The following is a 53,324-nucleotide window of genomic DNA, read 5'->3' on the forward strand; positions in this document are numbered from 1 at the left end:
GCGCCTCAACGCCGACCGGTGCGACGTAGCTGTGAATCTCGCCGAAGGTGTTGTGCACCTCGTAGACGGTCGCTCGCAGATTGCCGTCCCGGCCGTAGCAGAAATAGGTGCTGACCGGATTGAAGGCGTAGCCGAGGATGCGCGGCATGGTCAGCAGCCGGACTGCGCCGTCATCCCAGGCGATGCCGGTCGCCGCCAGCGCTTCCGCAACCTGCTCCTTCAACGGCCTGCCGCTAAGATCGCCATAGTCGGCATCCCGGAAGGCGTAGAGATTGAAGCGGTTGCGGGAGAACAGGCGCGACTGCTTCGCCAGGGCGTCGATCTCGTCGAGATCGAGCAGCATCCAGAAGACGCGATAGGCCAGCGCATGCGGCCTAGGCCGAAACCGGCTGTGACGTACACGGCCAACATAGAGTGCGGAATGCCGGTTCATGCCGCCAGCTCGCGCGGGACCGGGAGCGGAATGCGGCCGGATTCGTCGGTAACGTTCCAGGGGCGCCGCACATCGCCGAGCGCCTCGGCGACGGCGAGCCCCGATTGCAGCCCGTCCTCGTGAAAGCCAGAGCCGAAATAGGCGCCGCAAAACCAGCTGCGCCTTGCACCCTGCAAAGCCCAAAGGTTCTCCTGGGCCGCGAGCGCGGCCTGGTCGAAGATCGGATGCTCGTAGAATTCTTCCCGCAGGATGGTCTCGGCGCGCAGTATATCGGGCGGGTTCAGCGTGACGAAGAAGGGCCGCTGCCCGGGCAGGTTCTGCAAGAGGTTCATCCAGTAGGTGACCGCGCAGGCGGCATCCGGCCGGGCACGCTCACCGATATGGTTCCAGCTTGCCCAGGCACGGCGACGCTTCGGCATGAGCGCCTCGTCGCCATGCAGCACGGCGCGGTTCCGGCTGTAGCGAAAGGCGCCCAGCGCACTCGCTTCGAGCGGATCGGGATCGGCGAGCATAGCCAGCGTCTGGTCGGCATGGGTCGCGAAGACGACTTGGTCGAAGCGCTCGCTCCAGCCATCGCCCGTGACCAAGGCCTCGTTCGGCGAGCGCCTCACCTGGCGGGCCGGCGTGCCTAGCCGGATGCTGCCACCGAAGCGCTTGCGTAGCCGCCCGACATAGACCGCGCTGCCGCCGGTGACGGTGTGCCAGAGCGGGCGATCGGTCAGCTGCAGCAGGCCGTGATTGTGATGGAAGCGCAGGAAGGCCTGGACGGGGTAGGACAGGATCTCCGAGCAGGGAGCCGACCAGATCGCCGCGGCCATCGGCAGGAGGTGGTCATCCCGGAATGCGCTGCCATAGCCGCCGGCAGCGAGATACTCGCCGAGTGTCATCGCGTCAGCGCTCCCCGCGCGGGCATCACGAGTGGCATCCCGGTAGAAGCGGACGAGGCCCTGGAGCATGGCCCAGAAGCGCGGGCTGACGAGATTGCGCCGCTGCGCGAACAGGCCGGCAAGGCCGGTGCCACTGTATTCGAGGCGGCCGCCATCGAACGAGACGGCAAAGGACATCTCGGTCGGCTGCGTCGCGACGCCCAGATGATCGAGCAGCGCGACGAAGTTCGGATAGGTCTTCTCGTTGTAGACGATGAAACCGGTATCGACCGGCGTCTCGCTGCCATTGCTCCCGGGCACCAGGACAGTGTTCGCATGACCGCCGAGCCGTGGCTCGGCCTCGATCAGCACGACGTCATGCGCCTGTCCCAGCAGCCACGCCGCCGACAGGCCGGAGATGCCGGCGCCGATGACGGCGATCCTCTGTGGGTGTCCGTGAGCCTGCGGCATGGCCATTCCTTGCTCTTCGGAAAGGCTATACGCGGGGGGCTGCGCTTTGGATTTGTCGCCCGGTCCCGGAAATCACTGCCGGATGTGGGCCGATCGCTCCTGCCGCGCGTAAGCAGACCGAGACAACCGGAGGTCTGGCCATGTCCGCCGAGGGATTGAAGCGTCTGTTCGCGGCACTGGGCGCCCATGTCGCCCATCCAGGGCCACGGGAAGCGATCGCCAACACGGTCGCCCTGGTGATCGTCTCGAACCAGCCCTTCTATCCACTCTACCTCTACTGGGCTGTGTCGCCCGTGATCTCGCCGTCCTTCCTGACCTTCCTCTCGACGCCTCTGTTCGCGCTGGTGCCGAGCGCGATGCGACGCAATTCCAGGCTTGGGCGCAGCCTTCTGCTCTGCGCCGGGATCGGCAACACGCTGCTCTGCCGCTTTGCTTTCGGCAGCGCGTCAGGCGTCGAAGCCTTCCTGTTTCCTTGCCTTATGCTGTCCGCGCTGCTCTTTCGCCCCGACGAGCGCATCTATGCCGCCAGCTTCATCGCGCTAAGCTTCGCGGCCTATCTGCTGCCCGTCGATGCCATCGCACCGCCGCTGCATCTCTACCAGCCGCAGGAATATGTCGCCCTGCAGCGCCTGAACTTCCTCAGCGCAGCTTCTCTGACCGCGCTGATAGGCTGGCTTTTTGCAGGGCAACGTCAGGGCATCTCGGCCGACGATGAAACCGGAACGGACAGGCGAGCGTAGAAGAGACATACCTTGCGGAAAGGACATCGCATGAGACGTCTTCTGCTCGCCCTGATCATCGCCTTCCCATCCGCTGCGAGCGCAGCTTCGACCGTGCTCGACGGCACTTGGCTGCGCGACGACGGCAACGCTCGCGTTCGTATCGGCCCCTGCGGCGACAAGGTCTGCGCCACCAACCTCTGGATCGGCGACACCAGCAAGGGCGAAGCGCCTGGAGACAAGCTCATCATGACGCTATCCCCCCAGACGGATGGCTCCTTCTCCGGGACTGCCTACGATCCCAAGCGGGATTGGACCTATTCGATGACGATCAAGGCCACTCCGGGCGAGCTCAGCACACGCGGATGTATCCTCGGGCGCCTGATCTGCCGCGATGTCGGCTGGAAATCGGCCGAGTAGCGGGTGCGGCCAGCCCTGTGATCCGCCGCCGCGCCGCCGCCGTACATTGCATATGGCTGCCGCATTCGCCCTGACTGTCGAAGACATGCGCGAGGCGTCAGCCGCAGCGCCGGGAGGTCGGTTCTTCGTCTTGTTCGACGCCAATGCCTTGATTGCTGCTATTGCGCGCTCGGGTGATCGGGCCGCTTTCGTCGCGCTCTTCGACCATTTCGCGCCGCGCGTGAAGGGATTGCTGATACGCGGCGGGACGTCGGCGGAATTGGCGGAGGAAATCGCGCAGGAGACGCTGCTCTCGGTCTGGCGCAAGGCCGCATTGTTCGATCCCGCCAAGGCGAGCGCCTCTACCTGGATTGCTACGATCGCGCGCAATCGGCGCATCGACATCGCCCGGCGGGAGAACCGCTCGCGGCTTTCGCAAGTTTATGAGATCTTGGATGAAGACGGACCTGAACAGCCTGACGAGACTATCTCGGGAGCCGAGCGCGACGCCCGGATCAGGGCAGCGATGACCGGACTATCCGCCGACCAGTACCGGGTTGTCGAACTCGCTTTTCTGGAGGAGTTCAGCCACCAGGACGTGGCAAAGCGCCTGGCGATCCCGCTCGGCACGGTAAAGTCGAGGTTGCGGCTCGCATTGTCGCACCTGCGTGGCAAGCTGGAGGATCTGCGATGAGCATGGCCCATCGCCCGTCCGACGAGACCCTCGCTGCCTTCGCAGGTGGCCACCTTGACGAGGGGCTGTCGCTGGCTGTCGCCGCTCATGTCGAGCTGAACAGCGAAAGCCGGCGCCTCGTGCATGAGCTCCAGGCTGTTCGGGGCGCTTTGCTCGACCGCATCGAACCTATTGCGATGTCGACAGGTGCCCCAGACCCGGCCGGACAGAAGCCGCTCACGGACACCCCCGTCATCGCATCTCCACCGACCGAGCCGGGCATGCCTAACGTGTTGCGTCCATACGCGCTCGGGCCGTGGCAGCCAATCGGAATCCGGGTTGCGATGCGGCGCATCAAGGTGCCCGGAGCGCAAGCCCGGGTCTTCATGCTGAGAGCCGGCCCGGGGATCGCGCTACCGCACCACAAGCATACCGGCTTCGAATGGACGACCATCCTCTCCGGCGCCTACGAGCATGAATATGGCCGCTATGCAGCCGGCGATTTTGACGAGGCTGATACCGAGCACGACCACACTCCGCGTGTCGACCCCGTCGAGGGCTGCACCTGCCTGGTCGCCATGACGGGCAACGTCCTGTTCCAGGGTTGGCTCGGCAGGCTGCTGCAACCGCTGGTGCGGCTGTGACCTTGGCCTCCTTTGCGGCGACGCTGCTCTTCGTCGCCGTCGCGATGTCGGCGACCATGCTGCTGGCGACTCGGATCGAGCGCCGCACTGGGAATTCCGGCTGGATCGACGTTATCTGGACCTTTGGTCTCGGCACCACCGGCACGATGGGGGCGCTCCTGCCGTTCGGCGAGGGGCCGCTCGCTCGTCGCCTCTTTGTCGCGGCGCTCGTCGTCGCGTGGGCGCTGCGCCTCGGCCTGCATATCGCCGGGCGGACCAAAGGAATCGCCGACGACCCACGCTACGCGCGGATGAAGCGCGACTGGGGGCAACAGGCCCCTGCAAAAATGGCCCGGCTGCTGCAATTTCAGGCGCTCGCGAGCATCCCCCTCGCCATCGGCATCGTCCTGGCAGCTCATAACCCGACGGGGCTTGGCCAGACGCAGGACGCGCTCGGTCTGGCGATCTTCCTCGTCGGTATCCTCGGAGGCGCGATCGCCGACCGACAGCTGCGCGGCTTCGCGCAATCGGGGCTGGGAGGCGTCTGCGATACGGGTCTGTGGGCCTTTTCACGCCATCCCAATTACTTCTTCGAAGCTGTGCTCTGGTGCGCCTATGCGGTGATCGCCTCCGCCATGGCCTATCCAATTGGCTGGCTCGCCTGGCTCGCGCCCGTTGCGATCACACTGCTGCTTGTCCGCGTCTCCGGCATCCCACCGCTCGAGGAGCACATGCTCGCCAAGCACGGAGCGGCCTATCGCGACTATCAGAGCCGGACCAGCGCCTTCATTCTGCTGCCGCCACGAGGAGCCAGGCCATGACTATCATGCAGAGGCTTTCGAGCTGGGGCGAGGCTTTGCCCGTGCCCGACGCGATCAGCCGCATGGTCATCGCGTCGCTGGTAGGACGGACGGATCGCACGCTCGCGACGAAGCCAGGCAATGCGGCCGGGTTCGCGCTGGAGATGGCGGAACAGCCCATCGCGCTGCATGCAGACGCCGCCAATGCCCAGCATTACGAGGTGCCGGCGGAATTTTTCGAGCTAGCCCTGGGGCCGAGGCGGAAATATTCCTGCTGCTACTACGCCGGCCCGGCCGACAGTCTTCAAACCGCCGAGGAGGCGGCGTTGGCGCTGACCGCCGAGCATGCGAGCCTTGCCGACGGACAGGAGATCCTCGAGCTCGGTTGTGGCTGGGGCTCGCTCTCGCTGTGGATGGCGGAAGCCTACCCGCAGGCACGGATCGTCTCGGTCTCGAACTCGACCTCGCAACGCGCCTTCATCGAAGAGCGAGCGCGAGAACGCGGCTTTGGCAATCTGCGTGTGATCACCGCGGACATGAACGACTTCGCCATCGAGGGGCGCTTCGACCGCGTCGTTTCGGTCGAGATGTTCGAGCATATGGCGAACTGGCGGGCGTTGCTCGAGCGCGTGCATGGTTGGCTGAAACCGGACGGGCACCTGTTCATCCATGTCTTCGCCCACACTCGGGGCTGCTATCGCTTCGATGTCGGCGAGAGTGCCGACTGGATCGCCCAGCACTTCTTCACCGGTGGGATCATGCCGAGCGCGGCGCTGGCGCACCAGTTCTCCGACCTGTTCGCAGTCGAGAAGGAATGGCGCTGGAGCGGCGACCATTATCACCGCACCGCGGAGGATTGGCTGGCGAATTTCGACCGCAACCTGCCTGCGATCGAACCGATCCTGCGCGAGGCCTATGGCGAGGACGCACCTTTATGGCGCCGGCGCTGGCGCCTGTTCTTCCTGGCGACGAGCGGGCTGTTCGGGCACTCGGGCGGTGAAGCCTGGGGCGTCAACCACTATCGGATGAGGCCAGTCTGACGACTCGCGGACTGCAGCTGGCGATCAGAGCCAGCCCCAGCCGATCGCCCGCCGCACGACCTCGTACGCCACCCAGCTGCAGAAGCCGACGACCACCGTGCCGTAGATGATGTCGGCAAGCGTGATCGTCAGTGTCCATGGTCGGAGCGTGGCGTAATTCGTCAGATCGTAGGTGGCGTAGGCAAGCAGGCCGATCAGGGCACCGTTAATGAGGGCAGCACCGGCGTTGCCCTCGCGAAGTGCGGGCATCACCGCAAAGTGCAGCACGCCGAGTGGGAAGCCGAAATAGAAAAGCGCCGCCGGGACGTAACGTACCTGCTCGACGATCAGATCACCGAGCGCCGGACGATAGAGCCTAGCCGTCATTGTGCCGAGCCAGATTGCGTCGCAAATGCCGAAGGCGACGAGAAAGGCGACGTAGCCGGCGACGAAGCGCATGACGACCTCCAGGGCTTGCTACCTGCAGATACGTAGCGCGCGCCCATCCGGATTACCTTCCGGTGCAGCTTGCACACCCCGACGATCCAGCGCGCCTTGTCCGACGTACATGCGCAAAGGTCAGTAACGCAAAGGCGCTCATGACGATCTCGATTTCCAGGCGCGCTGTCGTGGCGTCGCTTTCAGGCACGGCTTTCGCCGGTTGCGCCGCTTTACGGCCAGGGGCGCTAAGCGAAGGCGCGCGCGACGTCGCCTATGGCCGCCATCTGCGTCAGACGATGGACATCTATGTTCCGCCCGGCGGCCGTATGGGAAGACCGGTCGTCTTCTTCATCTATGGCGGCTCATGGGCCAACGGGGCCAAGGAAAGCTACGCGTTCGTCGGCGACGCCTTGGCCGCCCGTGGCTTCGTCACGGTGGTCGCCGACTACCGGCTCGTTCCAGAGGTACGGTTCCCGGTCTTCATCGAGGACGGCGCTACTGCGCTGCGCTTCGTCCGTGAAAACATTGCGCGTTTCGGCGGCGATCCGCGCCGTATCCACCTCATGGGGCACTCGGCCGGTGCGTACAACGCGATGATGCTGACGCTCGACACGGGCTATCTCGCGCGAGCCGGGCTTCCATCGAGCACCATCCGATCGGCCGTTGGCCTCTCGGGTCCTTACGACTTTCTGCCTCTGGATATCGACGTGACCAAAGCTGCCTTCGGTAACGCCAGCAATCCGGAGCGGACGCAGCCGATCCATTTCGTACGCCGGGACGCGCCGCCGATTCTGATTGCGACCGGCGCAGAAGACACGACCGTCCTGCCCCGGAACAGCGAGCGGCTCGCCGCTGCGCTACGCCGCGCCGATGCGCGCTCAGTTGCGCTCAAGATCTATCCTGGCCTCGGTCATGCCGGAACCGCAGCTGCGCTCGCGCGCGCTATGAGTTGGCGAGCGCCCGTTCTCGATGGTGTAGTCGAGTTCTGGGAGGAAGCCCGACCGGCTCTTCGCGAATGATATGTCATGACTCCAATTTGAGACGGCCCAACCTGCAGCGGCCCACTCGGAAATGTCCGCTTCCGGCCAGCGGACCGATGTCTGCTATTGGCGCTATTCGACGCTCGCGACGCGATCAGCTCGATCTATAACATGGTATGGCTCTCCCTATCCCTCGACCCAATCGACCGCAAACACGCTCGAACTTAGCGTCTTCGGTGCCGTGACTAGAACGGTGGTCAGTAGGAGACGAACATGAGCCTGGACATCGCCTCACGCCCTGCACGGTCGGGGCCCGAAGAGCTGGTTCCGTCGCGCTATGCGGTGCAGATCGGTGACATCGAGGTGCTGGTGATCAGCGACGGCGTGCTGCCGCTTCCGACCAAGATGCTGGGGCACAACGCCGAGGCGGCGGAGCGGGCAAGCTGGCTGAACGAGATGTTCCTGCCGCAGGAAGCGTTCGACTGGTCGCTGAACGTGGCCCTGGCCCGCAGCGGTGACCAGACCATACTCATCGACGCGGGGCTGGGGCTGGACCCGGACCTCAACCTGCCGCGGGCCGGGCAATTGGTGAAGCGGCTCGAGGCCGCCGGAGTCGATCTGGGGTCCGTGACCGACATTGTGCTCACCCACATGCACATGGACCACATCGGTGGGCTTCTTGTCGATGGCGTGAAGGACCGGTTGCGCCCGGATCTGCGGATCCACGTCGCCGCCGCCGAGGTCAAGTTCTGGGAGGCGCCCGACTTCACCCACGCCGTCATGCCGCCGGGCTTCCCGGACGCGCTCCGCTCGGCCGCCAAGCGGTTCGTCGAGCAATACGGCAACAATCTGCGTCTGTACGACCAGGAGCAGGAAGTGGCGCCGGGCGTAGTCGCCCAGCGTACTGGCGGCCACACTCCCGGGCACGCCGTGGTCCGTCTGGCATCCAAAGGCGAGCGCCTGACCTTCGCCGGTGACGCCGTCTTCGCGGTCGGCTTCGACCATCCGGATTGGCACAACGGCTTCGAGCACGATCCCGAGGAAGCGGCACGCGTTCGCGTTCGTCTTCTGACGGAACTCGCCAAGAACGGCGAGCAGCTGGTGGCCACACACCTGCCGTTCCCGTCCGTCGGCCGGGTCGCGGTCGATGGCGATACCTTCCGCTGGGTGCCCGTCTTCTGGGACTACTGAACCCATCGCCGGCAAGAACCGGCGGGGGCGCCTTCAAGACCGTGCCCCCTTCGGACCACGAGGCCAGCTTCGACAGCGCGCCGCATGGACGGCTGAGAACGGAGATATCCCATGAAAATCGTCATCATCGGTGGAACCGGCCTGATAGGTTCCAAGACCGCGGAGCGCTTGCGCAAAAAGGGGCATGAGGTCATCGCCGCCGCTCCCAATACCGGCGTCAACACCATCACCGGCGAAGGCCTGGCAGAAGCCCTGATGAATGCCGAGGTGGTGATCGACCTCGCGAACTCGCCTTCGTTCGAGGACAAGGCCGTACTCGAATTCTTCCAGACATCGGGCAAGAACCTGATGGCGGCGGAGAAGGCGGCGGGCGTCAAACACCATGTCGCGCTTTCCATCGTCGGCACCGACCGGCTGCCCGAGAGCGGTTATCTGCGCGCCAAGGTCGCGCAGGAAAAGATCATTCGGGAGGCCGGTACTCCCTACACGCTCCTGCGATCGACGCAGTTCATGGAGTTCCTCGGCGGCATCGCCCAGTCCGGTACGGTCGGCGACACGGCTCGCCTGTCGACCGGCAATCTCCAGCCGATCGCCTCCGACGACGTCGCCGATTTCGTGGCAGAGGCAGCCCTGGCAGCACCGGCCAACGGCATCATCGAGATCGCCGGCCCCGAGCGCGCGCGTCTCTGCGATTTCGTCGCGCGTTACCTGAAGGCTATCGGCGATACCCGCACGGTCGTCCCGGATCCAGATGCCCATTACTTCGGGACCAGGCTGGAGGACGGCTCACTCGTTTCCGATGACAACCCGCGTATCGGCAGCGTCGACTTCGAGCACTGGTTCGCAACCGCGCCGCGAAAATAGCCACAAGCACGGGCCGTCTTCGAGGCGGCCCCGTGCCCGAGCAATCGAAGGGATGCCGGATATGATCAAATCATCTGCCGCTCCGCTCACGGCTGTACCGCCACGGTGCCCGCGAAGACCTCAGCAAGGCTCCGCCAGCGGATCTGCTGGCTGCTCTCGTGGATCATGTCGCCCAGCAGGCCCAGACATCTCCCGCCAGGAACCAGACGGATGCGCCGGGTGCCAGGCCCGATGCATGACCATGCTTCGCCTTGACCAGCCCTCGTCGTGAACACTCCCATGCTCGGTGATAACCACGTCCTGGCGCTTGCCCTGACCAACATCCTGGGGCTTGCCGGGATCGTCGTTTGGCATCTTCAAGGTGGCGGCCGCCCGAAGGGCCGCCTTATCGTCCAGATCCTGTTTTTCACCTGCATGAGTCTCGTACTCTACATCGCAGGCGTCGCGCCGCATCAGCCCGACGATATCTACATCGAGGGCCTTGCTGGGCTGCTCTCCCAATCGGCCCGAATTCTCTGGTGGACGCATCTCGCCTGGACCGTCATCGGTTTCATCCACATCTATGTCAGGCTCAATCGCAAGCCGCGGGAAGCCCATCTCATCCTCGACATGGCTGTTGCCGTCATCTACCTCGGCGTGGCGCTGTCGGTGATGGGTTTCGTGTTTGGGATGCCCATCGCAACCCTGGTGACGACCTCGGGCGTCGTTGCCGTCATTCTGGGCTTGGCGCTGCAGAATACGCTCGGCGATGTCTTTTCGGGCATCGCGCTGACGCTTGGCAAGGCCTATGCGATCGGCGACTGGGTCCAGTTGAGCGACGGCACGGCAGGCCGTGTCATCGAAACCAACTGGCGCTCCACCAATCTGCTGACCGGAGCGAACAACGTCGTCGTGCTGCCGAACAGCCTGCTGGCGAGACAGGGCCTGACCAGCCTCAGCCGCCCCGACGAGACGCATCAGATCACGTTGAGCGTGCGCTTCGCCGCCCTGCAAAAACCGCGCGCGGTGGAAGAGGCCATGCGATCGGTGCTGCAGGCCAGCGCCCGGATCGTCAAGGAGCCACCACCCGCCGTGGCCCTCAAGACCATCGACGCAATCGCGATCGACGTGGAACTCCAGTTCCGTGTCGCCAGCGTCGCCATTGCGACAGCCGCCAAAAACGAGATCATCGACCTCATCCATGACCAATGCCAGATGAGCGGCCTTGCGCTGGCCATGCCGGCCGCCAGCCTCGTTTTCGTGTCGGGAACGACGGGCGGCGACCGTTCCGCGCCGAGCAGCTGAGGCGGGCTGATCGACACTCTTCAGCCGGGACACGGCGATCGCTGGCGCGCCGAACTCGCTGCGCCAGCCCAAGCAGTATTGGCGACATCAGGCAGTGACGGATTGTCCTGAACGGCGCATCGCCCAGGAGGTCAACAATACCCCGAAGAGCGCCGGCATGGTCACTGCCGGGAAGTCGCGTGGAATTACCGACGGCGAACAGATGCCGACAGCGACTTCCCAGAAATGGAAGAGCGCGTGCGCGCAGAGCCAGATCGTCGCGACGGCCCAAAGGCCGATGCGACGCTGGGGCACGAAGAAACCGACCGCGAAGGCGATACCGAGGAAGAGCTGGATCATCCCGATGTCGCGGATGAAGTGCTGGTTAAAGAAGCCGGTGTCGGTCACGCCCGGCACGAGGTCATACCAGGCTTGGGGGTTGATCAGCATGAAGATGCCGTTCAGCGTGAGAAAGGCGCCGTTGAAGATGACCATTGCGATGATCGCCCCAGCCACCCAGCGATTGTCGTTGCCGAGTTCCATGTCGAATTCCTTAGTAGCGAGGCGCGTGGCAATTCCGTTGGGATTTCTGCCGGGAAATGCTGCTGCCGCTCTCTTCGATCAGCTTCAGGCATCGCACGGCCAGGCAAGATTGCTTCGACCAGCGCAATGACGTCGTTTCAGGCTAGGGAACGACAACCACGCCGTCGATTGAGCCGAGGGGTGAGGATGAACCATCCCGTCGACTAGGGTGGCATGGCCGGAAGGCAGGCCGCTCGGCATAGCTTGAGAGCATGGATTCATAGCCGCCGGTCAATTGCCAGTCGGCGGCTACTCGGGTGAAGGCTCGCTCCATGGGCGAGCTTGTGAAGGCCTGGTCGAGCGCGTGCGAAGCGCTGAAACCTAGACCTTCGGATGGTTACGTCCGCCTGTCTTTGGCGCGACAGATGATGGGAGGGCGAAGACAGTTTCGCCGGGAAAAGGCCAGGTTCGTGCCCGAGACATTCTTGATTGCTGTCATCGACGATGATGAGGCCCTTCGAGAGGCTTTGTGCGAGTTGCTGGCCGCGCTCGAGTTCCCATGCCGGCCTTTTGCGAACGGAACGACGTTTCTCGACGCGTCGGATTGCGAAACGTTCGACTGTATTCTGGCCGACCTGCGGATGCCGCGGCTGGGCGGGATGGAGTTGCAGGAAGCCCTGGCCGCTCGCGGCTTGCGCGCTCCCGTCATCATCATGACTTCGCACATCTCGGCCCATGCCAAGGCGCAGGCGTTGGCTGGCGGAGCGCTGGCCGTGCTGATCAAGCCGATCTCGCAGCGCGATCTCATCCCGCTTCTCGAGGCTGCCATGGCTGACGCCGCTCGCTATGCTGCTTGCCGCCCGGCGGAGGACTAATGACGATGTTGATGCAGGGCCCCACGGGCGAACTCGCGGACCATATGTCGGACGGCGTCATCCTGTGCGATGGTGAAGGCAGGATCCGCTACTGGAATCCGGCGGCGCAGGTGCTTTACGGCTGGTCGGCCGAACAGGTGATCGGCCAGAACATTCGGGCCCTGGCCGTCAGCGCCGAGGGCCATGATCGCGACTGGCGCGCCTTGCTCGCGGACGGGCAATGGGCCGGCGAAGTCGGACGCGTCAATGTCGCGGGGCTGCCGATTTTTGCGCCGACCCGCCGTGTCGTGCGGTACCGGCAAGGCGGAGCGATCCAGGATGTGGTTGAGATCAACGAGGCTGGCCGAGGTAGCGAGCAGGAAGCTCTCGCTGCAAGGAACGCGCAGCTCATCCGCCACATGCCGGCAGCACTCTGGCAAGTCGATTCACGCGGTGCCGGGCAGGTCTTCGCCGAATTGCGCGCGCAGGGCGTGACCGACATTGCGCGCCATCTCGATGATCATCCCGAGATGATCGAGCGCGCCAAAGACATTGTCCTCGTCGCCGACGCCAATCTCGCAGCCGTCGAGCTCTTCCAGGGCAACGATACGACGGATCTGATACGCCCGGTCCGCTACCTGTTCGCGGGCACTCCGCAAATGGCCAGGCGGGTTATGATCGCGCATTTCGAAGGTCGGCGCAGTTATGTGGAGGAGGCCAGGATCCTCAGATTCGATGGCGTCGTCCGCGACGTGATCTTCTCGGTCACCTATCCGATCGCCAGCGAATTGCAGGATACGACCTTCATCCTAATCGAGGACATCACCGACCGTCGTCGCACCGAGGATCAGTTGCGCCGACTCCAGGCCGACTACAGCCATGCGGCCCGCATCTCGACACTCGGCGAGCTCGCGACCTCGATCGCGCACGAGGTGAAGCAGCCATTGTCGGCGATTATCACCAATGCCGAGGCGAGCCTGCGCTGGTTGGACAAGGCTCCTCCAAATGTCGACAAGCTGACGCAGCTGACGACGCGTATCGCCGAGAGCGCTCACCGCGCTAACGAGATCATTCAGCGCATCCGTGGCATGGCGACGAAGCACGAGCCGGAGCGCACGCTGGTCGACATCCCCAGCGTGATTTCCGAGGCCCTGCTGTTCGTGCGGCACGATGTCGAGACGCGCTCGGTCGATCTGTCGATGAAAGTCCCGCGCAACCTGCCGAAGATTCCCGGCGATCGCGTTCTGCTTCAGCAGGTCTTCGTCAATCTCCTGGTCAACGCGATCCAGGCCGTCATCCCGCTGGAGATCGAGCGCCGCCGGATCGCGATCGAGGCGCGGCAGATCGGCGATCAATGGCTCTCGATCCTAGTGAGGGATAGCGGGCCAGGCATTTCCGACGACGCCATGTCCCGGCTGTTCGAAGGTTTCTTCACTACCAAGGAAGGCGGCATGGGCATGGGCCTGGCGATTTGCCAATCGATCGTCGACGGCCATGAGGGTTTCATCTCGGCGACCAACCAGAGCGATGGCGGCGCGGCGTTCGAGGTGCGTCTGCCATTGCATCCGAAAGACCGGGAGCAATTGGCGGCGTAAGGCCGGATCCAGTCCGACTGAAGCCTTGCAGCTCCCCGGCGTCGCTGGAAGCTGCAACCGAGCCCATTGACCGCGGCGCTGCCGCCGCGAGGCCGCCTTTCCAGCCTCTCGGGCGATGTTCATAATGTGCCTCTGTGTTTACCAGGGCGGCATGATGAACGTTCGGCAGGTCGAGACCTTCGATGTGGTAATGAAGGTCGGATCGATTTCTCGAGCGGCCGAGATCCTCGACGTCACCCAGCCGGTGGTGAGCCGGACGATCGCAGAGCTTGAAAGCGCGCTCGGCTTTTCCCTATTCGACCGCGTGCGCAACCGGATCGTTCCGACCCCGGAGGCCAAGCACAGGGCGTCAAGCTGATCGGCTATGTGCCGGAGGATCGCGGCGGCAACGTCTCAGGGCGGCCTTCGATCAGGACGGCGCCCAGCCGATCACCGTGATCAGGACGATCAATGCGACGACCGTCTGCGCCCTGGTCGCCGAGGGAATCGGTGTCGGCTTCGTGACCCCTTACGCTCTGGCTGGCCTCGACCTTACTCGTTTCGCGGTCAAGCCCTTCGAGCCGCCGGTGCATAGCCGCTCCTTGCTGCTACTGCCGATCGATCGCCCCAAATCGCTTCTGGTCAAGGCGATGATCGATTGCCTGATGGTGTCGGGCTAGCGCAGACGCGTGATCGTTTCGAGCGCTCCGAGATACACGACTCGGATGACCCCGCTTCTGCGCGCGATCTTCAGCAGCTGACAGATTGTCGACCTGAGCAGTTGGTTAGGGAGGCCGATCGTCTGCGTGGCGGTCTAGCTGGACCGTACGCCCTCCTCAGCTGAACCGGTGCCCGACCTAGCTCAAGGTCGAGGTCGGCCGCGCTCTTTCGATAACAAGACGATCTCTCCGTTTGATTGAGCAAAGAAGACGCCGCTGCGACTGTTTGCATGAAGAGAGGCCGCGGAAAGCCCCGCAGTCAAACTCAAGCACAGTAATAGATATTGGGAAGGCGTCATGGGTGCTTTCAAGGACAAGGTTATCGTCGTCACCGGCGGCAGTTCCGGTATAGGCCAGGCTACGGCGCTGGCCTTCGCCAATCAGGGCGCGAAAGTCCTGATCACGGGGCGCCGTGCAGCACTTCTCGAAGCTGCGGCGGCCAGCCACGCCAACATTGCCCCGCTGGCCGCCGATGTCGCCTCTCCCGACGATGCGGCGCGGACGATCGCCACGGCGGTCGCGGATTGGGGACGCCTCGACGTTCTCGTGAACAACGCCGGCGCCGGCGCGATCCTGCCGCTGGCCGATGCGACGGCCGAGCGGATCAGGTCGATCTTCGCCGTGAATGTGCTGGGACCGAGCCTGCTTGCTGCCGCCGCAGTGCCGCATCTAGTGGCGGCCAAGGGCGCGATCATCAACGTCTCCAGCACCTTCGGCCACAAGCCGGCGACCGGCCTCTCGCACTACGCCGCGAGCAAGGCCGCGCTGGAACATCTGACCCGCTGCTGGGCGCTCGAACTCGCGCCGCAGGGCATTCGCGTCAACGCCGTCGCGGCAGGACCGACCGAGTCCGGCGCCCTGACTGGGATGATGGCCCTGTCGCCGGAGCAGGCGGCCGCGATCATGGCGCAAGAGCGCGAACAGATCCCGCTGAAGCGTCGCGGCGTTCCGGACGAGGTCGCCCGCTGGATCGTGCAACTCGCCGATCCGGCATCCAGCTGGGTGACGGGGCAGATCATCGGTGTCGATGGCGGTCTCGAGCTCGCCTGATCCGGCCCGGTCTCAACCTGCACATCGATCGCTCGGGCCCGCCCGGAATGCCGCCAGGCAAGCGATGGCCGAGCTCAAGACGTATCCAGAAAAGGAGATTCTATATGCGAAAGAGCGCACTCGCTCTGGCCGCAGCCCTGTCGCTGGCTGGCTCAAGCCACGGACTGACCCAGCCCGCCCAATCCAAGCCGACCATCGTGCTCGTGCACGGGGCCTTCGCGGAATCCTCAAGCTGGAACGCGGTGATCGCCGATCTGAACCGGGAGGGCTACCGCACCATCGCCGCCGCCAATCCGCTGCGCGGTGTCGCTCGCGACGGGGCCGCCGTCGCGACGCTCATTCGCTCGATTTCCGGGCCGGTCGTCCTGGTCGGGCACTCCTATGGCGGACCGGTGATCACCGAGGCTGCCAATGGCAACGCCAATGTGAAGGCGCTGGTCTATGTCGCGGGATTTGCGCCCGACATCGGCGAATCCAGCCTGAGCCTCTCCGGCAAGTTCCCCGGCAGCACGCTCGGAAACGCCATCGTCTCGGTCGCCCTGCCGGGCGGCGGACAGGACCTCTACATCGATCCTGCGAAGTTCCACGCCCAGTTCGCCGCCGATGTCCCGAATGAGCAGGCCGCTTTGATGGCCGCGACACAGCGCCCGGTGGCGCAGGCGGCGCTGGCAGAGCCTTCTGGCGTCGCGTCCTGGAAGGCGCTGCCGTCCTACATGATCTACGGCTCCGGCGATCGGAACATCCCGCCGGCCGTAATGGACTTCATGGCGACGCGCGCTCGGTCCGTGAAGACGGTGGTTGTCAAGGATGGCTCCCACGCCTTGATGGTTTCACACCCGGCCGAGGTCGCATCGCTGGTCAAGGCGGCCGCGTCGGCCCCTTGAGCCCCGCGGAAGGTCGGTCGCGCAGCAAGAGGCGAAGCGACCAGTTCAGCGCCCGCGGGCGCAATCCAGCACTCCAAGAGGATATAAGACGATGAGCACGATCACCACCAAGGACGGTACCGAGATCTACTACAAGGATTGGGGCACCGGCCCCGTCGTGACCTTCTCCCATGGCTGGCCGCTGAATGCCGACGCCTGGGACGGGCAGATGCTGTTTCTCGTCAGGAACGGCTATCGCTGCGTGGCGCATGACCGGCGCGGCCATGGCCGCTCGAGCCAGGTGTCGACGCGCAACGACATGGACGGCTATGCCGATGATCTGGCCGAGTTGATGAACGCGCTCGACCTGCAGGATGCGGTGATGGTCGGACATTCGACCGGCGGCGGCGAGATCGCCCGCTATATTGGCCGGCATGGCACCAAGCGCGTCAGGAAGGCCGCCCTCATCGGTGCGGTTCCCCCGATCATGCTGAAGACGGCCGACAATCCCGAAGGCCTGCCCAAGGATGTCTTCGATGGCATCCGCGCCGGCATCGCGGGCGACCGTTCCCAGTACTACAAGGAGTTCGCCATCGCCTTTTTTGGGGCAAATCGCCCTGGAGCGACGGTATCGCAAGGCACGCTCGACCAGTTCTGGCTCTGGAGTATGCAGGTCGGTGGTGTGAACGCCTATGAATGCATCAAGGCCTTCTCCGAGACGGACTTCAGCGAGGATCTCAGGAAGTTCGACATCCCGACCCTGTTCCTGCACGGCGACGACGACCAGATCGTGCCGGTGGACGATTCCGCCAGGAAAGCCGCGCGTCTCGTCAAGGATGCCAAGGAAATCTACTACGCCGGTGCGCCCCATGGCCTGACCGTCACTCATCAGGATCGCTTCAACGCCGATCTGCTCGCCTTCATCCGGGCCTAGCCCGACTGAGCGAAGACGGCCTCTCCGGTGCCCCTTCCGGGAGAGGCCGTCGACGCGTTCTCCAGCCCCTCTTCGTGACCAGCTCTGGACAGTGGTGAACCTGCCCGATCGGTGCTAACCGTGGCGATCATCCAGCTTGATCCGATTGATGCAGCTGAATCCGCTTCGCCACGCTGAACTGGTCACCGGCCGCCGGCAGTCGGCTCTCATCGACCTGTGGTCGACGACGGGCTTCGCCGCCGCTGTGAGCGAAGTGACCGGCCCGCATCTCTACGAGTTCGGCGAATTGCCGGTTCCGACGGTCGCGATCACGCTCTATGACGTCCGCCGCCATGTGCTGATCGAAAACGGCAAGGTCCGGCGCGACGGCCCCGTCCATGCTGGACGCTTTCGTATCGGGCAGCCGGGGCGCAGTGTGGTCGTCGATGCCGTACCCGAAATTGGATCGGGAAAGCTGCTGCTACTCTATCTAGGCGAAGCGCTGCTGAAGGAGGTTGGCGCGTCGCGTGGGTTGGCGGATCCGATCGCCCTGATGGACCTCGCCTGGGACACCGAAGATCCGCTGCTGCAGATGTCGGCCCAGCGGCTTGTCGAGGCCAGCGACAGCGGTCACCGGCCCAATGCACTGCTCGCCGAGCAGGTCGCCTACACACTCGCTCTGCATCTGTCGGACCGCTATGCGGCGCCGGGTTCGCCAAAATCCGAACGTCTGCCCACGCTGGACGACACGATGCGCACGCGCATCGCCGAATTCGTGCGAGCCGATCCCAGCGCTCCGGTCACTCTGGCGGCAATGGCACAGATCGCCGGCATGACGCCGCCCAGCTTCGTTCGAAGCTTCAAGCGCTCGACCGGTGTCACGCCGCATCGCTTCGTGGTGGAGCAACGGGTGCTCGCCGCCCGGCGCCTGCTCGCGACCTCCGATCTGCCGATCGTCGAGATCGCCCTGGCGGTCGGCTTCTCCTCGCAATCGCATTTCGGCGTCGCCTTTCGGATGGTGACTGGCGAAAGCCCGGCACGCTATCGCCGTCTGCAGCGCGGGTAAGGGTAATTTTTCGACAAAACCGCAGATGTTGGGAAGCTGCTGGAGAATTTCCCGGCAGACGTTTCCGATTATTTTGGGAGACCTGTCCTCTCGCGCTGATCGCCCACCGAAGGCGACCCGAGGGAGGCTACGAATGGCGACATCTTCAAGCATGGTCGCGCCGGTCGAGGACACCAGCCTGACCGGCTTCTACAGGGACATGACCGTTCCCGAGAAGCGCACCTTCTGGGCCTGCGCGACGGGCTGGGCGCTCGACGGCATGGACTTCATGATCTACCCGCTGGTGATCGGCACGATCATCATGCTCTGGCAGGTCGATGCCGGCACCGCGGGCCTCGCCGGGACCGTGACATTGCTCGCCTCGGCGCTCGGCGGCTGGGGGGCCGGCTATCTCGCTGACCGCATCGGTCGAGTCCGCACGCTGCAACTGACGATCATCTGGTTCTCGTTCTTCTCGCTGCTCTGCGCGTTCGCGCAGAATTTCGAGCAGCTCCTGATCTGCCGCGCCTTGCTCGGCCTCGGCTTCGGCGGTGAATGGGCGGCCGGCGCCGTGCTGATGGGCGAGACGATCCGGGCGCAATATCGAGGCCGGGCGGTCGGCTCGGTCCAGTCCGGCTGGGCAGTGGGCTGGGGGCTTGCTGTACTGGCGCAGGCTGCTTTGTTCTCGCTGCTGCCGGCCGAGCAGGCCTGGCGCTGGATGTTCGCGATCGGGGCGCTGCCGGCACTGCTGGTGCTGTATCTGCGCGCCTATGTGAAGGAGCCGGAGGTCTCGCTCGAGGCCCGCGCCAAGGTTGCCGCCACCGGCGACCGTCCGTCGATCCTCGAGATTTTCCAGGGCCCGATCCTGAAGACGACGATCCTGGCCTCGCTCGTCACCACCGGCTGCCAGGGTGGCTACTACGCCATCACCTTCTGGGTGCCGCGCTTCCTGACGACCGAGCGGAAGCTCTCGATTGTGAGTTCGACCGGCTATCTCTCGGCTCTGATCATCGGCTCTTTCGTCGGCTATCTCGTCGGCGCCTGGTTCGCGGACAAATACGGCCGCCGCAGCCTGTTCCTGACCTTTTCGCTGGGAGCCATGGTGGTCGTCCTCGCCTATACGCAGCTGCCGCTGTCTAACGAGCTGCTCTGGGTGCTCGGCTTCCCGCTCGGCTTCTTCGCCTCCGGCTATTTCTCGGGCATGGGAGCCTTTCTGACCGAGCTCTATCCGACGAGGCTGCGTGGCTCCGGACAGGGCTTCTGCTATAATTTCGGACGAGGCGTCGGCGCGCTCTTCCCCTTCCTCGTCGGCTACCTCTCGCAGATGACCTCCCTGGCCAACGCGATCTGCCTCTTCGCCCTGTTCGCCTATGTGCTGTTCTTCCTGGCCGCCTATGCGCTGCCGGAAACGCGCGGCAAGGTGCTGAACGCCGATGCATGATGAAGCTTCTGCAACCGATCAGGCCCCGGCTTGCCCAGGGCCTGATCCGCATCCACACCGGCCCGTGCGCATCGAGGTGCCGTACGGGGCAGTCGATACCCACGCCCATGTCATCGGGCAGCCTCCGGCCCAGCCCTTCGTGGCCGGCCGCAGCTACACGCCGACGCCAGCCACGCCGGAACGCTATCTCGCCATGCTGGACGCGACCGGCATGACCTATGGCGTCCTGGTCCAGGTCAGCGTGCACGGCACGGACAACAGCCTGATGGTCAAGACCCTGAGGGCGAACCGCGAGCGGTTGCGCGGCATTGCCGTCATTCCGCTCGGCTTGCCCGATAGGGAGCTGGCAGCGCTCAAGGACGCCGGTGTCGTCGGCCTGCGCCTCAACATCCTCTATTGCGGCGGTGTCGGTTTCGACCAGTTGGACGAGTATGCGGCCCTGGCCAGGGATATGGGCTGGCATCTGCAATTCCTGATCGACGCCACGGACCTGCCGCCGCTGGCGCCGAAACTCGCCCGGCTGCCAGTGCCCTTCGTTGTCGATCACTGGGGGCATTTTCCGGTCTCGCGCGGGATCGCCGATCACGGCTTCCGGACACTTCTCTCGCTCGCGCGCGACGGAGCGTGGCTCAAGCTCTCCGGCGCCTATCGTAACACGGTCGAGGGACCGCCCTACGCCGACACGGTTCCCTTCGCTCGGCTGCTCCACGAGGCGGCGCCGGAACGCTGCGTCTGGGGCTCCGACTGGCCGCATGTCGCGCATTGGCAGCACATGATGAACGTCGGCGATCTGCTTGACTTGCTCGCCGACTGGGTGCCCGATCCGGCCGCTCGTGACCGGGTACTCACCGACAACGCGCATCGCCTCTACAGCTTCTGACGCAGCTCGCCACCGCCCTCAACGCGCCCAGGAATGACGACGATGAGCGGAATCGTCTACGAGCCCGAGCAGTTGTCGCGGCGCCAGCGCGCGGTCGCATCCGGCGCGGAGATCGAGCTGGTGACCGTGCCGCCGGTCGCGCATGCCTTCGTCCATGAATCGACCTCTCACCTGCTCATGTTCACCGCGAAGGGAAGTCGCGCCGACGGGGAAAGCCAGGCCGACGGGCTGAAAGCCTCGGTCCTGCGCAACACCTCGGGCACGTTCAGCCTGCTGCCGGCTGGGTTGCGCTATTCGGGCTGGTCGATCCCGGTCCTGCCCGCGGATTATCTCTCTCTCGCGATCGAGCCTTCGTCGCCGCTCCTCGAGTCGTTCCCCGCACTTCGCGAGCTCTGGAGCGCCCCCATCGTCTATGCGCGCCAAATGCCGGTCGACCTCTCGGCGACGCTGCAGCGGCTGCGCCAGTCTTTCGTTGTGCCCGACGCATATAGCGGGCTCTATCGCGACGCCTTGCTCAGCGTGTTGATGATCGAGCTCTTTCGCTGGCTGCACGGAACAGAGGTCGGCTCCTTGCCGCGCGGAGGACTGCCGCCACGCCAAACCCGCCTGGTTTGCGATTTCATTCGCGCAAATCTGAGCAAGGACGTAACCCTGACGGAGCTTGCGCGGCTCTGCGGGCTGAGCACCAGCCATTTCGCAACAGCCTTCCGGATTGCGACCGGGCTGCCACCTCACAAGTATCAGCTCGCCTGCCGCATGGACCTGGCCAAGGCGATGCTCGCCGATCCCGCCACCCCGATCATCGACATCGCCTTCAAGACAGGGTTCTCGACCCCCAGTGCCTTTGCGGCAGCGTTTCGGCGTGAGCTTGGAATGACACCGCGCGATTTTCGCCGCGCCCGGACCTAGCGCTTCCGCTTTCGATTCTCGGAAGATCGCGACATTTGCCGAATTTCGGCGACAGACTCCTCCCCTATGAGGCAGCTACGGAAGGGCTCCGGAAAGACTCCCGCTGGAGTGACCCGATGTCCTTACGAAACAACTGGCCAAGCAAAGCCCGCGCACAGGCCGCATCTAAGCTCGGCACCGCTGGCCAGGCCGCCCCCGAAGCGTTCGCCACAGCCTTGTGCATCCCGCGACAAGGATCGGCATAAGTCATGCTACGTGCTCAGGAAATCCCTCAGGAACGACCGCTCGTGCTCATCGTCGATGACGATAGCGGCATGCGAGACGCCGTTGGAGAGCTCATGCTCTCGATCGGCATGGACGCAGCCGGATACGCCTCGACCAAGGAACTACTGGCCAAGGACCTTCCCGATCGGCCGGGCTGTCTCGTGCTTGACGTGCGCATGCCCGGGATCAGCGGGCTCGATCTGCAAAAGCAGCTCAACGCGCGCGGCGTCGCGAAGCCGATCATATTCCTGACAGCGTATGCCGATGTACCAATGACGGTCGAGGCAATGAAAGCCGGCGCTGTCGACTTCTTCACGAAACCGTTCCGTGATCAGGCGTTGCTCGACGCCGTCGGTCAAGCCATCGAGATAGACCTGCGCCAGCGTGAGGTCAGCGCCCAGGCGCGCCGCAACTCCGAGCTGTTCTCGTCACTGACCCCGCGCGAAAAGCAGGTCTTCAAGCAGGTTGCTGAAGGCAAACTCAACAAGCAGATCGCGTATTCCCTCGGGATCAGCGAAGTGACGGTCAAACTGCATCGCGGAAACGTAATGCGAAAGATGCAGGTCCGCTCCCTCGCCGAGCTGATGAAGGCCTGGTCCACACTGCCCCACATTAGCTCGACTGAGGCAGGGTACACTGCCATCGGGACGGGTTAGAGCCAATGTTCGATGTGTCCGGGCTGGATGTCCGCTTCCTGGAACTGCGGCAACGTCAGCAATTGGCGCATCGCTCACTTCAGATTTGCGTTTCGAATGACTGGCCTTCGTGAAGCGCCAACCCTTGATAGAATTTGGCAAGGTCATTGCTTTGGCAGTCGCTTCGCCTGCTCTTGGCTGGCGCGTGCCAGGAGAGCCTCTACCTCTGCGATGACCGTCGGCGGCAATCACAAAGCAATATTCGCTTTCGCCTCGGTTGCGAATGTGATGACCGAATCCTGATGTTGGATCTGAACTAACCTCGATTCTCATGACACCGACGATCGGGATCTCGATGGTCTGCTTTTTAGCCATGTTAGCGCAACCAGTACTGGTCGCCTCGCCCAGATAGGCGAGGCTTACTATTGCGGCCCGTGGGTTAGTCGACCTGCAGGTTATCGGCCGAGGACTTGCCCGAGCGCTTGTCCGCAACGACCTCATAGGAAATTTTTTGGCCGTCGCGCAGCTCCCGCAGGCCAGCACGCTCGACAGCACTGATATGGACGAACACATCCTGGCCGCCGCCGTCGGGCTGAATGAAACCGTACCCCTTTGTCGCATTGAACCATTTCACAGTTCCGGTCGCCATCAATACCCTCCTTGGTGGGACCGCAAGAATGGCTGCCGTTAATTCGGGTTGCAAGCTGCCCGGCGTTAGATCGGTTCGCTGAGGAAACTCGGTTTGCCTCAATGTTCCGGAGCCCGCGTCCCCAGATCGGTCTAGCAGAACGATGTCTGCTTCCGGGCAACAGTTTAATGTCTGCAGTTGGCGCGTCACAGAACGAACTGGGCGTCCCACCGACAGCTTGCAACCTGTCCGACATCAACGAAGCAGCCCGTCCGCATCGAATTCGCCCCACCCTGCGAGACTGGGCGCCGCCTCCTCAGCGGCCTCCCGCTCGGTTCCGCTGGGACCAGATGCGGCCTTCCGCCTCCGGGCGAGGGCTGCCTTCGCCGCAGCGCGCCGACGATTGTCGGCGCTCCGGATCGCATCCTCCTCCCGCCAGATTGTGGGCAGGTCGCCGTCGAGGATTGTCTCGATGCTTAGTGGGTCGAAGACGTGGAAGGTCACAGCGCGGGCGCGTCCGCGGAGCTTCACGGTACGCGTCCCAACACTTCGCAGGCGACCGTCCTCCAGCCACTTGTGACGCTCGCGCGAGGAGATCCCGAGGACATCCTCGATCTCGCTCGGAAGCATGGGCAATTCGGTGATGCTTTCGAGCGCATCGCCGATACAGCTGGCGAGCGCATCGAAGTGCTCCGCGTCGGGCACCGAAAGAATGACGAGCCCAGCATCGACAGTGAGGTGCTTCCGCATGGTCCAAGGAAGACAACGGCGCAGCTCGCGTTCGATCCCCTTCATCCTGACTGAGGAGCCAAGCGTCGTGGATGAAGGAAGCGGCCATTCCGCGACCGATGGGGATGAAGCCGATGTCATGCCCGAGAATCCGTACCCGAAGTCTGCCTTCGGGGCCCGGCCTATTAACCGCCGGAGCACAACGACGTTCCAGTTGGCCTCCTCACACGCATTCCCGCCGGACGTATGATCATAGCAGGCTCGGTTGGGCGGGTTTCGATGGCTCCGGGCGGCCAAGTTCGCCCCGCCGCCTCAATTCCGTCTCGGCGCTAAAGCGGATATCGATGTCGCGATCCAGCGCCAAGTTGCGCAATGTCGCCTCGGTAGTCTGATCCCAGCTCCTGCCGCGGTCCGGACCGGAAGGCACGCGCGGGAGGAGCCCGGGTTCGCCGCTCCAGAGCAGCAGCTGATCGAGCGATGCCTCGTTGAGCATGTCGCGCAGGTGATGGGCGGTGACATAGGCGTCAGGCATCGCCCGATGGGCCGGAAGGCCAAGCTCGTGGACTAGCCCTTCCGGCATGCGCTGATAGCGCAGCATCTGGTTCGAGAAGCGCGGAAGATGCGGCCACAGCCGCAGCGCGCATTTCCAGGTGCAGATCCAGCGTGCGCCTCCCGTCAGCGATGAGGAGCAGTAGCGCATCTCGAAGCCGGCCCGATGGGCCGCGAGCGCGACGACGCCGCCTTCAGGACGCAGCACGGACGGCGCGATCTGCTTCCAGAATGGAGCACCCACCACGTCGATATCGCGAATATGATGGATGGCCATGGTGTCAGTCGAGATCGCGCGGCCGGGATCGACGAAGAGCGAACCACGCTCCTCGTTGATTAGCCAACGGCCACCGGCGTCCCGCGCCACATCCTGCCATCCGACCTCGCAGACGTCGTGCGGGCCGCCTCCCGCAGTCTCCAGGTCGATCACCCTGATGCGTTCATGGATCATCGTCAGGAGATCGGCATTCATTGCGGACAGGACAAGTCAGCAGCGCCGAACCGACTTCGTGTTGCTCGCGTCGACCGCCCAAATCGCTGTGGGTCGGAAATGCTCATCGACTCCGGTGCGGCAACGTCCGCTTCCCGCCAGGGTGCCATTGTCCGCAGTTGGCGCTCAACGGAACCATGCCGTTGCGCCCGACTTGACACTTGTGCGTTCGAGACCGCCCTTGATTGCCGATGTGCTGAAGCAGCATTCGTCTTCCTCCAAGGCAACGTCCTTCGCGATGGCGCGATAGTGTTCGGCGGAAATCGGGACTCGCCTGCATCGACAGATATTGCATTTTGAATTCCTTATATGCAAAATAGAGCCATGCTCCAGCTCTCAGAGATTTCGCCGATCGAGAAAAACGTCCGGGTAGACGCGGCCGGTGTATTTGGGGTCGACTACGGACGCCTGCCTCACATTCTCCGCATCCTGGTTGAGAACGTTGCGCGCAACGCGGCCTCCTCGACCGAGCGTGACGTGGCCATCGCGGCGATCCGCGGCTGGCTGATCGCCGGCACGAGCAACGCCGAGATCGCCTTCCAGCCCTCGCGCGTGCTGATGCATGACACCACATGCACGCCGGCGCTGGTCGACATCGCCGGGATGCGCGACGCGCTCGCTGAAGCCGGCGGGGATCCGGGTGTACTCAGCCCGGTGCTGCCGGTCGACGTCTCCGTCGATCATTCGCTCGGCGTCGATGTCTCCGCTGTGCCGGGTGCCGCCGACCTCAACAAGGAGCGCGAATACCGCCGCAACGGCGAGCGGTACCGCTTCCTCAAATGGGCGACGCAGGCGATGCGCGGCGTGCGGGTCAATCCCCCCGGCACCGGCATCATGCACACGATCAATCTCGAGCAGCTTGCGACGGTTGTCGGCACGACCGTCATCGAGAGTCGCACGGTCGCCATCCCCGATACCCTGATCGGGACCGACAGCCATACGCCGATGATCAATGGTATCGGCGTGCTGGCTTGGGGGGTCGGCGGGCTCGAGGCCGAAAGCGTGATGTTCGGCATGCCGGTGATGATGCGGCTGCCCGACGTGATCGGCGTGCGCCTGGACGGCCGGCTGCGCGAGGGCGTGCTCGCCACGGATCTGGCGCTCACCGTCACGCAGCTCCTGCGCGAGCGCGGGGTGACCGGCGCCTTCGTCGAGTTCTTCGGACCGGGTGTCTCGACCCTGTCGGCCGGCGAACGCGCGGTTGTCGCGAACATGACGCCCGAATTCGGGGCCTCAACCGCTTTCTTCCCCATCGACGGGCGCACGCTCGCCTATCTGCGCGAGACCGGCCGCGACGAGCGGGCGGTCGCGCTGGTCGAAGCTTATGCAAGGGCGCAGGGGCTCTGGTTCGACCCGGCTGCCGAGCCGCGCTTCACCGACACGATCGCGCTCGATCTCCGGGCGGTCGAGACGAGCCTTGCCGGCCCCTTCCGCCCACAGGACCGGCTGCCGCTCGCCGGCGTGCCGGCGGCGCTGGCAGCGCTTCCGCAGCCGACGACGCTGACGAAGGCCTTGCCGAAGCACCCGGTCGCGGTCGCCGCGATCACCAGCTGCACCAACACCAGCGATCCGCGCCTGCTCGTCGCGGCGGGGTTGGTGGCGCGCAAGGCCCGCGCGCTCGGCCTTGTCCCGCCGCCATGGGTCAAGACCTCGCTCGCGCCGGGCTCGCCGGCGGCCGAGCATTTCCTGCGCCGCTCCGGTCTCCTCGACGATCTCGAAGCTCTGGGCTTCGGGATCGTCGGCTATGGTTGCACCACCTGCATCGGCAATTCGGGGCCGCTGCTGCCGGTGATGGAGCAGGCGGTCACGGCCGGCGAGACGCTTCCGGTCGCGATTCTGTCGGGCAATCGCAACTTTCCCGGCCGCGTTCATGCCCAGGTCGAGGCGGGCTTCCTCGCCTCGCCGCCGCTCGTCGTCGCCTATGCGCTGGCTGGCGATGCGACACGTGACCTTGCATGCGAGCCGATCGGCCGCGCGGGCGATCGTGCGATCCATCTCTCCGAGCTCTGGCCGTCGGGCGAGGAGATCGATGCAGCCCTGGCTGCCGGCCTCGACCGCCGCGACTTCCGCGAAGCCTTTGCCCGTGCCTCGGCCGATGCGAACTGGGCCGGGCTAGACGCGCCGTCGACGCCGCAATTCCCCTGGGACCCGTCGTCGACCTATCTGCGCCGGCCTCCCTTCGCCCGCGCCGACGCGCTGGTTTCCCTCGGCCGGTTCAGCGCCCACCCGATCCTCGTCCTCGGTGACGACATCACCACCGACCACATCTCGCCCGCCGGGCAGACGCCTGCTGCCAGTGAGGCGGGGCGGTGGCTGACCGGGCATGGCGAGAACCCTCGCGACCTCAACGTCTACGCCTCGCGGCGCGGCAATTGGGAGGTCATGCTGCGGGGCCTGTTCACCAACCGCACTGTGGTCAACCGGCTGGAACCGGATCTGCCTCCGGGGTCGACCCGGCACGTGGCCAGCGGCGAGGTCCTGCCGCTCTGGATCGCCGCGGAGCGCTATCATGCGGCTGGCGAAGCCATCGTGGTCGTCGCGGGCGAGCGCTATGGCACGGGCTCCTCGCGCGACTGGGCGGCGAAGGGCCTCGGCCTGCTCGGCGCCCGCGCCGTGCTCGCGGCGAGCTTCGAGCGCATCCACCGCTCGAACCTGATCGGCATGGGCATCCTGCCGCTCACCTTCGACGATGCTGCGCAAGGCGCCGGTCTGTCACTCCGGCCCGGCGACCGCATCGAGGTCGCGGTGCCCGAGCACCTGCTCGCGCCGCGCCTCGCCACGCAGGCCACGCTCCTGCGCTCGGACAGCGAGCGCCTGTCGATTCCGATGCATCTCGCGGTCGAAACGGAGCTCGAATGCGAGACGCTGCGCGCCGGCGGCATGCTGCCGCTGATCCTGCGGCGCTTCTTGCCCGATCACCGAGATCACCCACCGGGTGACGACGAGGCGGCGGAACGTCGCCGCGCCTGAGTTGCATCGCTCAACAACCAAAACCGACCATAACCGGAGGAAACCTCATGATCGACCGTCGACTTCTGCTCGCCTGCGCCGCCGCCTTCATCGCAGCTCCGGCCATGGCCCAGGCTCCAGCCGAGCTCAAGATCATCGCTCCCGCCGGACCTGGGGGCGGCTGGGACACCGCTGCGCGCTCGATCCAGCAGGTCCTGACCGGCACCGGCCTTGCCAGGAGCGTGCAGGTCCAGAACGTCACCGGCGCGGGCGGCACCGTCGGCCTCGCCCAGTTCATCAACGGGTCGAAGGGCGATCCCTCCCAGCTGATGGTGAACGGCATCACCATGGTCGGGGCGATCCTGACCAACAAGGCGCCGGTCAGTCTCGACCAGGTCACCCCGCTTGCGCGTCTGACGGGTGATCCGCTCGTCATCGTCGTGCCGGAGAACTCGCCGCACAAGACGCTCAAGGACGTGGCCGCGGCGATCAAGGCCGATCCCTCGCGCTTCATCTGGGCCGGCGGATCGGCTGGCGGGGCCGACCACATCCTCGCCGCGCTCGTGACGAAGGCAGCCGGCAGCGACCCCGGCAAGCTCAACTATGTCGCCTTCTCCGGCGGCGGCGAGGCCCTCGCGGCAATGCTCGGCGGCCGGGTGACGGCCGGGGTGTCGGGCTATGGCGAGTTCGAGAGCCAGATCAAGGCGGGCAAGCTGCGGGCGATCGCCCTGTCCTCGGGCAAGCGCCTCGAAGGCGCGGATGTGCCGACGCTGAAGGAACTCGGCATGGACGTCGAGGTCGTCAACTGGCGCGCGGTGATGGCTGCCCCCGGCATCTCGGCCCAGCAGCGCCAGGAGCTCACCGCCGTCTTCGACAAGATGGTCAAGTCGAAGGAATGGGTCGAGGTGCTGAAAGTCCGCGGCTGGGACGATTACTACCTCGCCGGCGAGCCTTTCGCCGCCTTCCTCAAGGAGGAGCAGGTCCGCGTCGCCGACGTCCTGCGCTCGATCGGCCTCGTCAAATAAGCTTCGAATCGCCGCCCGGCTCGGGTAGATCCTCTCATTGGCGGGCTGCGCAGCAGGCCGGCGGGAGCGCATCGTGGCACGGGCGAGCAGGCAGGACCTCGGAGAGACGCTGGCGGCGAAGCTGCTCGGAGACATTCGGGAGTTGCGGCTCGCCGCCGGGACGCATCTGCGCGCCCAAGATCTCGCGACCCGTCTCGGCGTCTCACGCTTTCCGGTGGGCCAGGCCCTTCAGCTGCTCGCCGGCAAGGGCGTGCTGCGCCATGAGCCCAACCGCGGCTATTTCGTCGGCGAGAGCGAGCCTCCCAGTGCGGACGAGCTGGGGCTCGCCAACACCGACGGCCGCGACGCGATCTACTTCCGGATCGCCGAGGATCGCCTCGGGGGCGCGCTGCCCGACCAGATCACGGAAGCCGAGCTGCGCGAGCGCTATGGGTTGACGCGTGCCGAGCTCACGGCGGTGTTGACGCGCATCAGCTCCGAGGGCTGGGCCGAGCGACGCGCCGGCTATGGCTGGACCTTTCTGCCGGTCCTGAACACGCCGGAAAGCCTGGAGCAGAGCTACCGGCTCCGTCTCGTCCTGGAGCCTGCGGCTCTGCTCGAGCCGGGCTACGATCTCCCACCCGAGCAGATTGCAGCCTGCCGCCATGCCGAGGAGCGGCTGCTCGCGGGCGCGATCGAGACCGACTCCGCTGATGCGCTGCACGAGCGGGGGGTGCGCTTCCATGAGACGATCGTCGGCGCGAGCGGCAACCCGTTTTTCCTCGACACGATCCGGCGGCTCAATCGCGTGCGCCGCCTGCTCTCCTACCGCTCGATGCTGGACCGCAAACGTTACCGCGCCCAATGCGAGGAGCACCTCGCCATCCTCGACAGTCTCGCGCGCCGCGACCAGGAGGAGGCTGCCGCCCGGCTGCGGGCTCATCTGGCGCACACGATCGAGAATCTGGCGCGCATTCGCCCAATCCTGTCGCGCTGAGGAATGGTGGCTCTGCGATCGCGGATAAGTAATATTGCATTTCTTGAGTAGATGCCCCTATGCATCGTTCGAGACCCGCGCTTCGATGATGGCGGAAGGCTGAATTTCGCGTCGCGGACGGTCGCGGTAGGCGGGAGCGAAGGCCGCGAGCGCGCCGACCGAGGCTGCCGTCATGACGATGGCGAGCGAGACCGACGGCGTGAACGGCATCGCGCTGGCCAGCGTCGAACCGATGGCCGCGCTGCCCATCTGCAGGAAGCCGAGCAGGGCAGAGGCCGAGCCGGCCTGGCGGCCAAATGGCTGCAGCGCGATCGCTGTGCCGAGCGGATTGATCAGCCCCATGCCGAAGAGGACGATCGAAAGTGCCGCGGTGAAGGTCGCGTAGGTCGGCTGCGACGCCACCGCGACCATCGCCAGCGAGCCGGCGGCGAAGATGATCAGCCCCGCGAGGCCGGTGGTCCGGTCGCCATGGCGCCGCGCAAGCAGAGGCGCCAGGAACCCGGCCGCAAAGACGATCAGCACCGTCGCCGCGAAAGACAAGCCCATTTCGAGCGGCGCCAGTCCAAGCTGGCCAATCAGGACTCCGGGCGCTGCAGCAAAGAAGCTAAACAAGCCGCCCAGCACCATGCTGACCGAGAGCGCCGGCAGCAGGAAGCGACCGTCGACCAGGAGGGACCGATAGGAGGCAGCAACACTGCCGAGCGCGAGCGTGCTCCTGGCGTCAACAGGATGGGTCTCGCCGACCCGCCGCAGGTAGAGCAGTGCCAGCGGTGCCGCACAGAGGGCGACGAACACGAAGCTCGCTCGCCAGCCCGACAGATCGACGAGGACGCTTCCCAGAAGCGGTGAGAAACCGGGCGCGACGGCACCAGCGATCATTGTGAGGGAAAGTATTCTGCCCAAGGCCTCCCCCTGAAATAAATCTCGGGCGATGGCGCGGGCGAGCACGGATGCGGCGCAGGCCCCCATGGCCTGGACGACCCGTCCGAGCACGAGCCAGAACAGGTTGTCAGCTTGTGCGGCGATCATACTTCCCGCCAAGAAGGTGGCGAGGCCGCCGAGAACCAGCGCCCTTCTTCCGAAACGATCCGAGAGCGGTCCGACGATCAGTTGGCCAAGCGCAAAGGTGAGGAAGAAGCTGCTGAGGAGAATCCCGAGCTGGGCGCCCGTCATGCCAAGCTCGGCCGCCATGCTTGGAAAAGCCGGGAGGATAATGTTTGTCGCAAGCGTGCCGATGGCGGCCAGACCCGCAAGCAGCAGGACGATAGGACCGCCGACTTCGCGGGCTTCGGATCGAAGCGGGTCGAGGCCCGTTTGGGAAACCTGCGACGATCCGTCGAGCGCCGCTTCCGCGGCACTCACTGCACGCCCTCCGGCTTGCCGCCGGGCAGCTTCGCATGGTCGGCGAGCTGGGAGCCGGCCGCGTTCAGGATCTGGCGCGCAAGCGTCTCGTCGTTGACCGTCCGCGACAGCATGACGGCTCCGACCATCATCGACACCTTCGCCAGAAGAGCGTCACGATCTTCTTCTGCGGACAGACTTGCGATCATGTCGAGGTTCGCGCGGATGCCGGCCTCGAACTCTGCCTTCACCTCCGGGCCCTGCCGTGCCGCGTCGGATGCGAGCGCGACGAACGCGCATCCTTCGGCGCGTTCCGCGACATGTTCAGGGCTGAGGTAGAATTCCGCGACTGCCGAGAGCGGATCATCCGGCCGAGAAGCAGCGGCCGATGACCAGCGCTCGGCCGTACTGGCGATCGCTTGCCGCGACGCCAATGCGGCCAGTTCGTCCTTCGACGCGAACTGCTTGTAGAAGCCGCCCTGCGTCAGGCCGGCGCCCGCCATCAGGTCCTTGAGACCGATGCCGTCGAAGCCGTGCTCGCGAAAGAGCCGGCTCGCCGTCTCGATCACCCGCTCCCTGTTCTGTGCCGCTTGCTCCCGGGAGACCCGCATGCCGTGCTCCAAAAAATTAGATTGCGTTCGAACTCTATACCAGTCATAGATGTCAAATGCAATCTATTTGGCACGCGTCATGACAAAGAAATCCCGGCTCGCCCTGCTCGCAGTCGGTGGCATCGTGATCGCCGCTGGAATCGGGGGCGCCGTCCTGCTGATAAGGCAGAAGTCCGCTCCTTCGGTAGCCGTCGATCCCCGACAGGAGCCGCCGGTCGTCCGCGTGTCGACGGCAAGCCCGGTCCTCGGTGCCGACCGGCGCTTCACGGGCGTCATCGCCGCACGGGTCCAAAGCAATCTCGGCTTTCGGGTCCCGGGCAAGGTCGTCGAGCGGCTGGTCAATGTCGGCCAGTCGGTGAAGGCGGGACAGCCGCTCTTGCGGGTCGACGAGACGGATCTGCAGCTGGCGCTGACGGCCAAGCGCAACGCGGCCATCGCCGCCCGGGCGGTGCTGACGCAGGCAACGGCCGACGAGGCGCGCTACGCGGTCCTCGTCAAGAACGGGTTCGCCGCCAGCCCCCAGCGCTACGAGCAGGCGAAGGCCGCGCTCGATACCGCCAAGGCCCAGACCTCTGCAGCAGAAGCCGAGGCGAATGTCGCGGAAAACGAGCGGACCTATGCCGTGCTCGTAGCTGATGCGGACGGGATCATCATCGAGACCCTGGCGGAGCCCGGGCAAGTCGTCGCCGCGGGACAGGTGGTCGTTCGTCTCGCACAAATCGGCCCGCGGGAAGCGTTGGTGGTCCTGCCCGAAACGATGCGGCCTCCGCTCGGGTCCACCGCGCAGGCGGCGCTATACGGCGCCGCGGGGCGCAGCTTCCGCGCCACTTTGCGCCAGTTGTCCGATTCAGCCGATCCACAGACCCGGACCTACGAGGCACGCTACGTCCTCGAAAGCGAGGCTGCGCTGGCGCCACTGGGCGCGACCGTGACGATCCGCTTGTCCGATACGGCGACCGAGGCTGAGACGGAGATTCCGCTCGGAGCGGTTCTGGACGACGGACAGAAGACCGGCGTCTGGCTTCTCAACGATGCGGCCTCCGCCGTGACGTTCCAACCCGTGCGTCTCGTTCGCGTCACAAGCGAAACGGCGATCGTTTCGGGGCTGCAGGCCGGGCGCCAGATGGTCTCACTCGGGGCGCATCTCCTGCGCGAGGGCCAGCCAGTCCGAGCGTCCTCGAGCATCAAGGCGGCCTCGCGATGAGCTTCAATCTCTCGGCGATCGCCGTCCGCGAACGGGCCGTCACCCTGTTCTCGATCATTCTGCTCGTCGCAGCCGGCGCCTATGCCTTCGTCAAACTCGGGCGCGCCGAGGATCCGAGCTTCACCATCAAGACGCTGACCGTCACCTCGGTCTGGCCAGGCGCGACCGCCCGCGAGATGCAGGACCTCGTCGCCGAGCCTCTGGAGAAGCGCCTGCAGGAGCTCGCCTGGTACGACCGTGTCGAGACCACGACGCGGCCGGGCTATGCCTATCTCACGGTCAACCTGAAGGATTCCACCCCGCCGTCCCGCGTCCAGGAGGAATTCTACCAGGCGCGCAAGAAACTCGCCGACGAGGCGCGCAACCTGCCGCCCGGCGTGCTCGGCCCCTTCGTCAACGACGAATACTCCGATGTGAGCTTCGCGCTCTACGCGCTGAAGGCGAAGGGCATGCCGATGCGCGAACTGGCCCGGCAGGCGGAGGCCATCCGGCAGGATCTCCTGCATGTGCCAGGGGTGAAGAAGGTCAACATTCTCGGCGAGCGTCCCCAGCAGATCTTCGTCGAGTTCTCCTATGCGAAGCTCGCGACGCTCGGCGTTTCCGCCCAGGACATCGTCACCGCCCTCCAGCGGCAGAACACGGTCACGCCCGCAGGCTCGGTCGACACCAAGGGTCCGCGCGTCTTCATCCGGGTCGACGGCGCCTATGACAGCGTCCAGGCCATCGCCGACACGCCGATCGTCGCGGGCGGCCGGACGCTGAAGCTCTCCGACATCGCGGATGTCCGCCGCGGCTACGAGGATCCGGCGAGCTTCATCATCCGGCATCAGGGCGAGCCCAGCCTCATGCTCGCCGCCGTAATGCAGGACGGTTGGAACGGGCTGACGCTCGGCAAGGATCTTGAAAATAAGACCGCCGCAATCGGCCGGACGCTGCCGCTTGGCATGTCGCTCGAAAAGGTCACGGACCAGGCGGTCAACATCGCTGCGTCGGTCGATGAATTCATGATTAAGTTCGCGATGGCGCTGGGCGTAGTGCTGCTCGTCAGCCTGCTCAGCCTGGGCTGGCGCGTCGGCATCGTCGTTGCCGCGGCGATCCCCATCACCCTGGCCGCCGTCTTCTTCATCATGCTGGAAACGGGCCGGTTCTTCGACCGGATAACGCTGGGCGCGCTGATCCTGGCGCTCGGCCTCCTCGTCGACGACGCCATCATCGCGATCGAGGTCATGGTCGTGAAGATGGAAGAGGGCATGGACCGCATCAAGGCGGTGGCCTATGCCTGGAGCCATACCGCGGCACCGATGCTGTCGGGCACTCTGGTGACGATCGCTGGCTTCCTGCCCGTCGGCTTCGCGTCCTCCACGGCCGGCGAATATGCCGGCAACATCTTCTGGGTCGTCGGCTTCGCGTTGATCGTGTCCTGGATCGTCGCGGTGGTCTTCACGCCTTATCTCGGCGTCAAGATGCTGCCGGACATCAAGCCCGTTCCCGGCGGCCACCACGCCATCTATGACACGCCGAACTATCGACGCCTGCGGCGGCTGATCACCTTCGCCGTCGACCACAAGTTCCTGACCTGCACGATCGTCGGTGTCGCCTTTGCTCTCTCCGGCGTCGGCATGGGCGAGCTGAAGCAGCAGTTCTTCCCCACCTCGGATCGGCCCGAGGTGCTCGTCGAAATCCGTCTGCCGGACGGCAGCAGCATCGACGCCACCACCGCCGCGGTCCAAAAGATCGAGCGCTGGCTCAACCAGCAGTCGGAAGCCAAGATCGTTACCAGCTATGTCGGCCAGGGCGCGCCGCGCTTCTTCCTGGCGCTGTCGCCCGAGCTGCCCGATCCGGCCTTCGCCAAGATCGTCGTGCTGACGCCCGACGCCCATGCCCGCGAAGAGCTCAAGCAGCGCCTGCGCGCAGCCATCTCGAACGGCCTCGCTCCCGAGGCTTATGTCCGCGCCACGCAGTTCGTCTTTGGGCCTCCCTCCGTGTTCCCGGTCGAGTTTCGCATCATTGGCCCCGAGCCGGCTGAGCTCTACAAGATCTCCGAGCAGGCCCTGCAGGTCATGCGCGGCATCCCCGACGTCAGGGAAACGAATCGCGACTGGGGCAACCGCTCACCGGTTCTTCGCTTCGTGCCGGACCAGGATCGTCTCAACCTGATCGGCCTGTCGCCGGCGCGGGTCGGCCAGCAGCTCCAGTTCCTGCTGAGCGGAGTGCCCGTCACGCAGGTCCGCGAGGACATCCGCAACGTACCGGTCATCGCCCGAAGCGCAGGCGCTGAACGTCTCGACCCGACGCGCCTCGCCGACTTTTCCCTCATGAGCAAGGACGGCCGGCAGATCCCCTTGGATCAAATCGGGCATTCCGAGATCCGTTACGAGGAGCCGATGCTGAAGCGACGCGATCGCATGCCGACGATCACGGTCCGCTCCGAGATCAACGAGGCCACGCAGCCTCCGGAGGTCTCCAAGCAGGTGCTGGCCGCTCTCCAGCCGCTGATCGCCGCGCTGCCGGCCGGCTATCGCATCGACATGGGCGGCTCGATCGAGGAGGCGTCCAAGGCGAACGATGCTCTCGGCAAGATCTTCCCGCTGATGATCGCCGTGACGCTGATCGTCGTTATGCTCCAGGTGCGATCGTTCTCGATGATGACGATGGTGCTGTTCACCGCGCCGCTCGGCCTGATAGGCGTGGTTCCGACGCTCCTGGCTTTCAATCAACCCTTTGGCTTCAACGCGATCCTGGGTCTCATCGGGCTCGCTGGCATCCTGATGCGCAACACGCTGATCCTGACCGACCAGATCAAGGAGAACCGCATCGCGGGTCTGGACGACTATCACGCGGTCATCGAGGCGACGGTGCAGCGCACGCGACCCGTCATCCTGACCGCGCTCGCAGCGGTCTTGGCCTTCATCCCACTGACCCATTCGGTCTTCTGGGGCTCGATGGCCTATACGCTCATCGGCGGCACGGCGGTTGGCACGGTGCTCATCCTGCTCTTCCTGCCGGCGCTTTACGCCGCCTGGTTCAGGATCAGGCCGGCAGCGACAGCCGCCGACAAGGTCGACGCCCGATCGAGCGCAGCAACTTCGCCGCTCGCCTTTACGCAGGCCGCGGAGTGAGCGATGGGCCAGACTTCGAAAGCTCGGGCTATGACGCCTCCACCGGGCTTACGGCTTCGATCCTGCGTGCCGCGAGGGTTCGGTGTCGAAGGGCCGACGCAGCACTACGACATCTCAGCCTCAACACCGGGCAACTGATCCTATTGAGCTGCGTCGCCGTGGATGCGCCGCCATCTATGGGTGAGCCGCTGCTCTAGGCGCGGATCGGACCAACGCCTTGGATGCGCGGCTCCGAGGGGCTCGTGATTCGCGGCTTCTGCGGAAGTTCAGGTTTGCGATTTTGAAGATCCGCGTCGTCGATAGCCGACGATTGCTGCCACCACTGTCAAAGCCCCTGCCAATCCGGCTGCAAGGCCGAGTGCCCGCGGCCTTGGTGGTGCCGCCAGATGAACATGGGCGTGCGAACCGGCCAAGGGAGCGGGCCTTGGCCGAGGTCTTCTGCTGATGATGCGTGCTGTCACCAAGCACGCTGCCGTTGCTCCGAGCAGCCCTCCGGCTATCGTCAGGCTGGCGGCGATGGGACCGAAGCGAAACATCAGCGCGACGTAGCCGGCATTGAGCGCATATCCGCAGGCGAAGATTGCGATTAGAGCGCCCGATGCCATTAGACCATAGACGACGGCAGCGCGTTTCAGTGCGGCTGTTGCGCGTAGCGCGAAGTAGGCCAGGAGCCCACCCACGACCTATCTCGCTGCCCAGAAGCCGAACACGACACCTGCAGCCGCCGCCCAGCCGAGAGCGCGCAATGGACGAGCACGAACCTCGTCCATGATCATCTGTTGGAGCTCGCTGGCGCGCTCGGTCGCTGCTTCTGCCATGACGTCTGTGTCTACGCCGTAAGCCTTGAGGCGATCGGACGTTTGCTCCTGCTCGAGTTCGGCGCGCGCGCCTCTCCCGCGGCGGTCGTCCGCAGCATGGGACATGGCATTGAATCCGTTTTCCATGGGATAGTCCTCTCGCTTGCCTTAAAGCGGTGCGACGCTCTGAACGCGTCTCTATGGCGATCCAACCGCGCATGCTCATCGTGGTTCCCGCGACCGGTAACCAACTGAAGTTGGTACGGCGACGGACACTTCGGCCGTATTCTGTGCTGAGCCCTATGGGGCTTGATCTTGAACGGGCGGGGAGCTCTGGGAGGTAGGCCGAACCTGTCGGGCTGGCTCGTTTGCAGCATGCAACCAGTCTGCGCTGCATGAGACGACCATGAAGTTCCTACGCGAGAATGGGCGGCCAGAGCTAACCGTCGTATTAGTGCGAATTGGGTTGAGCGGGTCCTTCGGGATCCGCCCCTTTTCGTGATTGTCATTTGCTGGAGAAGGTGACGGCCTCGATCTTATTGCCATCGGGGTCCAGCACGAAGGCACCATAATAGTTGGCATCGTATTCGGGGCGAAGACCCGGAGGCCCCGCATCGCGTCCGCCATTGGCTAGCGCGACCTCATAAAACTGGTCGACCATCGCACGCCGCCCCGCCGCGAAAGCGATGTGCACGCCGTTGCCGGGCGTGGCGGGCTTGCCGTCGACGGGCGTTTCCACGCTGAAGAAGAAACTGGCGGTGCCGTAATCGGCGGCTCCGATCGAGCTGCCGAGGAGCCGCATGCCAAGGACGGGAAGGACAGCATCATAAAAGGCGCGCGCTTGCGCGATGTCGTTGGAACCGACTGAGAGATGATGGATCATTGCAATGTCTCCGCAATGGCATCTTTTGTTTCGGAGTGGCGAGGGTCATGACCAGGATGAAGCCTGCCAGGATCGCGCAGATCCCGTTGGTGAGGATCAAGGGCCATTGGCCAAGAGCGATGCCGTAAGCGAACCACAGGCAAAAGCCTGTGGTCGTCAGCACATACATGGGCGCCGATAAGGACACCGTATCCTTGGTTCGGATAATCCGGATCGCCTGCGGCACGAAGCTGATGGTCGAGCAAAGCGCTGCGGCGAAACCTACGATTGTGATCCAGGAGACGGTCATTCGGCCGCCTTGGCATGCTGGCCGTCGTCGATTTCCGCCAATGGCGTTATCGCGGGCCCATTGAGTACGCTGCCGTCCGGTACAAAATGCGAACCGTGGCAGGGGCAATCCCAGCATTTTTCCAGGCTGTTCCACTGCAAATGGCAGCCGAGATGGGTGCAGACGGCGGATCGTTGATAGAGCGTGCCATCTTCGCTCCGATAGGCCGCAATCTTGGTGAGGCCATCACGAATGATCGCGCCTTGTCCGGCCTCGAGCTCGTCCACCGAGGCAAGTTCACCCGGCGCCAGGTACTGCGCCATGTTTGTGATGGCGGTGCTGTTCTCGCTGACGAAGGTCGTCGCTGCCTTGAGCGGCTTGCGCGCCGGGTCGTATACGGCCGCAAACGCGTTGTCCTTCCCTTCGATGAGGTCGGGGATGATCAGGCTGGCAACGACGCCATGAGTGATCCCTTGGCCTGAATCGCCGGTCGTCACCAGAATGCGACTGTTCTCCGTTTCGCGTCCGATGAAGGCGCCGTAATCGAGCGTGTCCATCACCTGACCGGACCAGCGGTAGAGCTCTTCTCCAAGATCGGGAATGAGCGTCTTGATCCAGCTTTCGAGGGCAGCGAAGCGCTTCGGTGCGTCGTCGGCCTCGCCGGTCTTATGATCCTCGCCGCCGACGATCAGCACGTCCTTGCCGTCTTCGCCCGCGGTCAGCCGCACATAGTGATAGGGGTCTTCGGTATCCCAATAGAGCGCATCGGCGAGCGCATCCCGCTCGATCTCGAAGCCCATCGCATAGGTGCGATAGGGCGCCTGTTTGGTGTGCAGAGCGACGAGATCGTGGATCGGAGAATTCGTTGCGACCACGACATGTGCGGCCGCGACCGTGTTGCCCGAAGCAAGCCTGATGCGAACGCCGCTCTCATCCTCCGATATCTCCTCGACAGCGGAGAAGGGATGGAGCTTGCCGCCCTGGTCCGTCAGGGCTTTGGCAACCCCCCGCAAATATTTGAGCGGGTGGAAGGTCGCCTGCTCGGGATAGCGCAGGTATGGCCGGTCGTCCAAAGTTTGCAGCGGCAGCCCGTTGCCGCGTTCGACCGTGACGCCGATCTCGCCGGCAGCTTCGACCTCATCATCCAGGACCGACATCTCGCTCTTGGGATCCAGGAAGAGAATGCCGTCCAGGCGGCGGAACTCGCAGCCGATCCCGAGCTCGGCTTGAATGGATTCGATCCTGTCGACCGCGGCGCTCTGACTGGCCTGAAATCCCTGGGCGAGCTCCTGGCCGCGCATCGATAGAAGCTCGGAGAGGGAATCGTCGCAGATCGGAGCCAGATGCGCGGTGGTCCGGGCGGTCATCCCGCCCGCGATCGGTCCCCGATCGAGGACCAGGGCAGAGTGTCCGCGCAACGCAAGCTCATAGGCGATCGATAATCCTGCGATGCCAGCTCCTATGACCGCGACGTCGGCGCTCGCGTCCTTGGCAAGTGGGCGAGCGTCTGGCGCAACCTCGACATCCATCCAAACGGACCGGCTGTTTTCGCGCATGGCGTTCATTGGAGACCTCCCGTGTTGAGGGTCCAACGCGTTTGCGCTCCATCAGTTCGAGGAATTCTGAGCTTTCGCGAAGAAAGTCCGGGAGGCCTGCTTCAATGCGATTTTAGCGCGTCGAGACCCAATGCGATGGCGGTGCGCAGCGCCGCATCGAGCAGGACCAGCGGCGGGAAAGGCCCGAACTCGCAGTGACATTCGATGCCCTCGCCGTTCTGCCGCGCGGCTGCGATGAATACCCGTCCCCGCGGATTGCCGCGGTCATCCGGGGTGGCGCCCGTAACGCCCGTGACAGCCAAAGCAAGGGCGGCCGCCGTGTGGGCGAGCACGCCTTTGGCCATCGCTTGGGCGACCGGCCCCGATACGGCCGAATGCGCCTCGATCAGCTTGGTGGGAACGGCCAGAATCCTTGTCTTTGCCATCGGCGTATAGGTGACGAAGCCGCCGATGAGCGCATCCCCTGCGCCTTCCGCCCGAGCTAAGCTGCTGGCCAGCGCTCCGGCAGTGCAGGACTCGGCGACGGCGATCGTCTGCTTGGTGCGGATCAGCTCCAGGATCAGCAATTCCGAGAGCTCCGAGAGTTCCGGCAATGTCGCGCCTGGAAGCGCTTCGACAGAGCGCGTGCGCCAGGACAAGGACATATCCATGTGTTCATTCCTTCCCAGTGCCGGTCTCGGCGCGTTTTTCCTGCGCGCGGCGGCTGAACTTCGCCTGCAGGCGCTCCAATTCTTCTTCATCGAGATCTTCGAGGTCGAACAGCTCATCCCGCGCGCCCTTCACGGCGCTAATCAGCTCGTCGAGTTTGATCTGGACTGCGGTCATCGCCCGGTTTTGGCTGGTCTGCACGATCAGAAAGGTGATCACCGTGAAGGCGGTGCTCGCGACCAACTGCCAGGATGGGCTGAAATCGAACCAGGGCCCGAGCAAGAGCCATAAGCCCATGGCGCCCAATGCGACGAACAAAACGGGAGAGCGGCTGGTCCAGCGCGCCGCCGCTTGCGAGAGGCGCGTAAATCTGGAGGGCTCCAGCACCTTATCTGAAAGTTCGCACTCTTCCCGGCCTTTGCCTTGTGTCACGTGATCCCCGGTACGCTGCACTCCGGTTTCTCGCGAGCCTCTGCGGCGCGTCGTTCGTATTCGTCTCGGATCTTGGCGAGGTGCTCTTCGTCGAGCTCCTCCAGGTCCATCAGCTCCTCGCGGGCGCCTTCGACCTTGGACAGCAATTCGTCGAGCTTGATCTGCATCGCGGCGGTGTCGCGGTTCTGGCTGTTCTGAATGATGAACACCATCAGGAAGGTGATGATGGTGGTCGAGGTGTTGATCGCCAGCTGCCAGGTGTCGTTGAACCCGAAGATGGGTCCAGACACGGCCCAGACGAGGATCATGCCGAAGGCGATCGATGACGTGGCGGGGCTTCCCGCGTAGCGCGCCACCGCCTGGGACAGCCGGGTAAAGAACGACGACTGGCCCAGATTCGAAATCGGATCGGATTTGTCGGGCATTGCGTACTCGCAAATGAATGCGGCTCCGGGTTTCCCGGAGCCGCGAGAGCGTCAGGCGGCCTTGGGCTGCGCCTGCTTGTTGACCGTCGTTTCGCCGAGCTTGGACAGCGTCTGATCCGTCTTGAGCTCTTCGGTCAGGGTCTGATCCAGGAGCTTCGCCGCATTGCCGAGATTGAGCTGCTGCGCCCAGGCCTTCAGCGTGCCATAGCGCGCGATCTCGTAGTGCTCGACCGCCTGAGCGGCCGCGAGAAGGCCCGCATCGAGGGCGGGGCTGCCTTCGAACTCCTCGATGATCGATTTGCCTTCCTCGATGATGCCGAGGATGGCGTCGCAGGTCTTGCCGCGCGGAGCCTTGCCGAGGATCTCGAACACATCGGCCAGACGTTCGACATGAGTCTCGGTCTCGTCGCGGTGCTTCTCGAAGGCCTGTTTTAACTCGGCGGCTTGCGCCGCTTTCGCCATTTTCGGCAGCGCCTTCAGGATCTGCTTCTCGGCGTAATAGATGTCCTTGAGCGTATCGAGAAAGAGGTCGTCGAGGGTTTTGGGTTCGCCTGCCATGGGATCCTCCGCTTGTTGGCGTGCATCCCTAACGAAGGCATCGCATATCAGTTCCGCTTTGCCAGAAACCATTTGGAGGGAGCCAGCTGGGAGCGATTTCCAAATGACGGTGTGGAGAGTGAACCATTGCCGCACCCGGCCGTTGGCAGTCCGAAACCGCGGAGCGGACTATGAGATTCTTGCGCGATAATGGCCTGACCATCACGCTGGTGATCGTCACCGCGCTGTGCATTGTCGGCATGGTAGCGTCCGGGCTTAAGGTCGAGAATGACTCGCTGGCAAAGCATGGCCAAGCCCCCTTGGACCTGCTGGCGTATATGACGTCGGGCGCATTTTTGTCGGCGCTCTTCGAAAACTGGGAGAGCGAATTTTTGCAGATGTCGGCCTACGTGATGTTGACGGCAGTGCTGTTTCAAAGAGGCTCGGCGGAATCGAGAGACCCCGATGACCCCGGCCGCGAGGGCGATGCGCTATCGAAGGCGTGGCACGAGAAGAGCCCCATCCGCGTCTGGCTCTATGCGCACTCGCTAGGTCTCGCATTGGCGGCGCTGTTCGTTCTGAGTTTCGTCCTGCATTGGCTGGCGAGTGCTGCGGCGTCGAACCAGGAAGCGATGCTGCACAACGCAGAAATCAAGTCGGCGCTGGCCTACCTGACCGATGCACAATTCTGGTTCGAGTCCTTCCAGAACTGGCAGTCGGAATTTTTGTCGACCGCGGTGCTGGTCGTGCTGTCGATCTTCTTGCGCTTCAAGGGCTCGCCGGAATCGAAGCCTGTGAGCGCGCGTAACAGCGACACGGGGGCCTAAGGCTCGAGGCGCCTGGCCCACCACCGCATGGTCCCGTCATGGAACGGCAGACGGGTCAGGCGGTTGCAGCATGATGGAGCGATGCAACGGGCCAGTTCCCCTGCGATATCAGGAGCCAATCATGCTCATTCAAAACCACACCGAGTACGCGGCGGCGGCCGAGCGCGCCAACTCGCTGAGCGACGCGCCGGAAGGCTCTGAGGCGGCGCGCGAACTGGCCGTTCTCATAGAAGCCTTGCGCAAATGGGATGAGGATCACGCTGGCGAGAATGCGCATGGGCCGGAAGCCAGCCCCGAGCCGGGGAACAATATCAGCCCAGACGATCTGCCTGTTTCCGGCCTGCCAGGGAACCTTGGAAAGTTGAAAGCGGGCTAGCGCCGATCGATTGACCTAATGCTGGGAGGTCATGTTCGCTTGCTGCGTGTCAGCCTCTTGCAGCATGGCTTGGAGGCGGACGACCGCCACGGCGGGCAGATGGATTTCAAGATCATTGGTGTCGTCGCTCACGGAGAAGCGGATGATTGCGCCCTCCAGCGAGTCATCGCTGACCGTGACGCTTTCAATATCGGTGACGCGCAGCAGCAAGGCAGGTTTTTTGGGCATCGAGCTTCCTTGGTTATTCGTGGCCGCGGACAGCATGCGCCCAGGCAGCGTACGGCGTATTCTTGGCAAGGCGGCGATTGCAGTCGGGGGCACCATCATCCCACCAAACGGGTCCGCGTTCGCCGAGCGCGATCTTGGCTGCGTTGACGGCGGCACGAGCTTCCGCAAGAAGTCCAATGCCGCGCTTGGCATCTTTGACGGCTCGCCGCGCATCCATCAGCGCACCAACCAGCCGATCCCGCTGCGGCTCTGCTATGGCCGGGTTGGTGGCGCGCCACAGGCGGCGTCCGACCAGGAAATAACGGCCATCGGGTGTTACCGGGTATTCGCGAGGCGTCATGATTGCTCGGCGGTTTCCCGGTCGCGCGTATGTTGTTCGGCGCCCTTTTGGTGCGCCAGCCAGGGTTCACGTCGCACGGTCCAGAGCTCATAGGCAGGCGCTAGAGCGCTCGGCGGATTATCGAGAGTTCCGAGCTTGATCTCGATCTTGTCGGAGCCATCTTCCCAATCGAACAGTGACGATCCGCAGGCGGGGCAGAAGCGGCGGCCTCCAGCCCGGCTTTTCCAGCAGCCGAGTTCACCGGACAGCGTCGCGCTGTCCTTCGGCCAGATGCCAAAGAATGAGAAGGCCGAGCCCGACTCCTTGCGGCACGTCTCGCAATGGCAGATCCCGACACGGATGGGATCGCCGTCGACTTCGTAGCGGACCTGTCCGCAACTGCAGCCACCAGATAGTTTCACGGATACGCCCTCGCGAAGTTGTTCGGCCCATGGCGGCGAACAAACAGCGCGTGGCAGGAAGTGGTTCCCGGCAATCGGAGCTTAGGCAACGTGTGCCGCCGCACGGGACGTCGTTACGCGAAAAGACGTCGTTACGCGAAAAATTGCACCATAGCTTTAGCGAGGGCTTCCGGTGCTTCTTCAGCCATGTGATGGCCACCAGGAACCCCGTAACCGCGCCGGTCGGGTGCCCAAGGCCGCCACACCTCCAAGACATCGCCATAGAGCGTAGGAAGGTCATCGCGTTCGGACCAGAGGCAGAGCAAGGGACATTGTAAAGTCCGCCCTGCCGCGCGGTCTGCCGCGTCGTGGACACGGTCGACGGCCGGGCCCGCACGGTAATCCTCGATCATGGTGTGGACTGTTTCGGGGTCGTGAATTGCAGCATGGAAATCGGCGAAGTTTTCGGCCCCCATCGCTTCCGCCGTCCCTCCATACCAGCGCAGCGGATCAGCAAGGATAGCGCGTTCAGGCTTTTCAGGCTGGCAGAAGAAGAACCAATGCCACCAAAGGCGCGCAAAGGTTTCGGAACATCGCTCCAACGCTTCAATGATGGGCACGCCGTCCATCAATACCAGACGTTCCGTGGCACTAGGATGATCCATAGCAAGCCGAAAAGCGGTGTAAGAGCCGCGGTCATGGCCTGCCAGATAGAAGCGCTCAAACCCCAGCTTGGCCATGAGCTCGACGCAGTCCTTGGCTTTGGCACGTTTCGAAGACCCGGCGTGATCGGCAGTGTCTTTTGGTTTTGAGGACTGACCGAACCCGCGCAAATCCGGGCACACGACGTAGAAGTGCTCTGCCAGCAAAGGAGCTAAGCGCCACCAGGTCGTATGCGTGCGCGGATGGCCATGGAGCAAGAGCAACGGCCGCCCCTTACCGCCATGCCGGACGCGTAAGACAGCCTCGGATACTTTAATGAAATCCAGTGCGAACCCGTCGAACATAGGTGCAACCGTCCCGGTGATACAGAAAACAAATAACCCGCGCCTTGAGGGCGCGGGCTTGGCGTAGCGAACCAATAGGATTCGAGACGCCTAAGTTCCGCCGAGCTATCCAGCTCTAGCGTGATCCAAACAGCGCGCTGAGATCGATCTCCTCGTCGCGATGCTTGCCGCCTAGAACAGCTGCAAACCAAGCGGCAGCCGCACCTGCCAGCAATGCGGCCGCAGTGAGGAAAGCCGTGATCACGCCCATCCGCCGAGCGCGTTCGGCAGCTTGCTTGGCTGTTTCCTTCGCCTGGTTGAGCTTCGCATAGGCGTCGTCGATCCGCTTCTCGGCGTCTTGCTGGGAAATATTTGCGCGTGCGGCGAGGCGGTTCGCGATGTACCCCCGGTCGGCTGGATCCAGCGCACCGCTGGCCAAGCTGCGGGTCAGGATCCGAGATGCCTCTTCGCGCTCTTGCGCCGAAACCGGCTGCGCGCCATTGGAGCGCATTACGGAATCGAGTGCCGAAGCGAGCGGATCGGCTTGCTGGCTCACGAGAGCAGCCGCGCCAGTTGCCGCGGCCGTGGCTCCGGCAGCGGCAGTTTTCACCGCACCCGTGATCGCCGAGCTGGTGAGCATCGCAACCAGCAAGGCACCCGCCGCCCAGACGACCAGGCCATGCGCGCCATCGCGCACATGTCGTTCGTGAACCGAGGCGTCAAGGGTAGGACGGCGCATACGCCCCGCCAGATAGCCCCCCGCCGCGCATGCAGAGATCGTCACCCAAAGCGCCCAGAGCCCGGCTGCAATCGCCACGGCAGTGAGGCCGGATGATCGGGACGTGTCGGCCGAAACCATCGAAAGGCCGATGGCCGAGCCGAACGCCGCCATGATGGTGGTGATTGCGGCGGCGATTACAGCGCCGCCAATGATTGGGCTCCAGTCCAGATAAGAGGATTTGTCGCCGGTTCCCGGCGCGACCACGACCACGTCTGTTGTGTCCATTGCCATGACATCAACTCCTAACGGAGGCCGAGGAAGGACAGGATGGCCAGAACGACCACCACGAGGCCGACGATGTAGATGATGCCGTTCATTGGAGCTCTCCCGCAGGCGCGCCAAGATTGGCTGCGCAGCAAGAAAACGAGCGCTCGTGCAGGATGTTCCGGCATAGGCACTTCGCTTAAGGCCACACGGGGCCGACGCTTTTCGCGGCCGACGACGATCCGAACGGAACACCCGTTCGCGCTTACGGTTGGGTTGTCAGGACATCCACCCACGAGGACCAAAATGCGTAGTACTTTCGAGATTGGCTTCGGCGGAGGCGCCATTAAAAATTCCGTCGATTGCTTGGCCGCCGAAGCGCGGATCGCCGAGCTGGCGATCGCGCCAGAGGGTTCGGACGAAGAGGCTGAGAGGGTCGGCTTGATCGATGCCGTCAATGCCTATCGGTTGGGCCAAGATTCTCCCGCAACCGCAGCAATGACCAACCCCATCTCATCCGAAGAGCAGTACGAGGCGGCGACACAAAGAGTAACGGAACTTTCCAATTATGCCGAAGGAACGCCGCAAGCGAAGAAGCTCGGAGAACTGGTGGCCGATATCCGCGCTTGGGAAGCGCAGAGCGAAAAGCAGCGTGTGCAGTAACGGGCCGCGGAGCAGATCAGGAACGCTTGTGCTTGGACAAGCGGCGCACATTGGCGCGCACTTTGCGCCGGTAGGCTTTGACAACAGCGCCAGGGTGGGCGCCGCTCATGAGCGTGCCCGCTGCTTGCATCGCGGCCGACACTTTCTCATCGACCATCAATTTCGCTTCCCGATCGGCGGCGGAGCCACCAGCGCATAGCTTGATCGTGCGCAGCCACATCGACTGCTGCGCTTCGAAAGCAAGCATCGAAAGCTCAAAGAACATTCTGGACATTGGGCTTCTCATCCACGCAGGGCGCTAAATTGGATTGGACGAGGGTGCTCGGCCGATTTGGAGTGCGCAGGCGGCTACAGGCCTATGGCCGCAGGACGACCTTGATCACGCCGTCCTCCTTGTCCCGGAACTTCTTGTACATCGCGGGCGCGTCTTCGAGACTGGCCGGATGCGTGACGACGAAGCTGGGGTCGATGAGGCCCGCTTCGATCTTTTCAAGCAGCGGCTTCGTATAGGCCTGGACGTGTGTCTGGCCCATTTTGAAGGTCAGGCCCTTGTTCATCGCCGCGCCGATCGGCAGCTTGTCGGCCATGCCGACATAGACGCCCGGGATGGAGATGGTCCCGCCCTTGCGGCAGCTCATGATGGCTTCGCGCAGTACATGCATACGGTCGGTGGCGAGGAACGTGGCGGCCTTCACCTTGTCGAGGATGGCATCGGCCGCGCCGTGTCCAGAGGCCTCGCAGCCAACCGCGTCGATGCAGCTATCGGGGCCGCGGCCATTGGTCAGAGCCATGAGCTGGTCGTAGACGTCGGTCTTCGAGAAATCGATCGTCTCGGCGCCGCCGGCTTCTGCCATCGCCAGCCGCTCAGGGACTTCGTCGATCGCGATGACACGGCCAGCGCCGAGCATGAAGGCCGAGCGGATCGCAAACTGGCCAACCGGCCCGCAGCCCCAGATCGCGACAAAGTCGCCGTCCTGGATCTGAGCATTCTCCGCTGCCATGTAGCCGGTCGGGAAAATGTCCGAGAGGAACAGCGCTTGCTCATCGCTGACGCTGTCGGGAACCTTGATCGGGCCGACATCGGCCATGGGCACGCGCAGGTACTCGGCTTGGCCACCGCTATAGCCGCCCATCATATGGCTGAAGCCGAAGAGGCCTGCGGGCGATTGTCCCATCGCCTCCGCTGCCATCTTAGCGTTCGGATTGGTCCGGTCGCAGGCTGAGAACATGCCGCGTTTGCAGAACCAGCAATCTCCGCAGCTGATCGTGAAAGGAACAACGACGCGGTCACCGATCCGCAGGTTGGTCACCTCGGAGCCAAGTTCAACGACCTCGCCCATGTTCTCGTGCCCGAGAATGTCGCCGCATTCCATGGTCGGCTGGTAGCCGTCGAGAAGGTGCAGGTCGGATCCGCAAATCGCACAGCATGTGATTTTGATGATCGCGTCGCGGGGATGCTGCAGTTTCGGGTCAGGAACCGTGTCTACCCGAACGTCGCCTTTTCCATGCCAACAGAGCGCACGCATGCGGTCATCCTTCCAAAGCGGTTGAGGGACCCCACCGCGCGTCGGAGGCAAACGACCTGCCCGCACGATCGAGCATCACAACCCAACGAGGGTTGGAACGATGTGTTCCGCGCCTCGCCCCTTTTCTTGACGAGCGATGCGGTTGGGCGCGGCACGATCAGCGCAGACGCCGTTGGGAGATGCGATGGGCGAACAGATGATGCGGAACAGGCAGGATCGGCGCGGGTATTGATTGCAAGGAGCTATATCCAGCCCCCGGTTCTGCGGAGCAAAACGATGTCTGAACGCGCCATCAGTTTCGTAGAGACCTGGCTCAACGATCGAGTCCAGCCCGATGTCTTTCACGATGAGGAAGGGCCAGCGGAGCGCAACAAGTACCTCGCGGGGCAATTGATACTCGATGCCGGCTCCGCGGGGATTGCGGCCCACGAAATCGAGGAGGAATACCCCGATCTGGTCGACACGGTTGCAGGCGCAATGGAAGCCGCAGCCGACGCCGAAGCCAAGCGTTTCAGTCGGGAAGAGGAATAAACTGGTTGGCGGTTCGGATCAGCGCGAGAACAGCCGCAACAACTGCTCAGGATGCGGCTAGCGTGCCAGCCTCGCCGAGGACGGAATTTTCGCCTGCGTTGAACTGAAGCTCGCACCGCACGCCGCTCAGCAGATATTTGATCTCTACCGAAGCTTCGGCATCGGTTCCGAAGGCGCGCCGCACCAGTTTCGAGCCGAAACCTTCGGTGGTCGGCACGGCGACCGGCGGACCGCCCCGCTCCTGCCATTGAAGCGTCACCCGCCCTCGATAGGCAGTCCAGGATACCAGCACGACGCCATGCTCCGTCGACAGTGCCCCGTACTTGGTGGCGTTTGTCGCCAGTTCATGCACGACCATCGATAGCGACAGCGCGATGTTCGGCGCCAGCATATGCGGCTCGCCGGAGATAACCACGCTGTCTTCGCGCGCCAGATGGGGCTTAAGCGCTGTCGTAACGATGGCCCGGATGTCGCCTCCGGCAAATTCTTGGCCCAATAGCACATCATAGGCCCCGGCGAGCGCGATCAGGCGCTCGGCAAAGGACCTTGTGAGTTCCGGGTCTTTTCCTCGAAAGGTCTGATGGGCGACGGCCTGGACAAGCGTCAGGGTGTTTTTCACCCGATGCGCGAGTTCGCGCATGAGAAGGTCGCGCTGCCCCTCGGCGCGCTTGATCTCCAAGGAACGCTGTTCGAGTTCGTCGAGCATCCGATCGAGGGCTTCGCCGACCAGTTCGACGTCGCCATCATTGGCCCGGAAGCCTGTCCGCGCGCTTCCGGTTCCCGCTTGCCAAGCCTTGATGACGTCGACGATGCGGTTGACCGGGCGGCGGATCAAGCCGCCAGCAAGCCAAGCGGCAGCCAGAGCGATCACGCTTCCCAAGGCGATCGACAGGGCCGCGATGAACGTCTGTCTATTCACATCGGCATACGCGTCCGCCTTTGAGATGCCGACGCTGATATAGAGCCCTCCCGGCGGACGAGTCGCCGGGCTGTACGCGATGACCCGCGGGGTGCCGTCCTGGCTCATCACATCCATGACGCCTTCGGCCGGTCCGTTGATCAGATGCTGAAAGCTGTCAGGAATGCGGGTGCCGACGAAGCGCTCCGGCTGCGGGTTGCGGGCGATAATGACGCCGTTGCGATCGGCGATCGTCAGAGCACCGCGTTCTCCTAGACCCCGATCGCGAATGCGGTCATTCAACCAATCCAACCGGATGCCGCTGGTCAGAATGGCAACCGTGCGGCCTTCCTTGTTGCGAAGCGGCAGGGCCAGCGGAAGTACCGCGACGTCCGTCAATCGGCTCTGGGTGTATTCTCCGATGTGGAAGGCGTTCCGGCTGATCGCCTCTTTGAAATACGGCCTATCGGCGAAACTTCGGCCAAGCGGCACGCCTGTCGGCTCGCAAATGAGCGTGCCGGAGAGATCGAGCACAAAGAGGTTTCTGATCCATGGGACTGCGGGAAGCAGCGGCTCCAGGGCGTCTTTGCAGGCTGAAGGATCGGTTGCGGCTTGCTGAACGGCCGGGATGGCAGCCGTCGCCGCCAGCAGGCCTTTAGCGCCTTCGATCAGACGCTCAATCTCCGAGGTCGCCTGGCGGTTTTCTTCAAGCGCTTTTGAGTCAACTTGCTCCTTAATCGCCGCCCGTGAAGTGTATTGGTTGTACGCCAGCAGTACGGTTGCCGGAATCAGCGCTGCTACGGCAACGAAGATGAGACGCTTCTTCATAGTCTCCCCAGGCTCGCTGGCGACTATGTCGAGCCGGTTGCTACGATGCAAGACGACCGCTGGTTGAAATCGAAACTATATCCAAACGGAAAGCTTCATTGTCATTTGACAGCATGGGCCTGATCGCGGGAGTCCGAGCCCGAGTGGACGTCGAGAAGGATAGGTCCTGGCTGGAGCCGGAACTTTCCGAGCATGGCCCGGTTTTGGGAGACGCGCGGCACTTCGCCTCGCGCAAGATCGGGGGCCAGCCATGGGCATAGTCTGGACAATTATCATCGGGTTTGTCGCCGGCGTCATAGCCAAGTTTCTGTCACCCGGTGCGAACGAGCCGGCTGGGTTCATCCTCACAACCATTCTCGGCATCCTGGGAGCCTTTGTAGCCACGTTCCTGGGGCAGGCGCTGGGCTGGTATCGGCCAGGCGAAGGCGCGGGCCTCATTGGCGCCGTGCTCGGGGCCGTGTTGGTCCTGATGTTCTGGTCAATGATGAGCCGTCGCAACGCCTGAATAGCGAACTCGAGGAGACTTCCATGAGCAACGACAGTGGCTTTCCATCCATGACCGCCTTGCTCGGCCTGCTTGCCGTTGCCGGCTATCAAAACCGCGACAAGCTCGCGGAATGGTTTGGGGGCTTGCAGCAGGGAAGGCCCCCGCAGGGCGCCCCGGCTGGCCTGGACGACGCTATGGGCGGCTCGCAATCCGTCACTGCCGGTGGCATCGGCGGCCTGTTAGGAAATGGTATCCAGGAGCTGATCGAACGCTTCAAGCAGGCCGGCCGCGGCGACGCTGCGGACTCCTGGGTTCGAACCGGCCCAAACCAGCAGATCGAGGGGCGCGATTTGGAGCAGGCGATCGGGCCCGATATCATGGATCGCCTTGCTGCTCAGACTGGCCTTAGCAGGGCGGAAATTTTGGAGCGATTGTCGCAGCGGCTTCCTGATGCAGTCGACAAGTACACTCCGGACGGGCGAATTCCGGCGTAGCACTTCCATATCTCGGCTGCGCAGCTGATCGCGCCTTTCTGCATCGGGGCTGCTAGGCGTTTGACCGGAGATGGCGATGCATGATCCGGACGCCTTCAGCTCGACGACCTGCGAGAGGTTGGTGCGCGAGGCGCGAAATTCCGGCCGGCTGGAAGGCTTGCGCGAGGCGCTTGAGGCCTGCGACGTCGAAGAATTGATCGCGGTCTGGATACGCCGACCAAAGGCAGACACTCCAGAAGGGAGGGCTTGGGAAGCCGGCGCACGGCAATCTCACGACTGGAAGTCGGCGGCCATCCTCGCGCTCATCCAGGCAGAAGAAGGATGAGCCTGATCATCCTACCGGCTGACGAGGACACCGGCGACTGGTGCGCAGAGGCTCGACTGCGCATCGAGCCAGATGGGACGATCACCCTAGCTTTTGTTCGCTTATGGCGCGACGATTTCGAACCTGACGATTTCTCAGAGCAAGCCGAACAGCCAAAGTCCTATTGCCAGTGACACGATCCAAAGCGCTGCAATGATAGCCGTGTTTCCATAGCGATAGAGTTCCCGCCGCCAGCGTGGCAGGTTCGCCCGCCGCTCGCGCTCCGCGGCGTTGTCCGGCCGCTCTGTTCCCAGTGGCGCATCAGAAGAGCTCGCCCTGCCGCGGCGGTTCTGGTGGCGGTGGGGGCGCCTCGGGCTCGACGGCGGCGGGGGTCTGTGGATCATCGTCACCGACGCCAGCCTTGTTCATCCGCTTGTTGACGATCCACTCTTGCAGCTCGGGCGGCGCTTTCATCAGGATCTCCTTGCCGGCCGAGCCGTCGAGCCAGGCGTCGAAGTCATCGGGATGTAGCATCGCCGGCATGCGGTTATGGATGCTCTCCATGAAGCGGTCGGCGTCTCGGGTGATGATGCTGGCGCTGATCACCTCTTCGCCACTTTCGTCGCGCCAGCGCTCCCAGATACCGGCGAAGGCGAGGATCGTGCCGTCTTTTGCGCTGATATAGTGGGGTGTCTTGTCTCCGTTGGCTTCGGTAGTCCACTCGTAGAAGCCGCTGGCCGGAATGATACACCGGTTCTTCACGTAGGCCCGCTTGAACAGGTTGTTCGTGTCTACCTTTTCGATGCGGGCGTTGATGTGCGGGATGACGCCCTTGAGCGAACCCTTATGCCAGGGTGGGATCAAGCCCCAGCGAACCTTCCAGATTTCGCGCCCAGCCGGCGTCTTCACGATGATATCAATCAGCGTCGTCGGGCCGATGTTGTAGCGGGCCTGCTGGTTGCGCGCCGGCTCAGCCGGGACAGTCAGCGGCTGGCTGAACTCGTATATCTCGCCCCAAGTGTACGCTTGGCTGAACCTGCCGCACATGCGCTCACTCCTCGCCGATCCGCCATCGCTTGGGCATGGCTGGCTCGTCGGCCGGGAGCATGTCGTCCTTGCCGCCCTCGATCAAGGTCAGGCCGGACATGCTGGGCGGCAGGTCCGGCGGCGAGGTGCGGCCGATGTCCATGAGGTAGGCGCCGCATTTCCGTCCGTATTTCTGCGGCTTGCGCGCCGGGTTGCTCGGGTCCCAGGCGCAGGCCGATCTGAAGACGCCGAGGAGCCATTTCAGCGTTGCATGCTCGCCGTAGAGCCAGGCCAGTCCCGCCAGACGCGCATCCTTGCTGCGGGTGCAGAAGTGGCAGCGGAAGCGCACGACCACCCAGGGAAAGTCGAGCAGTGAGGTGTCTTCGTCCGGAGGTTCCATTGGCGTTGTGCATTAGAGTTGATCTCCCGCTAGCGGCGACGCATCGCGCTCATCGCCGCTTCGCCTCCCGTGCCGCTCCTCGTCCCCTAATCCACTCCCTTCCGGATCGGTCGCGAGTGTCGAAGTCTTCGCCGCTAAGCAGGTCTCGAAAGCGTTCCGCCTGGCCGCGGTCAGAGAAGCAAAAGACGCGGTAGCGGTGGCGGCCATCAGTGACCGTGTGGCCACGCTCGCATAGGGACGATAGCGGGCCGCTCGGCGGAAGATGCCCGAGATGCTGGCCGTCGTCGTCCCTGATCGCGACCTGGTATGGCCAGCCCCGATCGATGCCAGTGGGCGAAAGCTCCCCCTTGCGCCTCATGGCTCGTCCTCGCTGCGAAATGGCCGGGCGCCCTCTGAAAACAGCCCGCGCAGATAGCCACGCGAGCTTGCCCTGTCGCCGTCGCGTGCCAGCTCGGCCAAATCGAGCA

Annotated in this window: 63 protein-coding genes (2 of these 63 running past the window's edge); 35 read left to right on the forward strand and 28 right to left on the reverse strand. The window is 64.1% G+C overall.

Annotation, left to right across the window (positions count from 1 at the left end):
- On the reverse strand, positions 1-433 hold the 5' portion of the coding sequence (locus ACWIGM_RS09620) for a DUF1365 domain-containing protein (RefSeq protein ID WP_454025717.1). 371 nt of this gene lie to the left of the window's left edge; 433 of the gene's 804 nt are visible here — the first part of the coding sequence; the start codon lies at positions 431-433; the stop codon falls past the left edge of the window.
- Positions 430-1,770, reverse strand: coding sequence for an NAD(P)/FAD-dependent oxidoreductase (locus ACWIGM_RS09625; RefSeq protein WP_454025718.1), 1,341 nt, complete (start codon positions 1,768-1,770; stop codon positions 430-432). The genes ACWIGM_RS09620 and ACWIGM_RS09625 overlap by 4 nt, the downstream gene beginning before the upstream one ends.
- A 140-nt stretch (positions 1,771-1,910) precedes the next feature.
- Between ACWIGM_RS09625 and ACWIGM_RS09630 the strand changes: the two genes are divergently transcribed.
- From ACWIGM_RS09630 to ACWIGM_RS09655, 6 genes are read left to right on the forward strand one after another with little or no spacing between them, the layout of a single operon-like run.
- Positions 1,911-2,510, forward strand: a complete 600-nt coding sequence (locus ACWIGM_RS09630) for a hypothetical protein (RefSeq protein WP_454025719.1) — start codon at positions 1,911-1,913, stop codon at positions 2,508-2,510.
- A gap of 30 nt (positions 2,511-2,540) precedes the next feature.
- Positions 2,541-2,909: a DUF2147 domain-containing protein gene (locus ACWIGM_RS09635; protein WP_454025720.1), complete on the forward strand. Its 369-nt coding sequence runs from the start codon at positions 2,541-2,543 to the stop codon at positions 2,907-2,909.
- A gap of 52 nt (positions 2,910-2,961) precedes the next feature.
- Entirely contained in the window at positions 2,962-3,582 is a 621-nt protein-coding gene (locus ACWIGM_RS09640) for a sigma-70 family RNA polymerase sigma factor (RefSeq protein WP_454025721.1), read from the forward strand.
- Positions 3,583-3,584: 2 nt separating this feature from the next.
- Complete coding sequence (locus ACWIGM_RS09645) at positions 3,585-4,205, forward strand: ChrR family anti-sigma-E factor (protein WP_454025722.1); 621 nt, start codon at positions 3,585-3,587, stop codon at positions 4,203-4,205.
- Positions 4,202-5,005, forward strand: coding sequence for a DUF1295 domain-containing protein (locus ACWIGM_RS09650; RefSeq protein WP_454025723.1), 804 nt, complete (start codon positions 4,202-4,204; stop codon positions 5,003-5,005). Before ACWIGM_RS09645 ends, ACWIGM_RS09650 begins: the two co-directional genes overlap by 4 nt.
- The gene (locus ACWIGM_RS09655) at positions 5,002-6,024 is read left to right on the forward strand and encodes an SAM-dependent methyltransferase (protein ID WP_454025724.1); all 1,023 of its coding nucleotides are present in this window, start codon (positions 5,002-5,004) and stop codon (positions 6,022-6,024) included. The genes ACWIGM_RS09650 and ACWIGM_RS09655 overlap by 4 nt, the downstream gene beginning before the upstream one ends.
- A 24-nt stretch (positions 6,025-6,048) precedes the next feature.
- Here the strand turns inward: ACWIGM_RS09655 and ACWIGM_RS09660 are convergent, their stop codons facing one another.
- Entirely contained in the window at positions 6,049-6,462 is a 414-nt protein-coding gene (locus tag ACWIGM_RS09660; protein ID WP_454025725.1) for a DUF2177 family protein, read from the reverse strand.
- Positions 6,463-6,602: 140 nt separating this feature from the next.
- Between ACWIGM_RS09660 and ACWIGM_RS09665 the strand changes: the two genes are divergently transcribed.
- From ACWIGM_RS09665 to ACWIGM_RS09680, 4 genes are all read left to right on the forward strand, one after another.
- Positions 6,603-7,463, forward strand: a complete 861-nt coding sequence (locus ACWIGM_RS09665) for an alpha/beta hydrolase (RefSeq protein WP_454025726.1) — start codon at positions 6,603-6,605, stop codon at positions 7,461-7,463.
- Positions 7,464-7,697: 234 nt separating this feature from the next.
- A complete protein-coding gene (locus tag ACWIGM_RS09670) occupies positions 7,698-8,615 on the forward strand; it encodes an MBL fold metallo-hydrolase (protein WP_454025727.1) in 918 nt (305 codons plus the stop codon).
- 111 nt (positions 8,616-8,726) lie between these two features.
- A complete protein-coding gene (locus ACWIGM_RS09675) occupies positions 8,727-9,479 on the forward strand; it encodes an SDR family oxidoreductase (protein ID WP_454025728.1) in 753 nt (250 codons plus the stop codon).
- Between the two features lie 279 nt (positions 9,480-9,758).
- A complete protein-coding gene (locus ACWIGM_RS09680) occupies positions 9,759-10,763 on the forward strand; it encodes a mechanosensitive ion channel family protein (protein WP_454025729.1) in 1,005 nt (334 codons plus the stop codon).
- 87 nt (positions 10,764-10,850) lie between these two features.
- Here the strand turns inward: ACWIGM_RS09680 and ACWIGM_RS09685 are convergent, their stop codons facing one another.
- Positions 10,851-11,285, reverse strand: coding sequence for a hypothetical protein (locus ACWIGM_RS09685; protein ID WP_454025730.1), 435 nt, complete (start codon positions 11,283-11,285; stop codon positions 10,851-10,853).
- Positions 11,286-11,596: 311 nt separating this feature from the next.
- Here ACWIGM_RS09685 and ACWIGM_RS09690 point away from each other — a divergent pair, with 311 nt between their 5' ends.
- The 12 genes from ACWIGM_RS09690 (at position 11,597) to ACWIGM_RS09745 (ending at position 22,432) form a co-directional block, all read left to right on the forward strand.
- Positions 11,597-12,139, forward strand: coding sequence for a response regulator transcription factor (locus tag ACWIGM_RS09690; protein ID WP_454025731.1), 543 nt, complete (start codon positions 11,597-11,599; stop codon positions 12,137-12,139).
- Positions 12,139-13,713: a PAS domain-containing sensor histidine kinase gene (locus ACWIGM_RS09695; protein ID WP_454025732.1), complete on the forward strand. Its 1,575-nt coding sequence runs from the start codon at positions 12,139-12,141 to the stop codon at positions 13,711-13,713. Before ACWIGM_RS09690 ends, ACWIGM_RS09695 begins: the two co-directional genes overlap by 1 nt.
- Positions 13,714-13,864: 151 nt before the next feature.
- Positions 13,865-14,071: a LysR family transcriptional regulator gene (locus ACWIGM_RS09700; RefSeq protein WP_454025733.1), complete on the forward strand. Its 207-nt coding sequence runs from the start codon at positions 13,865-13,867 to the stop codon at positions 14,069-14,071.
- The gene (locus ACWIGM_RS09705) at positions 13,983-14,372 is read left to right on the forward strand and encodes a LysR substrate-binding domain-containing protein (protein ID WP_454025734.1); all 390 of its coding nucleotides are present in this window, start codon (positions 13,983-13,985) and stop codon (positions 14,370-14,372) included. The genes ACWIGM_RS09700 and ACWIGM_RS09705 overlap by 89 nt, the downstream gene beginning before the upstream one ends.
- 336 nt (positions 14,373-14,708) lie before the next feature.
- Positions 14,709-15,461, forward strand: a complete 753-nt coding sequence (locus tag ACWIGM_RS09710; protein WP_454025735.1) for an SDR family NAD(P)-dependent oxidoreductase — start codon at positions 14,709-14,711, stop codon at positions 15,459-15,461.
- Between the two features lie 104 nt (positions 15,462-15,565).
- Positions 15,566-16,345, forward strand: a complete 780-nt coding sequence (locus tag ACWIGM_RS09715; RefSeq protein WP_454025736.1) for an alpha/beta fold hydrolase — start codon at positions 15,566-15,568, stop codon at positions 16,343-16,345.
- Between the two features lie 91 nt (positions 16,346-16,436).
- Positions 16,437-17,258, forward strand: a complete 822-nt coding sequence (locus ACWIGM_RS09720; protein WP_454025737.1) for an alpha/beta fold hydrolase — start codon at positions 16,437-16,439, stop codon at positions 17,256-17,258.
- Positions 17,259-17,406: 148 nt separating this feature from the next.
- The gene (locus ACWIGM_RS09725; protein ID WP_454025738.1) at positions 17,407-18,303 is read left to right on the forward strand and encodes a helix-turn-helix domain-containing protein; all 897 of its coding nucleotides are present in this window, start codon (positions 17,407-17,409) and stop codon (positions 18,301-18,303) included.
- Between the two features lie 133 nt (positions 18,304-18,436).
- Positions 18,437-19,723, forward strand: a complete 1,287-nt coding sequence (locus ACWIGM_RS09730) for an MFS transporter (RefSeq protein ID WP_454025739.1) — start codon at positions 18,437-18,439, stop codon at positions 19,721-19,723.
- Entirely contained in the window at positions 19,716-20,603 is an 888-nt protein-coding gene (locus ACWIGM_RS09735) for an amidohydrolase family protein (RefSeq protein ID WP_454025740.1), read from the forward strand. Before ACWIGM_RS09730 ends, ACWIGM_RS09735 begins: the two co-directional genes overlap by 8 nt.
- 42 nt (positions 20,604-20,645) lie before the next feature.
- Complete coding sequence (locus ACWIGM_RS09740) at positions 20,646-21,512, forward strand: helix-turn-helix transcriptional regulator (protein ID WP_454025741.1); 867 nt, start codon at positions 20,646-20,648, stop codon at positions 21,510-21,512.
- Positions 21,513-21,760: 248 nt separating this feature from the next.
- Positions 21,761-22,432 (forward strand): response regulator transcription factor, encoded by a 672-nt coding sequence (locus tag ACWIGM_RS09745; RefSeq protein ID WP_454025742.1) that lies wholly within the window; start codon positions 21,761-21,763, stop codon positions 22,430-22,432.
- A 418-nt stretch (positions 22,433-22,850) separates the two neighbouring features.
- Here the strand turns inward: ACWIGM_RS09745 and ACWIGM_RS09750 are convergent, their stop codons facing one another.
- The 3 genes from ACWIGM_RS09750 to ACWIGM_RS09760 form a co-directional block, all read right to left on the reverse strand.
- Positions 22,851-23,060 (reverse strand): cold-shock protein, encoded by a 210-nt coding sequence (locus ACWIGM_RS09750; RefSeq protein ID WP_326876536.1) that lies wholly within the window; start codon positions 23,058-23,060, stop codon positions 22,851-22,853.
- 234 nt (positions 23,061-23,294) lie between these two features.
- Positions 23,295-23,834: a hypothetical protein gene (locus ACWIGM_RS09755; protein ID WP_454025743.1), complete on the reverse strand. Its 540-nt coding sequence runs from the start codon at positions 23,832-23,834 to the stop codon at positions 23,295-23,297.
- 184 nt (positions 23,835-24,018) lie between these two features.
- Positions 24,019-24,768, reverse strand: a complete 750-nt coding sequence (locus ACWIGM_RS09760) for a 3'-5' exonuclease (RefSeq protein WP_454025744.1) — start codon at positions 24,766-24,768, stop codon at positions 24,019-24,021.
- A 363-nt stretch (positions 24,769-25,131) separates the two neighbouring features.
- On the opposite strand from ACWIGM_RS09760, the gene acnA reads away from it, so the two are divergent.
- The 3 genes from acnA (at position 25,132) to ACWIGM_RS09775 (ending at position 29,757) form a co-directional block, all read left to right on the forward strand.
- Positions 25,132-27,777 carry an aconitate hydratase AcnA gene (acnA, locus tag ACWIGM_RS09765; RefSeq protein WP_454025745.1) on the forward strand — a complete coding sequence of 882 codons (2,646 nt, stop codon included), beginning with the start codon at positions 25,132-25,134 and terminating at the stop codon, positions 27,775-27,777.
- A gap of 47 nt (positions 27,778-27,824) precedes the next feature.
- A complete protein-coding gene (locus ACWIGM_RS09770; RefSeq protein WP_454025746.1) occupies positions 27,825-28,781 on the forward strand; it encodes a Bug family tripartite tricarboxylate transporter substrate binding protein in 957 nt (318 codons plus the stop codon).
- A 73-nt stretch (positions 28,782-28,854) separates the two neighbouring features.
- Positions 28,855-29,757 (forward strand): GntR family transcriptional regulator, encoded by a 903-nt coding sequence (locus tag ACWIGM_RS09775; protein ID WP_454025747.1) that lies wholly within the window; start codon positions 28,855-28,857, stop codon positions 29,755-29,757.
- A gap of 57 nt (positions 29,758-29,814) precedes the next feature.
- Here the strand turns inward: ACWIGM_RS09775 and ACWIGM_RS09780 are convergent, their stop codons facing one another.
- Both ACWIGM_RS09780 and ACWIGM_RS09785 read right to left on the reverse strand, forming a co-directional pair.
- Entirely contained in the window at positions 29,815-31,119 is a 1,305-nt protein-coding gene (locus ACWIGM_RS09780) for a multidrug effflux MFS transporter (RefSeq protein WP_454025748.1), read from the reverse strand.
- A complete protein-coding gene (locus tag ACWIGM_RS09785; protein ID WP_454025749.1) occupies positions 31,116-31,709 on the reverse strand; it encodes a TetR/AcrR family transcriptional regulator in 594 nt (197 codons plus the stop codon). The genes ACWIGM_RS09780 and ACWIGM_RS09785 overlap by 4 nt, the downstream gene beginning before the upstream one ends.
- 79 nt (positions 31,710-31,788) lie before the next feature.
- On the opposite strand from ACWIGM_RS09785, the gene ACWIGM_RS09790 reads away from it, so the two are divergent.
- Together ACWIGM_RS09790 and ACWIGM_RS09795 are read left to right on the forward strand one after the other, a co-directional pair.
- Positions 31,789-32,913 (forward strand): efflux RND transporter periplasmic adaptor subunit, encoded by a 1,125-nt coding sequence (locus ACWIGM_RS09790; protein WP_454025750.1) that lies wholly within the window; start codon positions 31,789-31,791, stop codon positions 32,911-32,913.
- Entirely contained in the window at positions 32,910-36,032 is a 3,123-nt protein-coding gene (locus ACWIGM_RS09795; RefSeq protein ID WP_454025751.1) for an efflux RND transporter permease subunit, read from the forward strand. Before ACWIGM_RS09790 ends, ACWIGM_RS09795 begins: the two co-directional genes overlap by 4 nt.
- Positions 36,033-36,715: 683 nt before the next feature.
- Here the strand turns inward: ACWIGM_RS09795 and ACWIGM_RS09800 are convergent.
- The 8 genes from ACWIGM_RS09800 to ACWIGM_RS09835 all read right to left on the reverse strand — a co-directional run bounded on the left by ACWIGM_RS09800 (position 36,716) and on the right by ACWIGM_RS09835 (position 41,599).
- Entirely contained in the window at positions 36,716-36,976 is a 261-nt protein-coding gene (locus ACWIGM_RS09800; RefSeq protein ID WP_454025752.1) for a hypothetical protein, read from the reverse strand.
- Positions 36,977-37,334: 358 nt separating this feature from the next.
- The gene (locus ACWIGM_RS09805; protein WP_454025753.1) at positions 37,335-37,712 is read right to left on the reverse strand and encodes a VOC family protein; all 378 of its coding nucleotides are present in this window, start codon (positions 37,710-37,712) and stop codon (positions 37,335-37,337) included.
- Positions 37,654-38,001: a SemiSWEET family sugar transporter gene (locus ACWIGM_RS09810; RefSeq protein ID WP_454025754.1), complete on the reverse strand. Its 348-nt coding sequence runs from the start codon at positions 37,999-38,001 to the stop codon at positions 37,654-37,656. The genes ACWIGM_RS09805 and ACWIGM_RS09810 overlap by 59 nt, the downstream gene beginning before the upstream one ends.
- Entirely contained in the window at positions 37,998-39,545 is a 1,548-nt protein-coding gene (locus ACWIGM_RS09815; RefSeq protein ID WP_454025755.1) for an FAD-dependent oxidoreductase, read from the reverse strand. Before ACWIGM_RS09815 ends, ACWIGM_RS09810 begins: the two co-directional genes overlap by 4 nt.
- A 92-nt stretch (positions 39,546-39,637) precedes the next feature.
- Positions 39,638-40,174, reverse strand: coding sequence for a CinA family protein (locus tag ACWIGM_RS09820; protein WP_454025756.1), 537 nt, complete (start codon positions 40,172-40,174; stop codon positions 39,638-39,640).
- Between the two features lie 16 nt (positions 40,175-40,190).
- Entirely contained in the window at positions 40,191-40,637 is a 447-nt protein-coding gene (locus tag ACWIGM_RS09825; protein WP_454025757.1) for a low affinity iron permease family protein, read from the reverse strand.
- Entirely contained in the window at positions 40,613-41,041 is a 429-nt protein-coding gene (locus ACWIGM_RS09830) for a low affinity iron permease family protein (RefSeq protein ID WP_454025758.1), read from the reverse strand. Before ACWIGM_RS09830 ends, ACWIGM_RS09825 begins: the two co-directional genes overlap by 25 nt.
- Before the next feature lie 51 nt (positions 41,042-41,092).
- Complete coding sequence (locus ACWIGM_RS09835) at positions 41,093-41,599, reverse strand: YciE/YciF ferroxidase family protein (protein WP_454025759.1); 507 nt, start codon at positions 41,597-41,599, stop codon at positions 41,093-41,095.
- A 170-nt stretch (positions 41,600-41,769) separates the two neighbouring features.
- Between ACWIGM_RS09835 and ACWIGM_RS09840 the strand changes: the two genes are divergently transcribed.
- Together ACWIGM_RS09840 and ACWIGM_RS09845 are read left to right on the forward strand one after the other, a co-directional pair.
- Positions 41,770-42,405, forward strand: coding sequence for a DUF6766 family protein (locus ACWIGM_RS09840; protein ID WP_454025760.1), 636 nt, complete (start codon positions 41,770-41,772; stop codon positions 42,403-42,405).
- A 121-nt stretch (positions 42,406-42,526) separates the two neighbouring features.
- Positions 42,527-42,781 (forward strand): hypothetical protein, encoded by a 255-nt coding sequence (locus tag ACWIGM_RS09845; protein WP_454025761.1) that lies wholly within the window; start codon positions 42,527-42,529, stop codon positions 42,779-42,781.
- A gap of 15 nt (positions 42,782-42,796) precedes the next feature.
- Here the strand turns inward: ACWIGM_RS09845 and ACWIGM_RS09850 are convergent, their stop codons facing one another.
- From ACWIGM_RS09850 to ACWIGM_RS09870, 5 genes are all read right to left on the reverse strand, one after another.
- Positions 42,797-43,009, reverse strand: coding sequence for a hypothetical protein (locus tag ACWIGM_RS09850; RefSeq protein ID WP_454025762.1), 213 nt, complete (start codon positions 43,007-43,009; stop codon positions 42,797-42,799).
- Between the two features lie 13 nt (positions 43,010-43,022).
- Positions 43,023-43,349, reverse strand: coding sequence for a hypothetical protein (locus tag ACWIGM_RS09855; protein ID WP_454025763.1), 327 nt, complete (start codon positions 43,347-43,349; stop codon positions 43,023-43,025).
- Positions 43,346-43,750 (reverse strand): GFA family protein, encoded by a 405-nt coding sequence (locus tag ACWIGM_RS09860; protein ID WP_454025764.1) that lies wholly within the window; start codon positions 43,748-43,750, stop codon positions 43,346-43,348. Before ACWIGM_RS09860 ends, ACWIGM_RS09855 begins: the two co-directional genes overlap by 4 nt.
- Positions 43,751-43,881: 131 nt before the next feature.
- Positions 43,882-44,736, reverse strand: a complete 855-nt coding sequence (locus ACWIGM_RS09865; protein ID WP_454025765.1) for an alpha/beta fold hydrolase — start codon at positions 44,734-44,736, stop codon at positions 43,882-43,884.
- 115 nt (positions 44,737-44,851) lie between these two features.
- Entirely contained in the window at positions 44,852-45,727 is an 876-nt protein-coding gene (locus ACWIGM_RS09870) for a hypothetical protein (protein WP_454025766.1), read from the reverse strand.
- 279 nt (positions 45,728-46,006) lie between these two features.
- On the opposite strand from ACWIGM_RS09870, the gene ACWIGM_RS09875 reads away from it, so the two are divergent.
- The gene (locus ACWIGM_RS09875; RefSeq protein WP_454025767.1) at positions 46,007-46,363 is read left to right on the forward strand and encodes a hypothetical protein; all 357 of its coding nucleotides are present in this window, start codon (positions 46,007-46,009) and stop codon (positions 46,361-46,363) included.
- Positions 46,364-46,379: 16 nt separating this feature from the next.
- Here the strand turns inward: ACWIGM_RS09875 and ACWIGM_RS09880 are convergent, their stop codons facing one another.
- Together ACWIGM_RS09880 and ACWIGM_RS09885 are read right to left on the reverse strand one after the other, a co-directional pair.
- The gene (locus tag ACWIGM_RS09880) at positions 46,380-46,637 is read right to left on the reverse strand and encodes a hypothetical protein (protein WP_454025768.1); all 258 of its coding nucleotides are present in this window, start codon (positions 46,635-46,637) and stop codon (positions 46,380-46,382) included.
- Between the two features lie 82 nt (positions 46,638-46,719).
- Complete coding sequence (locus ACWIGM_RS09885; protein ID WP_454025769.1) at positions 46,720-47,889, reverse strand: zinc-dependent alcohol dehydrogenase; 1,170 nt, start codon at positions 47,887-47,889, stop codon at positions 46,720-46,722.
- Positions 47,890-48,165: 276 nt separating this feature from the next.
- Here ACWIGM_RS09885 and ACWIGM_RS09890 point away from each other — a divergent pair, with 276 nt between their 5' ends.
- Complete coding sequence (locus ACWIGM_RS09890; protein WP_454025770.1) at positions 48,166-48,420, forward strand: DUF768 domain-containing protein; 255 nt, start codon at positions 48,166-48,168, stop codon at positions 48,418-48,420.
- Positions 48,421-48,466: 46 nt separating this feature from the next.
- On the opposite strand, the gene ACWIGM_RS09895 is transcribed toward ACWIGM_RS09890, so the two are convergent.
- Positions 48,467-50,146 carry a sensor histidine kinase gene (locus ACWIGM_RS09895; protein WP_454025771.1) on the reverse strand — a complete coding sequence of 560 codons (1,680 nt, stop codon included), beginning with the start codon at positions 50,144-50,146 and terminating at the stop codon, positions 48,467-48,469.
- Between the two features lie 250 nt (positions 50,147-50,396).
- On the opposite strand from ACWIGM_RS09895, the gene ACWIGM_RS09900 reads away from it, so the two are divergent.
- From ACWIGM_RS09900 to ACWIGM_RS09915, 4 genes are all read left to right on the forward strand, one after another.
- Positions 50,397-50,651: a GlsB/YeaQ/YmgE family stress response membrane protein gene (locus tag ACWIGM_RS09900; RefSeq protein ID WP_454025772.1), complete on the forward strand. Its 255-nt coding sequence runs from the start codon at positions 50,397-50,399 to the stop codon at positions 50,649-50,651.
- A gap of 23 nt (positions 50,652-50,674) precedes the next feature.
- Positions 50,675-51,127 carry a YidB family protein gene (locus tag ACWIGM_RS09905; protein WP_454025773.1) on the forward strand — a complete coding sequence of 151 codons (453 nt, stop codon included), beginning with the start codon at positions 50,675-50,677 and terminating at the stop codon, positions 51,125-51,127.
- A 76-nt stretch (positions 51,128-51,203) separates the two neighbouring features.
- The gene (locus tag ACWIGM_RS09910; RefSeq protein WP_454025774.1) at positions 51,204-51,452 is read left to right on the forward strand and encodes a hypothetical protein; all 249 of its coding nucleotides are present in this window, start codon (positions 51,204-51,206) and stop codon (positions 51,450-51,452) included.
- Positions 51,449-51,625, forward strand: coding sequence for a hypothetical protein (locus ACWIGM_RS09915; RefSeq protein WP_454025775.1), 177 nt, complete (start codon positions 51,449-51,451; stop codon positions 51,623-51,625). The genes ACWIGM_RS09910 and ACWIGM_RS09915 overlap by 4 nt, the downstream gene beginning before the upstream one ends.
- 127 nt (positions 51,626-51,752) lie before the next feature.
- On the opposite strand, the gene ACWIGM_RS09920 is transcribed toward ACWIGM_RS09915, so the two are convergent.
- From ACWIGM_RS09920 to ACWIGM_RS09930, 3 genes are all read right to left on the reverse strand, one after another.
- Positions 51,753-52,478 carry an SOS response-associated peptidase gene (locus tag ACWIGM_RS09920; protein ID WP_454025776.1) on the reverse strand — a complete coding sequence of 242 codons (726 nt, stop codon included), beginning with the start codon at positions 52,476-52,478 and terminating at the stop codon, positions 51,753-51,755.
- A gap of 4 nt (positions 52,479-52,482) precedes the next feature.
- A complete protein-coding gene (locus ACWIGM_RS09925; RefSeq protein ID WP_454025777.1) occupies positions 52,483-52,857 on the reverse strand; it encodes a hypothetical protein in 375 nt (124 codons plus the stop codon).
- A gap of 354 nt (positions 52,858-53,211) precedes the next feature.
- Positions 53,212-53,324, reverse strand: the 3' portion of a protein-coding gene (locus ACWIGM_RS09930; protein ID WP_454025778.1) for a hypothetical protein. The gene runs 109 nt beyond the window's last position; only the last 113 of its 222 coding nucleotides appear in the window; its start codon lies beyond the right edge, outside the window — the gene reads right to left on this strand; the stop codon is at positions 53,212-53,214.

This window comes from Allobosea sp. NPDC055332 (genome assembly GCF_053645455.1).

Bases quoted from the DNA above. Each gene is read 5' to 3' on its own strand.
- acnA (WP_454025745.1), top strand. From the start codon at position 25,132: ATGCTCCAGCTCTCAGAGATTTCGCCGATCGAGAAAAACGTCCGGGTA.
- ACWIGM_RS09890 (WP_454025770.1), top strand. From the start codon at position 48,166: ATGTCTGAACGCGCCATCAGTTTCGTAGAGACCTGGCTCAACGATCGA.
- ACWIGM_RS09830 (WP_454025758.1), bottom strand. From the start codon at position 41,041: ATGCCCGACAAATCCGATCCGATTTCGAATCTGGGCCAGTCGTCGTTC.
- ACWIGM_RS09685 (WP_454025730.1), bottom strand. From the start codon at position 11,285: ATGGAACTCGGCAACGACAATCGCTGGGTGGCTGGGGCGATCATCGCA.
- ACWIGM_RS09905 (WP_454025773.1), top strand. From the start codon at position 50,675: ATGAGCAACGACAGTGGCTTTCCATCCATGACCGCCTTGCTCGGCCTG.
- ACWIGM_RS09645 (WP_454025722.1), top strand. From the start codon at position 3,585: ATGGCCCATCGCCCGTCCGACGAGACCCTCGCTGCCTTCGCAGGTGGC.
- ACWIGM_RS09835 (WP_454025759.1), bottom strand. From the start codon at position 41,599: ATGGCAGGCGAACCCAAAACCCTCGACGACCTCTTTCTCGATACGCTC.
- ACWIGM_RS09630 (WP_454025719.1), top strand. From the start codon at position 1,911: ATGTCCGCCGAGGGATTGAAGCGTCTGTTCGCGGCACTGGGCGCCCAT.
- ACWIGM_RS09710 (WP_454025735.1), top strand. From the start codon at position 14,709: ATGGGTGCTTTCAAGGACAAGGTTATCGTCGTCACCGGCGGCAGTTCC.
- ACWIGM_RS09740 (WP_454025741.1), top strand. From the start codon at position 20,646: ATGAGCGGAATCGTCTACGAGCCCGAGCAGTTGTCGCGGCGCCAGCGC.
- ACWIGM_RS09735 (WP_454025740.1), top strand. From the start codon at position 19,716: ATGCATGATGAAGCTTCTGCAACCGATCAGGCCCCGGCTTGCCCAGGG.
- ACWIGM_RS09625 (WP_454025718.1), bottom strand. From the start codon at position 1,770: ATGCCGCAGGCTCACGGACACCCACAGAGGATCGCCGTCATCGGCGCC.
- ACWIGM_RS09855 (WP_454025763.1), bottom strand. From the start codon at position 43,349: ATGACGCCTCGCGAATACCCGGTAACACCCGATGGCCGTTATTTCCTG.
- ACWIGM_RS09875 (WP_454025767.1), top strand. From the start codon at position 46,007: ATGCGTAGTACTTTCGAGATTGGCTTCGGCGGAGGCGCCATTAAAAAT.
- ACWIGM_RS09920 (WP_454025776.1), bottom strand. From the start codon at position 52,478: ATGTGCGGCAGGTTCAGCCAAGCGTACACTTGGGGCGAGATATACGAG.
- ACWIGM_RS09635 (WP_454025720.1), top strand. From the start codon at position 2,541: ATGAGACGTCTTCTGCTCGCCCTGATCATCGCCTTCCCATCCGCTGCG.
- ACWIGM_RS09715 (WP_454025736.1), top strand. From the start codon at position 15,566: ATGCGAAAGAGCGCACTCGCTCTGGCCGCAGCCCTGTCGCTGGCTGGC.
- ACWIGM_RS09730 (WP_454025739.1), top strand. From the start codon at position 18,437: ATGGCGACATCTTCAAGCATGGTCGCGCCGGTCGAGGACACCAGCCTG.
- ACWIGM_RS09675 (WP_454025728.1), top strand. From the start codon at position 8,727: ATGAAAATCGTCATCATCGGTGGAACCGGCCTGATAGGTTCCAAGACC.
- ACWIGM_RS09880 (WP_454025768.1), bottom strand. From the start codon at position 46,637: ATGTCCAGAATGTTCTTTGAGCTTTCGATGCTTGCTTTCGAAGCGCAG.
- ACWIGM_RS09725 (WP_454025738.1), top strand. From the start codon at position 17,407: ATGCAGCTGAATCCGCTTCGCCACGCTGAACTGGTCACCGGCCGCCGG.
- ACWIGM_RS09815 (WP_454025755.1), bottom strand. From the start codon at position 39,545: ATGAACGCCATGCGCGAAAACAGCCGGTCCGTTTGGATGGATGTCGAG.
- ACWIGM_RS09640 (WP_454025721.1), top strand. From the start codon at position 2,962: ATGGCTGCCGCATTCGCCCTGACTGTCGAAGACATGCGCGAGGCGTCA.
- ACWIGM_RS09805 (WP_454025753.1), bottom strand. From the start codon at position 37,712: ATGATCCATCATCTCTCAGTCGGTTCCAACGACATCGCGCAAGCGCGC.
- ACWIGM_RS09895 (WP_454025771.1), bottom strand. From the start codon at position 50,146: ATGAAGAAGCGTCTCATCTTCGTTGCCGTAGCAGCGCTGATTCCGGCA.
- ACWIGM_RS09865 (WP_454025765.1), bottom strand. From the start codon at position 44,736: ATGTTCGACGGGTTCGCACTGGATTTCATTAAAGTATCCGAGGCTGTC.
- ACWIGM_RS09810 (WP_454025754.1), bottom strand. From the start codon at position 38,001: ATGACCGTCTCCTGGATCACAATCGTAGGTTTCGCCGCAGCGCTTTGC.
- ACWIGM_RS09660 (WP_454025725.1), bottom strand. From the start codon at position 6,462: ATGCGCTTCGTCGCCGGCTACGTCGCCTTTCTCGTCGCCTTCGGCATT.
- ACWIGM_RS09845 (WP_454025761.1), top strand. From the start codon at position 42,527: ATGCTCATTCAAAACCACACCGAGTACGCGGCGGCGGCCGAGCGCGCC.
- ACWIGM_RS09795 (WP_454025751.1), top strand. From the start codon at position 32,910: ATGAGCTTCAATCTCTCGGCGATCGCCGTCCGCGAACGGGCCGTCACC.
- ACWIGM_RS09900 (WP_454025772.1), top strand. From the start codon at position 50,397: ATGGGCATAGTCTGGACAATTATCATCGGGTTTGTCGCCGGCGTCATA.
- ACWIGM_RS09790 (WP_454025750.1), top strand. From the start codon at position 31,789: ATGACAAAGAAATCCCGGCTCGCCCTGCTCGCAGTCGGTGGCATCGTG.
- ACWIGM_RS09915 (WP_454025775.1), top strand. From the start codon at position 51,449: ATGAGCCTGATCATCCTACCGGCTGACGAGGACACCGGCGACTGGTGC.
- ACWIGM_RS09800 (WP_454025752.1), bottom strand. From the start codon at position 36,976: ATGGAAAACGGATTCAATGCCATGTCCCATGCTGCGGACGACCGCCGC.
- ACWIGM_RS09655 (WP_454025724.1), top strand. From the start codon at position 5,002: ATGACTATCATGCAGAGGCTTTCGAGCTGGGGCGAGGCTTTGCCCGTG.
- ACWIGM_RS09665 (WP_454025726.1), top strand. From the start codon at position 6,603: ATGACGATCTCGATTTCCAGGCGCGCTGTCGTGGCGTCGCTTTCAGGC.
- ACWIGM_RS09695 (WP_454025732.1), top strand. From the start codon at position 12,139: ATGACGATGTTGATGCAGGGCCCCACGGGCGAACTCGCGGACCATATG.
- ACWIGM_RS09770 (WP_454025746.1), top strand. From the start codon at position 27,825: ATGATCGACCGTCGACTTCTGCTCGCCTGCGCCGCCGCCTTCATCGCA.
- ACWIGM_RS09850 (WP_454025762.1), bottom strand. From the start codon at position 43,009: ATGCCCAAAAAACCTGCCTTGCTGCTGCGCGTCACCGATATTGAAAGC.
- ACWIGM_RS09690 (WP_454025731.1), top strand. From the start codon at position 11,597: ATGGGCGAGCTTGTGAAGGCCTGGTCGAGCGCGTGCGAAGCGCTGAAA.
- ACWIGM_RS09720 (WP_454025737.1), top strand. From the start codon at position 16,437: ATGAGCACGATCACCACCAAGGACGGTACCGAGATCTACTACAAGGAT.
- ACWIGM_RS09760 (WP_454025744.1), bottom strand. From the start codon at position 24,768: ATGATCCATGAACGCATCAGGGTGATCGACCTGGAGACTGCGGGAGGC.
- ACWIGM_RS09755 (WP_454025743.1), bottom strand. From the start codon at position 23,834: ATGAAGGGGATCGAACGCGAGCTGCGCCGTTGTCTTCCTTGGACCATG.
- ACWIGM_RS09870 (WP_454025766.1), bottom strand. From the start codon at position 45,727: ATGGCAATGGACACAACAGACGTGGTCGTGGTCGCGCCGGGAACCGGC.
- ACWIGM_RS09750 (WP_326876536.1), bottom strand. From the start codon at position 23,060: ATGGCGACCGGAACTGTGAAATGGTTCAATGCGACAAAGGGGTACGGT.
- ACWIGM_RS09925 (WP_454025777.1), bottom strand. From the start codon at position 52,857: ATGGAACCTCCGGACGAAGACACCTCACTGCTCGACTTTCCCTGGGTG.
- ACWIGM_RS09785 (WP_454025749.1), bottom strand. From the start codon at position 31,709: ATGCGGGTCTCCCGGGAGCAAGCGGCACAGAACAGGGAGCGGGTGATC.
- ACWIGM_RS09840 (WP_454025760.1), top strand. From the start codon at position 41,770: ATGAGATTCTTGCGCGATAATGGCCTGACCATCACGCTGGTGATCGTC.
- ACWIGM_RS09670 (WP_454025727.1), top strand. From the start codon at position 7,698: ATGAGCCTGGACATCGCCTCACGCCCTGCACGGTCGGGGCCCGAAGAG.
- ACWIGM_RS09700 (WP_454025733.1), top strand. From the start codon at position 13,865: ATGATGAACGTTCGGCAGGTCGAGACCTTCGATGTGGTAATGAAGGTC.
- ACWIGM_RS09745 (WP_454025742.1), top strand. From the start codon at position 21,761: ATGCTACGTGCTCAGGAAATCCCTCAGGAACGACCGCTCGTGCTCATC.
- ACWIGM_RS09680 (WP_454025729.1), top strand. From the start codon at position 9,759: ATGCTCGGTGATAACCACGTCCTGGCGCTTGCCCTGACCAACATCCTG.
- ACWIGM_RS09910 (WP_454025774.1), top strand. From the start codon at position 51,204: ATGCATGATCCGGACGCCTTCAGCTCGACGACCTGCGAGAGGTTGGTG.
- ACWIGM_RS09885 (WP_454025769.1), bottom strand. From the start codon at position 47,889: ATGCGTGCGCTCTGTTGGCATGGAAAAGGCGACGTTCGGGTAGACACG.